This window comes from Bradyrhizobium sp. 132, assembly GCF_023074185.1.
GTDB lineage: Bacteria > Pseudomonadota > Alphaproteobacteria > Rhizobiales > Xanthobacteraceae > Bradyrhizobium.
Genome location: NZ_JADPKY010000012.1, coordinates 1 through 55,106 on the forward strand (window position 1 = coordinate 1; position 55,106 = coordinate 55,106).

Annotated in this window: 58 protein-coding genes and 1 tRNA gene (1 of these 59 running past the window's edge); 35 read left to right on the forward strand and 24 right to left on the reverse strand. The window is 63.9% G+C overall.

The genetic code is table 11. The features are described from left to right. Window positions 1–1,028, reverse strand: a 1,028-nt coding sequence (locus IVA74_RS00605) for an amidohydrolase family protein (protein WP_247338802.1), incomplete at its 3' end; no start/stop codon positions are given. A gap of 328 nt (window positions 1,029–1,356) precedes the next feature. Between IVA74_RS00605 and IVA74_RS00610 the strand changes: the two genes are divergently transcribed. Further along, window positions 1,357–1,566: a hypothetical protein gene (locus IVA74_RS00610; RefSeq protein ID WP_247338804.1), complete on the forward strand. Its 210-nt coding sequence runs from the start codon at window positions 1,357–1,359 to the stop codon at window positions 1,564–1,566. Between the two features lie 17 nt (window positions 1,567–1,583). On the opposite strand, the gene IVA74_RS00615 is transcribed toward IVA74_RS00610, so the two are convergent. Continuing rightward, complete coding sequence (locus IVA74_RS00615) at window positions 1,584–2,291, reverse strand: GntR family transcriptional regulator (RefSeq protein ID WP_247338806.1); 708 nt, start codon at window positions 2,289–2,291, stop codon at window positions 1,584–1,586. Between the two features lie 267 nt (window positions 2,292–2,558). Here IVA74_RS00615 and IVA74_RS00620 point away from each other — a divergent pair, with 267 nt between their 5' ends. The 6 genes from IVA74_RS00620 (at window position 2,559) to IVA74_RS00645 (ending at window position 8,125) form a co-directional block, all read left to right on the forward strand. After that, entirely contained in the window at window positions 2,559–3,545 is a 987-nt protein-coding gene (locus IVA74_RS00620; protein ID WP_247338807.1) for an ABC transporter ATP-binding protein, read from the forward strand. Window positions 3,546–3,587: 42 nt separating this feature from the next. Next, the gene (locus IVA74_RS00625) at window positions 3,588–4,877 is read left to right on the forward strand and encodes a PotD/PotF family extracellular solute-binding protein (RefSeq protein WP_247338808.1); all 1,290 of its coding nucleotides are present in this window, start codon (window positions 3,588–3,590) and stop codon (window positions 4,875–4,877) included. Window positions 4,878–4,881: 4 nt separating this feature from the next. Next, on the forward strand, window positions 4,882–5,841 hold the full coding sequence (locus IVA74_RS00630; RefSeq protein WP_247338810.1) for an ABC transporter permease: 960 nt from the start codon (window positions 4,882–4,884) through the stop codon (window positions 5,839–5,841). 3 nt (window positions 5,842–5,844) lie between these two features. Continuing rightward, the gene (locus IVA74_RS00635) at window positions 5,845–6,723 is read left to right on the forward strand and encodes an ABC transporter permease (RefSeq protein ID WP_247338811.1); all 879 of its coding nucleotides are present in this window, start codon (window positions 5,845–5,847) and stop codon (window positions 6,721–6,723) included. Beyond that, window positions 6,723–7,454, forward strand: a complete 732-nt coding sequence (locus IVA74_RS00640) for an aspartate/glutamate racemase family protein (RefSeq protein WP_247338813.1) — start codon at window positions 6,723–6,725, stop codon at window positions 7,452–7,454. The genes IVA74_RS00635 and IVA74_RS00640 overlap by 1 nt, the downstream gene beginning before the upstream one ends. Window positions 7,455–7,630: 176 nt before the next feature. Continuing rightward, entirely contained in the window at window positions 7,631–8,125 is a 495-nt protein-coding gene (locus IVA74_RS00645; RefSeq protein ID WP_247338815.1) for a hypothetical protein, read from the forward strand. A gap of 177 nt (window positions 8,126–8,302) precedes the next feature. Here IVA74_RS00645 and IVA74_RS00650 read toward each other — a convergent pair whose 3' ends face one another. Both IVA74_RS00650 and IVA74_RS00655 read right to left on the reverse strand, forming a co-directional pair. Beyond that, a complete protein-coding gene (locus tag IVA74_RS00650; RefSeq protein ID WP_247338817.1) occupies window positions 8,303–8,683 on the reverse strand; it encodes a hypothetical protein in 381 nt (126 codons plus the stop codon). Between the two features lie 103 nt (window positions 8,684–8,786). Further along, the gene (locus tag IVA74_RS00655) at window positions 8,787–9,104 is read right to left on the reverse strand and encodes a hypothetical protein (protein ID WP_247338819.1); all 318 of its coding nucleotides are present in this window, start codon (window positions 9,102–9,104) and stop codon (window positions 8,787–8,789) included. Window positions 9,105–9,200: 96 nt separating this feature from the next. Between IVA74_RS00655 and IVA74_RS00660 the strand changes: the two genes are divergently transcribed. After that, window positions 9,201–9,416, forward strand: coding sequence for a hypothetical protein (locus tag IVA74_RS00660; RefSeq protein ID WP_247339183.1), 216 nt, complete (start codon window positions 9,201–9,203; stop codon window positions 9,414–9,416). A gap of 59 nt (window positions 9,417–9,475) precedes the next feature. On the opposite strand, the gene IVA74_RS00665 is transcribed toward IVA74_RS00660, so the two are convergent. Beyond that, window positions 9,476–10,006: a gamma carbonic anhydrase family protein gene (locus tag IVA74_RS00665; protein WP_247338821.1), complete on the reverse strand. Its 531-nt coding sequence runs from the start codon at window positions 10,004–10,006 to the stop codon at window positions 9,476–9,478. A gap of 90 nt (window positions 10,007–10,096) precedes the next feature. Continuing rightward, window positions 10,097–10,426 (reverse strand): hypothetical protein, encoded by a 330-nt coding sequence (locus tag IVA74_RS00670; protein ID WP_247338823.1) that lies wholly within the window; start codon window positions 10,424–10,426, stop codon window positions 10,097–10,099. 221 nt (window positions 10,427–10,647) lie between these two features. Between IVA74_RS00670 and IVA74_RS00675 the strand changes: the two genes are divergently transcribed. After that, the gene (locus tag IVA74_RS00675) at window positions 10,648–11,355 is read left to right on the forward strand and encodes a hypothetical protein (RefSeq protein WP_247338825.1); all 708 of its coding nucleotides are present in this window, start codon (window positions 10,648–10,650) and stop codon (window positions 11,353–11,355) included. A gap of 15 nt (window positions 11,356–11,370) precedes the next feature. On the opposite strand, the gene IVA74_RS00680 is transcribed toward IVA74_RS00675, so the two are convergent. After that, on the reverse strand, window positions 11,371–11,589 hold the full coding sequence (locus IVA74_RS00680) for a DUF3126 family protein (RefSeq protein ID WP_027567779.1): 219 nt from the start codon (window positions 11,587–11,589) through the stop codon (window positions 11,371–11,373). 149 nt (window positions 11,590–11,738) lie between these two features. After that, complete coding sequence (cysE, locus tag IVA74_RS00685) at window positions 11,739–12,563, reverse strand: serine O-acetyltransferase (RefSeq protein WP_247338828.1); 825 nt, start codon at window positions 12,561–12,563, stop codon at window positions 11,739–11,741. 345 nt (window positions 12,564–12,908) lie between these two features. Between cysE and IVA74_RS00690 the strand changes: the two genes are divergently transcribed. Beyond that, entirely contained in the window at window positions 12,909–14,219 is a 1,311-nt protein-coding gene (locus tag IVA74_RS00690) for a hypothetical protein (protein ID WP_247339173.1), read from the forward strand. Here IVA74_RS00690 and IVA74_RS00695 read toward each other — a convergent pair. Both IVA74_RS00695 and IVA74_RS00700 read right to left on the reverse strand, forming a co-directional pair. Next, entirely contained in the window at window positions 14,205–14,960 is a 756-nt protein-coding gene (locus IVA74_RS00695; protein WP_247338830.1) for an alpha/beta hydrolase, read from the reverse strand. The two genes, IVA74_RS00690 and IVA74_RS00695, sit on opposite strands and share 15 nt — an antisense overlap. A gap of 36 nt (window positions 14,961–14,996) precedes the next feature. Next, a complete protein-coding gene (locus IVA74_RS00700; RefSeq protein ID WP_247338832.1) occupies window positions 14,997–16,133 on the reverse strand; it encodes a hypothetical protein in 1,137 nt (378 codons plus the stop codon). Between the two features lie 307 nt (window positions 16,134–16,440). Here IVA74_RS00700 and IVA74_RS00705 point away from each other — a divergent pair, with 307 nt between their 5' ends. Together IVA74_RS00705 and IVA74_RS00710 are read left to right on the forward strand one after the other, a co-directional pair. Next, entirely contained in the window at window positions 16,441–16,686 is a 246-nt protein-coding gene (locus IVA74_RS00705; protein ID WP_007602543.1) for a zinc-finger domain-containing protein, read from the forward strand. A 19-nt stretch (window positions 16,687–16,705) separates the two neighbouring features. Continuing rightward, a complete protein-coding gene (locus IVA74_RS00710) occupies window positions 16,706–17,908 on the forward strand; it encodes an FAD-dependent monooxygenase (protein ID WP_247338834.1) in 1,203 nt (400 codons plus the stop codon). 25 nt (window positions 17,909–17,933) lie between these two features. On the opposite strand, the gene IVA74_RS00715 is transcribed toward IVA74_RS00710, so the two are convergent. After that, complete coding sequence (locus IVA74_RS00715) at window positions 17,934–18,353, reverse strand: twin-arginine translocation pathway signal (RefSeq protein ID WP_247338836.1); 420 nt, start codon at window positions 18,351–18,353, stop codon at window positions 17,934–17,936. Window positions 18,354–18,525: 172 nt separating this feature from the next. Between IVA74_RS00715 and IVA74_RS00720 the strand changes: the two genes are divergently transcribed. Beyond that, a tRNA-Leu gene (locus tag IVA74_RS00720) sits at window positions 18,526–18,614 on the forward strand. Window positions 18,615–18,828: 214 nt separating this feature from the next. After that, window positions 18,829–20,079 (forward strand): multidrug effflux MFS transporter, encoded by a 1,251-nt coding sequence (locus IVA74_RS00725; RefSeq protein WP_247338839.1) that lies wholly within the window; start codon window positions 18,829–18,831, stop codon window positions 20,077–20,079. 203 nt (window positions 20,080–20,282) lie between these two features. Here the strand turns inward: IVA74_RS00725 and IVA74_RS00730 are convergent, their stop codons facing one another. Both IVA74_RS00730 and IVA74_RS00735 read right to left on the reverse strand, forming a co-directional pair. After that, window positions 20,283–20,534, reverse strand: a complete 252-nt coding sequence (locus IVA74_RS00730) for a hypothetical protein (protein WP_346730915.1) — start codon at window positions 20,532–20,534, stop codon at window positions 20,283–20,285. Window positions 20,535–20,661: 127 nt separating this feature from the next. Then, window positions 20,662–22,272: an ABC transporter substrate-binding protein gene (locus IVA74_RS00735; protein WP_247338841.1), complete on the reverse strand. Its 1,611-nt coding sequence runs from the start codon at window positions 22,270–22,272 to the stop codon at window positions 20,662–20,664. A 267-nt stretch (window positions 22,273–22,539) separates the two neighbouring features. On the opposite strand from IVA74_RS00735, the gene IVA74_RS00740 reads away from it, so the two are divergent. The 8 genes from IVA74_RS00740 to IVA74_RS00775 all read left to right on the forward strand — a co-directional run bounded on the left by IVA74_RS00740 (window position 22,540) and on the right by IVA74_RS00775 (window position 32,573). Next, window positions 22,540–23,670, forward strand: a complete 1,131-nt coding sequence (locus IVA74_RS00740) for a M20/M25/M40 family metallo-hydrolase (protein WP_247338842.1) — start codon at window positions 22,540–22,542, stop codon at window positions 23,668–23,670. A gap of 167 nt (window positions 23,671–23,837) precedes the next feature. Then, window positions 23,838–24,779: an ABC transporter permease gene (locus tag IVA74_RS00745; protein WP_007602533.1), complete on the forward strand. Its 942-nt coding sequence runs from the start codon at window positions 23,838–23,840 to the stop codon at window positions 24,777–24,779. A gap of 19 nt (window positions 24,780–24,798) precedes the next feature. Then, a complete protein-coding gene (locus IVA74_RS00750) occupies window positions 24,799–25,686 on the forward strand; it encodes an ABC transporter permease (RefSeq protein WP_247338844.1) in 888 nt (295 codons plus the stop codon). Further along, complete coding sequence (locus IVA74_RS00755; RefSeq protein ID WP_247338847.1) at window positions 25,686–27,335, forward strand: ABC transporter ATP-binding protein; 1,650 nt, start codon at window positions 25,686–25,688, stop codon at window positions 27,333–27,335. Before IVA74_RS00750 ends, IVA74_RS00755 begins: the two co-directional genes overlap by 1 nt. 142 nt (window positions 27,336–27,477) lie before the next feature. Then, window positions 27,478–28,983: a M81 family metallopeptidase gene (locus IVA74_RS00760; protein ID WP_247338854.1), complete on the forward strand. Its 1,506-nt coding sequence runs from the start codon at window positions 27,478–27,480 to the stop codon at window positions 28,981–28,983. 13 nt (window positions 28,984–28,996) lie between these two features. Further along, window positions 28,997–30,169, forward strand: coding sequence for a M20 aminoacylase family protein (locus IVA74_RS00765; RefSeq protein ID WP_247338856.1), 1,173 nt, complete (start codon window positions 28,997–28,999; stop codon window positions 30,167–30,169). Next, window positions 30,162–31,583: an amidase gene (locus IVA74_RS00770; RefSeq protein WP_247338858.1), complete on the forward strand. Its 1,422-nt coding sequence runs from the start codon at window positions 30,162–30,164 to the stop codon at window positions 31,581–31,583. The genes IVA74_RS00765 and IVA74_RS00770 overlap by 8 nt, the downstream gene beginning before the upstream one ends. 99 nt (window positions 31,584–31,682) lie before the next feature. Next, the gene (locus tag IVA74_RS00775; protein ID WP_247338860.1) at window positions 31,683–32,573 is read left to right on the forward strand and encodes a crotonase/enoyl-CoA hydratase family protein; all 891 of its coding nucleotides are present in this window, start codon (window positions 31,683–31,685) and stop codon (window positions 32,571–32,573) included. A 58-nt stretch (window positions 32,574–32,631) separates the two neighbouring features. On the opposite strand, the gene IVA74_RS00780 is transcribed toward IVA74_RS00775, so the two are convergent. After that, window positions 32,632–33,618, reverse strand: a complete 987-nt coding sequence (locus IVA74_RS00780; RefSeq protein WP_247338863.1) for an NADPH:quinone oxidoreductase family protein — start codon at window positions 33,616–33,618, stop codon at window positions 32,632–32,634. Further along, window positions 33,618–34,226, reverse strand: a complete 609-nt coding sequence (locus IVA74_RS00785; RefSeq protein ID WP_247338865.1) for a 2-hydroxychromene-2-carboxylate isomerase — start codon at window positions 34,224–34,226, stop codon at window positions 33,618–33,620. The genes IVA74_RS00780 and IVA74_RS00785 overlap by 1 nt, the downstream gene beginning before the upstream one ends. Before the next feature lie 109 nt (window positions 34,227–34,335). Here IVA74_RS00785 and IVA74_RS00790 point away from each other — a divergent pair, with 109 nt between their 5' ends. Further along, on the forward strand, window positions 34,336–35,358 hold the full coding sequence (locus tag IVA74_RS00790; protein ID WP_247338866.1) for a methionine synthase: 1,023 nt from the start codon (window positions 34,336–34,338) through the stop codon (window positions 35,356–35,358). After that, window positions 35,355–35,591: a hypothetical protein gene (locus IVA74_RS00795; RefSeq protein WP_247338867.1), complete on the forward strand. Its 237-nt coding sequence runs from the start codon at window positions 35,355–35,357 to the stop codon at window positions 35,589–35,591. The genes IVA74_RS00790 and IVA74_RS00795 overlap by 4 nt, the downstream gene beginning before the upstream one ends. Here IVA74_RS00795 and IVA74_RS00800 read toward each other — a convergent pair. The 3 genes from IVA74_RS00800 to IVA74_RS00810 are packed head-to-tail and all read right to left on the reverse strand — an operon-like array spanning window position 35,588 to window position 37,527. Continuing rightward, window positions 35,588–36,205, reverse strand: coding sequence for a hypothetical protein (locus IVA74_RS00800; protein ID WP_247338868.1), 618 nt, complete (start codon window positions 36,203–36,205; stop codon window positions 35,588–35,590). The genes IVA74_RS00795 and IVA74_RS00800 overlap by 4 nt on opposite strands. 28 nt (window positions 36,206–36,233) lie before the next feature. Continuing rightward, entirely contained in the window at window positions 36,234–36,761 is a 528-nt protein-coding gene (gene gpt / locus IVA74_RS00805) for a xanthine phosphoribosyltransferase (RefSeq protein WP_247338869.1), read from the reverse strand. A 28-nt stretch (window positions 36,762–36,789) separates the two neighbouring features. After that, window positions 36,790–37,527: a molybdopterin-binding protein gene (locus tag IVA74_RS00810; protein WP_247338870.1), complete on the reverse strand. Its 738-nt coding sequence runs from the start codon at window positions 37,525–37,527 to the stop codon at window positions 36,790–36,792. A gap of 275 nt (window positions 37,528–37,802) precedes the next feature. On the opposite strand from IVA74_RS00810, the gene IVA74_RS00815 reads away from it, so the two are divergent. The 5 genes from IVA74_RS00815 to IVA74_RS00835 all read left to right on the forward strand — a co-directional run bounded on the left by IVA74_RS00815 (window position 37,803) and on the right by IVA74_RS00835 (window position 42,834). Continuing rightward, complete coding sequence (locus IVA74_RS00815; RefSeq protein WP_247338871.1) at window positions 37,803–39,221, forward strand: circularly permuted type 2 ATP-grasp protein; 1,419 nt, start codon at window positions 37,803–37,805, stop codon at window positions 39,219–39,221. Window positions 39,222–39,225: 4 nt separating this feature from the next. Further along, entirely contained in the window at window positions 39,226–40,170 is a 945-nt protein-coding gene (locus tag IVA74_RS00820; protein WP_247338872.1) for an alpha-E domain-containing protein, read from the forward strand. 149 nt (window positions 40,171–40,319) lie between these two features. Next, window positions 40,320–41,168 (forward strand): transglutaminase family protein, encoded by an 849-nt coding sequence (locus IVA74_RS00825; protein ID WP_247338873.1) that lies wholly within the window; start codon window positions 40,320–40,322, stop codon window positions 41,166–41,168. Window positions 41,169–41,290: 122 nt separating this feature from the next. Further along, entirely contained in the window at window positions 41,291–42,049 is a 759-nt protein-coding gene (locus IVA74_RS00830; protein WP_247338874.1) for a proteasome-type protease, read from the forward strand. 26 nt (window positions 42,050–42,075) lie between these two features. After that, on the forward strand, window positions 42,076–42,834 hold the full coding sequence (locus IVA74_RS00835; RefSeq protein WP_247338875.1) for an SDR family oxidoreductase: 759 nt from the start codon (window positions 42,076–42,078) through the stop codon (window positions 42,832–42,834). Between the two features lie 294 nt (window positions 42,835–43,128). Here the strand turns inward: IVA74_RS00835 and IVA74_RS00840 are convergent, their stop codons facing one another. Next, window positions 43,129–44,367, reverse strand: coding sequence for an MFS transporter (locus tag IVA74_RS00840; protein WP_247338876.1), 1,239 nt, complete (start codon window positions 44,365–44,367; stop codon window positions 43,129–43,131). Window positions 44,368–44,525: 158 nt separating this feature from the next. On the opposite strand from IVA74_RS00840, the gene IVA74_RS00845 reads away from it, so the two are divergent. Continuing rightward, on the forward strand, window positions 44,526–45,776 hold the full coding sequence (locus tag IVA74_RS00845) for a nucleoside transporter C-terminal domain-containing protein (RefSeq protein ID WP_247338877.1): 1,251 nt from the start codon (window positions 44,526–44,528) through the stop codon (window positions 45,774–45,776). Between the two features lie 114 nt (window positions 45,777–45,890). Next, window positions 45,891–48,026, forward strand: a complete 2,136-nt coding sequence (locus tag IVA74_RS00850) for a tetratricopeptide repeat protein (RefSeq protein WP_247338880.1) — start codon at window positions 45,891–45,893, stop codon at window positions 48,024–48,026. 12 nt (window positions 48,027–48,038) lie between these two features. Here IVA74_RS00850 and IVA74_RS00855 read toward each other — a convergent pair whose 3' ends face one another. Next, complete coding sequence (locus IVA74_RS00855) at window positions 48,039–48,566, reverse strand: cupin domain-containing protein (RefSeq protein ID WP_247338882.1); 528 nt, start codon at window positions 48,564–48,566, stop codon at window positions 48,039–48,041. A gap of 157 nt (window positions 48,567–48,723) precedes the next feature. Then, window positions 48,724–49,011: an usg protein gene (locus IVA74_RS00860; protein WP_247338894.1), complete on the reverse strand. Its 288-nt coding sequence runs from the start codon at window positions 49,009–49,011 to the stop codon at window positions 48,724–48,726. 380 nt (window positions 49,012–49,391) lie between these two features. Between IVA74_RS00860 and IVA74_RS00865 the strand changes: the two genes are divergently transcribed. Next, window positions 49,392–49,706, forward strand: coding sequence for a co-chaperone GroES (locus IVA74_RS00865; protein ID WP_247338897.1), 315 nt, complete (start codon window positions 49,392–49,394; stop codon window positions 49,704–49,706). A gap of 45 nt (window positions 49,707–49,751) precedes the next feature. Further along, a complete protein-coding gene (gene groL, locus IVA74_RS00870) occupies window positions 49,752–51,392 on the forward strand; it encodes a chaperonin GroEL (protein WP_247338899.1) in 1,641 nt (546 codons plus the stop codon). A 103-nt stretch (window positions 51,393–51,495) separates the two neighbouring features. Here the strand turns inward: groL and lepB are convergent, their stop codons facing one another. Together lepB and IVA74_RS00880 are read right to left on the reverse strand one after the other, a co-directional pair. Beyond that, complete coding sequence (lepB, locus tag IVA74_RS00875; protein WP_247338901.1) at window positions 51,496–52,242, reverse strand: signal peptidase I; 747 nt, start codon at window positions 52,240–52,242, stop codon at window positions 51,496–51,498. A 116-nt stretch (window positions 52,243–52,358) separates the two neighbouring features. Beyond that, entirely contained in the window at window positions 52,359–53,198 is an 840-nt protein-coding gene (locus IVA74_RS00880; protein ID WP_247338912.1) for a LysR family transcriptional regulator, read from the reverse strand. 131 nt (window positions 53,199–53,329) lie between these two features. Between IVA74_RS00880 and IVA74_RS00885 the strand changes: the two genes are divergently transcribed. Together IVA74_RS00885 and IVA74_RS00890 are read left to right on the forward strand one after the other, a co-directional pair. Next, entirely contained in the window at window positions 53,330–53,923 is a 594-nt protein-coding gene (locus IVA74_RS00885; protein ID WP_247338915.1) for a cysteine hydrolase family protein, read from the forward strand. A 13-nt stretch (window positions 53,924–53,936) separates the two neighbouring features. Then, the gene (locus IVA74_RS00890; RefSeq protein ID WP_247338918.1) at window positions 53,937–54,575 is read left to right on the forward strand and encodes a glutathione binding-like protein; all 639 of its coding nucleotides are present in this window, start codon (window positions 53,937–53,939) and stop codon (window positions 54,573–54,575) included. Between the two features lie 110 nt (window positions 54,576–54,685). On the opposite strand, the gene IVA74_RS00895 is transcribed toward IVA74_RS00890, so the two are convergent. Further along, a protein-coding gene (locus IVA74_RS00895) for a tlde1 domain-containing protein (protein ID WP_247338921.1) crosses the window boundary here: on the reverse strand, window positions 54,686–55,106 show its 3' end. It continues 644 nt past the right edge of the window; 421 of the gene's 1,065 nt are visible here — the last part of the coding sequence; the start codon falls outside the window, past its right edge; it ends in the stop codon at window positions 54,686–54,688.

Sequence of the window (55,106 nt, forward strand, 5' to 3'; positions counted from 1 at the left end):
GGCAAGCCGGGACCAAAAACCATGCGCTTGGGGCTCGAAGCCCTCCAGCGCATCAAATTTGGCGCCTCACTGCGAATGGCCGATGTGTGAATCCGATAGGCCGCGGCGGAGAGGTCGAGGAATGGCTGCGTGCTGAGCCAAATCCCCTTCTCCGCGATCAGCTTCGCGCTCGCCTCGTCCATGAGGTGACCGTGCTCGATGCATCTCACGCCGGCTGCGATCGAGCGCTGGATCGCGACCGGCGTGTAGGCGTGGGTGGCGACATAGGTGCCCCAATTGTCGGCGGCCTCGACGGCGGCGCGCAGCTCGGGCTCGGTGAAGGTGGAGACATCGAGCGGGCTGAAGGGCGACGCGACGCCGCCGCCCGCCGTGAGCTTGACCTGCGAAGCACCCTGCATGAGCTGCTCGCGCGCGCGCACGCGCACCTCGTCGGGACTGTCGGCGACCATGCTGCCGCCGATCCGCTCCATGCGGCTGAGCATGCCGCCGATGGTGCGCGGCAGATCGGAGAGCTGGCGGAAATCGCCATGACCGCTGGTGATGGTGATGATGGCGCCCGAGGGATAGATGCGGGGACCGGCGACAAGATCCTCGTCGATGGCCTGCTTGAGGCCGAAGCTCGGCCCGCCCATGTCGCGCACGGTGGTGAAGCCGCGCATCAGCGTCGCGGTCGCCTCGCTGGCCGCAAGCAGGTTGTTGTAGCCGATATCGCCTGCGAGCGCGGCCATCGGCGTCGGGCGCACCAGCATCGTGTGCCAATGCGCATCGATCAGCCCCGGCATCAGCACGCGGCCGCCGCCGTCGATCACCTGACCGGTGGCTGCGATGTCGGCAGTCGATATCTTCTCGATCTTCCTGTCCCTGACCAGAACATTGGACGCAACCGAGAGCGTCGCGTTCTTTCCGTCGAAAATCCTGACGTTACGGAACAGGACGGCAGCGTCCTGCTGGGCCGCCGCAGGCGACGCATTGCAGAGAAGCACTGCAAGCAGCATCGCGAGCCCGCCCCGCACTTTCAATCCCGGCATGATCTCCCGCTCCAGAACCCAACCGCGCGATGGTAGTTGATGCCTCGTGCCCCGTGGAGTCAATTTGCAACCCTAGAGAGATTCTGCAGTTCAGCCATCCAGCTGCGGCAAAGGTGCACCGCGAACTTTACTCGGGAAGATCAGGAAACTGAGTAAGCGCGGCTGTCTCACATACATCGAACTCAAATCAAATGCAGACGCTGCAAAAGTCCACGATCAACGCCAGATTGCAATTTGCGCATTCGAGAGTACGATCGTGCCGGCCTGCTCGACTGGGGAGAGAAGTAACAGGGGCCGCGAGCGCAGGCGCGAAATGACGAGGCGCAACATGGTCGCACAAACAACTGACGGACACGTCATGCTGGTCAAGAAACTCGGCGGACTCCTCGCAATCATCATCGGATGTCTGCTGACGGGAATCGGCGTGACCTTCGAATACGGCGGCACGACGTTCGCCGGCGTTCTCTTCCTGATCCTTGGCGCGATCCTGCTCGTGCTGAAGATCATGAAGCGCAACGAAGGGTCTTCGCTGCCGTAGCCAAACGATGCGGTTCGTTAGGGGCCCAGCACGTCCGCGAGCCGCAACTCGTCGGCAGCGGGATCTTTCAGAAACAGCTCGGCTTCGATCTCGTTCAGATGCGACAACATCTGCGCGCGGGCGGCCGCTCGGTCGCGTTTGCGGATCGCGGCGACGATGCCGGCGTGATGATCAGTGCCGCAGGCCGGCGTGTCGTGGCGGCGATAGAGCAGGATGATGAGCGAGGAGCGCGCGATCAGCTCCTTGAGGAAACCGAGATAGATGCTGTGACCACTCATCTCGGCGACGAGGCGATGAAAGTCGCCGGAGAGCCGGACCGAGGCGCGCGCGTCGCCGCGCGATTCCGCCTCGCGTTCCTCGGCAAGATGCCGCTGGAGACGATTGATCCAGGCCGGTGACACCGCGTCAACGGCGTGATCGACGATCGTCGGCTCGATCAGGCGGCGCGCCTCGAACACTTCGCGGGCATCCGCAGGCGTCGGGCGTGCGATGAAGGCGCCGCGGTTCTTCTCGATGTGGACGATGCCCTCATGCGCGAGCTGCTGGAGCGCGGTGCGAACCAGCGTGCGGCTTGATCCGTAGATCTCGCCGATCTCGTCCTCGCCGAGTTTCGTGCCCGGCAGCAGACGATGCTCGAGGATCGCCGCGGTCACGCCTTCCCGGATGCGGCTGACGCGATCGCTCGCACCTGGCGCGTCGGATTTCGGTCGGGACTTGGCGGCCATGGGGTGTGAGGACTCGATCGGCAACGTTCGGCCTCGAATGGTAGTCGACGAGCTGTATCCAATCACAGGCAAAACTTTATACAATCCGCGCCTGTTTTGTGTGCACGCAACTGCGAAGGCAGCAAGCCGGCCGGACGCACGAGATTCGATCTAACGATCTGACTCCGCTGCACTGTTTTGCAATTCGGCCAGCCAAGGACGATTCACGCGCGATTGGCACGGACCTTGCGGAGAGAGGCGAAGCATCGCCCTCTCCCCGGACACGCCATGGCCACTCCCGCCGCTCTCGAACTGGTCGCCGTCACCAAGCGTTACGACACGACGCTGGCGGTCGACACCGTCAATCTGAAGATCCCGGCAGGCACCTATTGCTGCCTGCTCGGCCCCTCCGGCTGCGGCAAGACTTCGACCTTGCGCATGATCGCGGGCCACGAGGCGGTCAGCGAAGGCGACATCATCCTTGGCCCGCAAAACGTCACCGACCTCGCGCCCGCCAAGCGCGGTACGGCGATGATGTTCCAGTCCTACGCGCTGTTTCCGCACCTGACCGTGCTCGACAATGTTGCGTTTGCCCTGAAAATGCGCGGCGTCGACCGCGCGATCAGGCACAAGCGCGCCGGCGAACTGCTCGAGCTGGTCGCAATGAGCCCCTATGCCGGCCGACTGCCGGCCCAGCTCTCCGGCGGCCAGCAGCAGCGCGTGGCGCTCGCCCGCGCGCTGATCACCGAGCCGCAGATCCTCTTGCTCGACGAGCCGCTCTCCGCGCTCGATCCGTTCCTGCGGGTCAGGATGCGCGGCGAGCTGAAGCGGCTGCAGCGCGAGCTCGGCATCAGTTTCATCCAGGTCACCCACGGCCAGGAAGAGGCGATGGCGCTTGCCGACCACATCGTGGTGATGAACCAGGGCAAGATCGAGCAGCAGGGCTCGGCCCGCGACATCTTCCATCACCCCAGCACCGAATTCGTGGCGCGCTTCATCGGCGGCCACAACGTCCTCAGCGACGCCGGCAAACTCATTGCCGTGCGCGCCGATCAACTCGGCATCACGCCGTTTGTTGAGGGTGCGTTCGGCGCACCGGCGCTGCTGACCCAGACCGAGTACCAGGGCTCATATGTCGCCGTCTCGCTTACGCTCGACGACGGCACTGCCTTGTTCGCCCACGTTCCCGAGACCGTGTTCGACGCCCGCCCTTTCCGTCCGGGCGATCGCGTTCTGGTCACCTGGGATCCCGCCAAGGCGCAGCGCCTGCAATAGCGTCCATCGATCGAAAAAATGCGCAACAGAGGAGTGACTGGTATGACCGAGACGACCAAAAAGACCGGCGTCAGCCGCCGCACGCTATTGAAGAGCACCGCTGGTCTCGCCGGCCTTGCCGCGGGCTCCGGCGCCATCACCGGCTTCCCCTACGTGATGTCGGCCGAGCCGAAGGTGCTGCGCTATCTCGGCACCGCCGTGAACGAGGGCGACGACATCTCCAAGCAGTGCCTGAAGGACACCGGCATCAAGATCGAATACATCACCGCGACCACCGACGACGTCACCAAGCGCGTGATGACCCAGCCGAACTCCTTCGACGTGCTGGACACCGAATATTTCTCGCTGAAGAAGATCGTGCCGTCGGGCAACATCCTTGCCCTCGATTCCAGGAAGATCAAGGAATTCGACAACATCACGCCCGTCTTCACCAAGGGCCAGACGCCCGGCGGCAAGAAGATCGGCGGCCAGGGCACCGCGCCCTGGAAGGTGCTGTATCTCGAAGGCAAGGACTCCAAGAAGTTCGCGACGTCGGCGACCGAATTCGTCACGCTGATTCCGACCGTCTACAACGCCGACACGCTCGGCGTCCGTCCCGACTTGATCAAGCGGCCGATCAGCTCGTGGGCCGAGCTGCTCAATCCCGAGTTCAAGGGCAAGGCCTCGATCCTCAACATCCCCTCGATCGGCATCATGGATGCCGCGATGGTCGTGGAAGCCTCCGGCAAGTACAAATATGCCGACAAGGGCAACATGACCAAGGAAGAGATCGATCTCACCATGAAGGTGATGATCGAAGCCAAGAAGGCCGGCCAGTTCCGCGCGTTCTGGAAGGACTTCAACGAGAGCGTCAACCTGATGGCGTCGGGCGAAACCGTGATCCAGTCGATGTGGTCGCCGGCGGTGACGAAGGTGCGCTCGATGGGGATCGCCTGCACCTTCCAACCGCTTAAGGAAGGCTATCGTTCCTGGGCTTCCGGCTTCTGCGTCTCCAAGGGCGTGTCGGGCGCCAAGCTCGAATGGGCCTACGAGTTCGTCAACTGGTTCCTGGCCGGCTATGCCGGCGCCTATCTCAACCGCCAGGGCTATTACTCCGCCGTGCTCTCCACCGCGAAAGCGCACATGGAGCCCTACGAGTGGGCCTACTGGATGGAAGGCAAGGCAGCCGAGAAGGACATCAAGGCGCCCGACGGCTCGCTGCTCGAAAAGGCCGGCGCCGTGCGCGACGGCGGCTCCTACGAGGACCGCATGGGCGGCGTCGCCTGCTGGAACGCGGTGATGGACGAGAACGACTACATGGTCCGCAAGTGGAACGAGTTCATCGCGGCGTAATCTGATGGACACATCGGAGGACATCCTGCAACAGGCATCCCCGGACCTTGTCCGGGGGTCGGGCACAGCGCGCGCCGCGAAAGCGGCGCGCCTGTCGCCATCCTTCGTCTCCTGGCTCCAGGCCGGGCCGATGATGTTGGTGTTTCTCGCCTTCTTCTTGATCCCGCTGGTCTTCGTCGTCATCGTCTCCTTCTGGGACTACAACGAATACCAGTTGCTGCCGGCCTTCTCCGGCCGCGGCTACACCGACACGTTCGAGGGCTGCATCGCGCAGCTCCCCGATCTCTGCACCATCGCCAAGACCTATTTGAAAACGCTGAAGCTGTGCTTCCTGGTCTGGGCGATCACGCTGTTCATCGGCTTCTGGGTCGCCTACTTCCTGGCCTTCCACGTCAAGTCCAGGACCTGGCAGATGGGATTGTCGCTGCTCTGCACGATCCCGTTCTGGACCTCCAACGTAATCCGCATGATCGCCTGGATCCCGCTGCTCGGGCGCAACGGCCTGGTCAATTCCGGTCTGGTCAAGACCGGTGCGATCAATCAGCCGCTCGAATGGCTGCTGTTCTCCGAATTCTCCGTGGTGCTGGCGCTGGTCCACCTCTTCACCTTCTTCATGGTGGTGCCGATCTTCAATTCGATGGTGCGCATCGACAAGTCGCTGATCGAGGCCGCCTATGACGCCGGCGCCGCCGGCTTCCAGACGCTCGTCAACGTCATCATCCCGCTGGCCAAACCCGGCATCGTAATCGGCTCGATCTTCGTCATCACCATCGTGATGGGCGACTTCATCACCATCGGCGTGATGGGCGGCCAGCAGATCGCGGCCGCCGGCAAGATCATCGAGACGCGGGTGAACGCGCTGCAATTCCCGGCAGCGGCCGCAAACGCCGTGATCCTGCTCGTCATCACCTTCCTGATCATCACCATGATGTCGCGCATCGTCGACATCAAGAAGGAACTATAGGCGATGAAGGAGGGACGCCCGCGCAGCTTCTACGTGCTCGCGATCTTCTTCGCGGCCTACACGCTGTTCCTCTACGGCCCGATGATCGCGATCTACGTCCTGTCGTTCCAGGGGCCGCAGGGCGGCCTCACCTTCCCGATGAACGGCGTCTCGACCTTCTGGATCGCAAAACTGTTCCAGGGAACCGGCATCGTCGATCTCGGCGCGGCCTTTCGCCGTTCGCTGCTGCTTGGCATCATCGTGATGATCGTTACCGTCGTGCTGTCGGTTGCTGCCGGCATGGCGTTCCGCAGGAAGTTCAAGGCGCAAAGCATCTTGTTCTATTCGGCGATCGCGAGCCTCATCGTTCCCTCGATCATCACCTCACTCGGCATCTCGCTTGAATTCCGCATCATCGACGATCTGATCAAGGCGCATTGGAACGAGAACTTCGAGACCTCGATGGGCCTGCTGACCTCGGGCCTCGGCGCACATCTGACCTGGACGTTGCCATTCGGCCTGCTCATCATGTTCGCGATCTTCAACCGCTTTGATCCCCGGCTCGAAGAAGCCGCACGCGACCTGGGTGCGACGCCGTGGCAGGCCTTCCGTCATGTCGTGCTGCCGATCATCCTGCCGTCGGTGATCGGCATCGGCCTGTTCGGATTCACGCTGTCCTGGGACGAACTGGCGCGCTCGAGTCAGGCGATCGGCGCGGTGAATACATTGCCGCTCGATCTCCAGGGCCTTACCACGACGGTGACGAACCCGGATATCTATGCGCTCGGCACCATCATCTCCGCGGTGTCGTTTGCGGTGATCACGCTTGCGCTCGGCACCATCCACATGCTCAACAAGCGGCAGGCGGCGAAGGGCTCGGACGCCGGCAAGGGACTTGTCTGATGCGGCTTCACGTCGTCAATCCCAACACTACGGCTTCGATGACGACGAAGATCGCCGCTGCCGCGCGCGCGATCGCCCTGCCCGACACATCGATCGATGCGCGCCAGCCGGCGATGGGCCCGGTCTCGATCGAGGGATTTTACGACGAGGCCTTTGCGGTGCCCGGCATGCTCGGCTGCATCCGCGACGCCGATCGCGACGGTGCGGACGCCCACATCATCGCCTGCTTCGACGACACCGGCCTCGACGCCGCGCGCGCGATCGCGACGGCACCGGTGATCGGCATTGGCGAAGCGGGCTTCCACATGGCGAGCCTGATCGCCGCGCGCTTCGCCGTGGTGACGACGCTCGGTGTCTCCATCGTGCCGATCGAGCATAATCTTAAGAGGTACGGTCTCATCGAGCGCTGTGCCCGCGTCCGCGCTGCCGAGGTGCCGGTGCTCGCGCTTGAGGAGCGCAATACTGATGCGCTCGCAAAAATCTCCGCGGAGATCACAGCCGCGATCCGCGACGACCGCGCGGAGGTCATAGTGCTCGGTTGCGCCGGCATGGCCGATCTCGCTGCAGAACTCGCCGCCACGCACGGCCTGCCCGTGATCGACGGCGTCGCCGCCGCAGTGACCTTGGCGGAATCACTGGTGCGCCTGGCGCTGAAGACCTCCCGGCTCGGGCCCTATGCGGCGCCGCGATCGAAGACCTATGCCGGGCCGTTTTCTCCGTTTCAGCCCTGATCCCTATCCTGAAGAGACCTTCGGAGGTCTCAAGGCCTGTGTTTGCTGGCTTTTTTTGCTCTTAGCCTCTTTTTGGTCCCATTCCTTGCCGAAACGTAACGTTTTCGGGACACCCCGGTGATCTCAGGGTTGCCGGTTTTCGCCACTCACCAAGTTTCAATTTGGGTTTGTCAGCGATGATCGATCTCGCAGAGGACGCACCGTCCAACCCCCTCCTTCGTCTCGGCGCCCAGCCCATCGCGCTGACCGCTGCCGCCCTCCTCCTGCTGATCGCCGGCGTGACCTCGATCGCGATCTGGCGCGCCTATACCGGCTCAGCTCCTGAGACCGACCGGGTGGTGGCGTCGCGGCAGCTTCAAGCCCGCACCGCACAGGCCTCCGAGCAGCTGTTCGAGAAGACCAAGGGACTGGAGGCGACCCAGCAGGAATCGATCGACCAGCTCCAGGTCGTGCAGGACCAGCTCCAGACGGTGAAGCGGTTGCTCGCATTCCAGCAGGCCGACACCAAGCGCCTGTCCGAGCAGGTCGCAACGCTGAACGAGTCGATCGACGGCCTGCGGCAGTCCTTTGCCAGCGTCCGGACGACCGAGGTGGAGACCCCCTCGGTTACCCGCAGGAAACCGGTGCGGCAGCGCGTCCACGCCAGCGCGCGCAAGCGCTCGCGCGGCTGAGCTGCTCGCGACGCAGCTTTAAATTTTTTGACTTGTGAACTGGATCACATTCGCCAATATGAATCTGAGCGATGCTAGCCGTTACCGGATGGCGTGAGCCGATTTCAATGTCCGGGGCTGGCAAGGTCGTTGACGGTATACTGCGTCGACGACCTTGTTTTTTGATGGGTACAGCGCCTATTCGCAGACATCCACACGGCGGATACGCCAGCCTGACGGCGTCATGACGCGCTTCCGCACGACGTAGCAGCCGCCATAGCCACCATCGTCGTAGCCGGTACCATAGTAATACGGATTGCCGTAATAGGGTTGGCCGTAGCCGTAATAGCCGCCGTAGTAGCCGGCTCCGGCGATACCCGCCCCGATCGCGATTCCCGGCCAGAAGCCGCCGCCACGCCAGCCGCCGCCATGACCCCAGCCACCGCCATGGCCCCAACCGCCGCCGTGGCCCCAGCCGCCGCCACCGTGACCGAAACCGCCGCGCGCCTGGGCCGCCTCTGGAGCCGACAGCCCGACTATCGCGACGGCCAGCGCCGCCATCATCATCTTGCGTAACATCACTCGATCCTCCGCGTGGACACGCTCCACGCCTCAAAGCAGGACCAAGCTAGCGTCCCTTGGGCATTCCGGACAGCTATACTGCCTCACTTCCGCGCGAGTATCAGCAGCCGCGGCAGATGCTCTTGAGCTTCTTGTCGAGCAGCCGGTTCTCGGTGTTGACGGTGGCATCAGCCTCACCTGCGCCTGTGCCGGTGCCGGTGGTGACGCCGGGCGAACCACCAGATGATTGCGCCGTACCCAGGCTGTTGGTGCCGGGTGGCGAGGCGGGAGAGTTTGAGACACCACCACTACCCGTGCCGGTCGATCCAGCGGAGCCGGTTGCGCCGCCGGTCGCTTGCGCGAACGATACGGCCGGCATCGCCGCAAGGACAAAGATCACGAGGACGGTCTTGAGGAGGACTGTGGACAATCTGGCCATCGGAAATTCTCCTTCGCCGGTCAACGGCCGCAGCCAAGGCCGGTTCCGGAACAAAGGCCGTTGCATCAACTTGAAAGCGGCAAGGCAGGCACGATCATGCCCAAACCAAACGCGTTCGACGCAGCAAAACCGACAGGCGAAATCACGATGACGGATCGCGATCCTCTTGCAGAGGGCGAACGTTCCGCGCGCGAGAACATCCCGGCAGCAGCCAATCCATACCGGGACGGCAGCAACGAGCATGCGTTGTGGGCCGCCGGGCACGAGAAGGTCGCCGGCGCGATCGAAGCGAGCGAGTCCGAGGGAAGCTGACGCGCGGGTGTTTCTACGGTACGAAACCAAATGCCGGCCGCGCACGGCCTGCGTGCATCTCAGCCGATCCGTTTCAGGCCCTTGGCGAACCGAGGACCGTTGGCGGCATAGAATCTGGCTGCGCTCCCCATCTTCTGAACCTGGGCGTCGTCGAGCGTGCGGATCACGCGCGCCGGCGAGCCGATGATCAGGGACCGTTCGGGGAACTCCTTGCCCTCGGTGATGACGGACCCGGCGCCGACGATGCTGTTGCGGCCGATCCTGGCGCCGTTCATCACGATCGAGCCCATGCCGACGAGCGCGCCCTCCTCGATGGTGCAGCCGTGCAGGATGACATTGTGGCCGATCGTGCAGTTGCTGCCGATGACGAGGGGAAAGCCGAGGTCGGTGTGGCAGGTCGAGCCGTCCTGTACGTTGGCACCCTCGCCGATCTCGATCCACTCATTGTCGCCGCGCAGCACGGCACCGAACCAGACGCTCGCACCCGGCTTCAGCCGCACGCGGCCGATCACGGTGGCGGTCTCCGCGATGTAGTAATTGCCGTCGGCGGGAAGGTCGGGCGCCTGCCCGTCGAGCTCGTAGATCGCCATGAGGGTCTCCTGTCACGCTACGACTGGCATAGCGAAACGGAGGCCTCGACGCAAAGGGCCGCCGCGCCGGCAGCTCTTAAAGCGCGCGCATCAGACCAGAACGCCGGCTGCGCGCAGCGTCATCAGGAAGAAGGTGCCGCTCATCATGCTCCAGAAGCCGGCGATGACGGTCGCCATCATCACGAACTCGACGCGGCGGCTTTCCACCTGCATGCCGCGCAGGGTGTTGCGCATGATGATGAAGGGCGCCGCGAACACCAGGAACGGAACCGCCGCGAAGGTCTTCGGCGCCACGCCGTCCTGCAGCAGGCCGAAGCCGGCAGGCCTCTGTGCGACCGCCTGGTATCCGCTCACGAGCGCGCCCGCGAGCGCAAAACCGATGAAGATGGAGAAGAAAGTGTTGAGAGCTTCAGGTGTCATCGGAAACGGTCCGCCTTACGCAACGCCGGAGCCTTCCTGTGACAAATAGGGCTGGTTAACGCTACATTATCCTTAAGGGAAGGTTAACGCCGCCGGCCATCCCGCGCAGGCCCCTCTCCCTTTCCCGCAGCCGGCGAACGCTCCGCGAAATCGCCGCCGCGTGGCATATTCGCGGCTGATTCGTCGGCCATCGGCCGACTTCGGACTCATTCGCGCGGCTCATGACGGTGTTTTCGGCAACCTCTCCTCAGTCCCCCCGAACGCGAACCCGGGCGCATGTCGTCCCGATCGTGCTCGGCGGCGCGGCCGCGGTGTGCGCGGTCGCGCTCGTCGCCTATTTGTTGTGGCCGACCTGGGGCAGTAGCGGCGCGAACGCCCCGGACAAGCTGCCGGTGAGCGTCGGCGGTACGCTGTTCAACCTGCCGATGACAGCGATCCGCATGAAGATCCAGCGCCACTCCGGGCTGCAGGAGCGGATCGATCTCGACTTCCTGTACCCTTCGCTGGAACCGCCGGGCGCGCCGAAGCACGTCACCGCCGATAGCGTGGATGCGGCAATGCAGCCGATCGACCGCATCTTCCTGTCGATCGCCGCGCATCGCGATGCGCTCTCGCCCGAGCAGCGTACCGCCACGATATATCCGCGCTATCTCGACCAGGCTGCGGCGATGCCCGCGGACGGGCTGACGATGCGGATGTTCCGCGCCGATACGCCTTACGGCAGCGAGGATTTCTATTCTGCTGCAAGTCCCGCGCTGACCGCGCGCTGTACGCGCGATGCAGCGACGCCCGGCATGTGCCTGTCCGAACGCCGCGTCGGCGGCGCCGACCTCACCTTCCGCTTTCCGCGGAGTTGGCTCTCGCAATGGCGCGATGCGGCGGAAGCGATGGACCGGCTCACCGCGCAGTTGCGCGGGCCGCGGCTCTAACACTCGTGGTGACGATTATTCCTGATCGACGAGATCGTCCTCGAGGATCGCCATCTGGAATTGGAACGAGCGATCGTCGTCCTCGTCGTCGACGAAGAGCACGCCGATGAATTCCTCGCCGATATAAACCTCGGCGGAATCATCCTTCTTCGGCCGCGGCACGACGCGGATCTTGGAATTGCCGAATACGCGCTTCAAGTACGCGTCGAGCTTCCTAACTTCCTTGACGTCCACGGTAAGTCTCCAATCGAAATCTGGGTTGGCGGGGTTTTAGGACGAGACGCGACCAACCGCCAGCATGAATTGCCAAAGAATTTGGGGACCAAAGGGCCGGAAAATCCGACCCTTCTGACAAGCTCAAAGTCCCGTCTCAGAGTCCCATCTCAGAGTCCCATGGCGTTGATCATCTGATCCATGGTGCGCGACGGCTCGGCGCAGCCGGCTTCGCCGACGACCTTGGCGGGCACGCCCGCGACCGTGACGTTGTGCGGCACGGGCTTGACCACGACCGAGCCGGCCGCGATGCGCGCGCAATGGCCGATCTCGATGTTGCCGAGGATTTTTGCGCCGGCGCCGATCAGGACGCCGTGACGGATTTTCGGATGGCGGTCCTCGTTCTCCTTGCCGGTGCCGCCGAGCGTGACGCCGTGCAGGATCGAGACGTCGTCCTCGATCACGGCAGTCTCACCGCAGACGAAGCCGGTGGCGTGGTCGAGGAAGATGCCGCGGCCGATGCGCGCGGCAGGATTGATGTCGGTCTGGAACACCGCAGACGCGCGGCTCTGGAGATAATAGGCAAAATCCTTGCGGCCCTTCAGCCAGAGCCAGTGCGCGAGGCGATGGGTCTGGATGGCGTGAAAGCCCTTGAAGTAGAGCAAGGGATCGATGAAGCGCGAGGTCGCGGGGTCGCGGTCGTAGACGGCGACGAGGTCGGCGCGGAAGGCGTTGCCGAGATCGGGATCGTCGCGCAGCGCCTCGTCATAGGTCTGGCGCACGAGATCGCCCGACAGCGCGGAGTGATCGAGCCGGTCGGCGACACGATGGATCACCGCATCTTCCAGGCGGCTGTGATGCAGCACCGTCGAATAGATGAAGGTCGCAAGCTCCGGCTCGCGGTGGACGATGTCCTCAGCTTCGCCGCGGATCCGATCCCAGATCGGATCAAGCGTTGCGAGCTTCCCTCCCGGATTGACCTGATGCACTGCCATGGGATCTGTTCTTTCGAATTGGCTAGTTTTGCTGGCTCTATAACACAGTCTAGGCGACAAAGTCCCGACGGGCTTGCCTGAGAGTGAACAGTGCGTTGTCCCGCGACAAGTATGCCAACGCGTTGAATCACAACTACTTATTCTGACGCCCCAAGCGGCAAGGTCGGCTCAAAATGGTCAGGGTTTCGCCAAATTCAAGCCGGGCGGCGTCAAACTATTGGTGAATTCCGCCTCAACGGTGATTGCGGGCATGGTCCGCGCGAGGACGGAGCGGATTTGACCACCACCACCACCGATCATTTGCGCGCGGGGGCCGCGGGCTCATTCTGGCTGCGGTTGGCCGCGATGGCCCTGCCGCTCATGATGATCGCACCGGCGTTCTGGAACGGCTATCCGCTGTTGCAATGGGATACCGGCGGCTATCTGGCGCGCTGGTACGAGGGCTATCTCGTCCCGAGCCGCTCCACCGTGTTCGGCCTCTATCTGCATTATGGCGAGAGTTTTGGTTTCTGGATCAACCTCGCGGTCCAGTCGGTGGCAACGCTGTGGCTGCTGCAGCTCACCTTGCGCGTGCTCGGCCTGATGCAGACGTTCCGCTTCGTCGCGATCAGCCTGCTCTTGATCCTGTCGACCGCGCTGCCCTGGCTTGCCAGCATGCTGCTCACCGACATCTTTGCAGGGCTGTCCGTGCTATCGCTGTTCCTGCTGGTCGTCGCTGGACCGCGGACCTCCGTGCTCGAGAAAATCTCGCTGTTCGTCTTCACCGCCTTTGCTGCCGCGACCCACAGCGCCACGCTCGGCGTGCTGCTCGGGCTCTGCGTCGCCGGCTGGATGGTGCGGCCGTTGCTGGGGCGCCGGCTTCCGATCGCCGGATTGGCTCAAGCGAGTATGACGATCGTCGCCGGCGGCCTGATGCTGGTGTCGGCGAACCATGCCTTGTCGGGCAAATGGGCCTGGACCCCCGGCGGCTACGGCGTCGCGTTCGGCCGCATGATGCAGGACGGCATCGTCGCGCGCTACCTCAACGACCATTGCCCGCGCGAGCGCTACAAGCTCTGTCCCTATCGCAACGAATTGCCGGCGACCGCCGACGAATTCCTGTGGGGCAAGAGCATGTTCAACACGCTCGGCCGCTTCGAAGGCATGAACGACGAGATGGGCACCATCGTCGTGCATTCGCTCACCGACTATCCGGCGTGGCAGGCCGGCGCAGCCTTGAGAGCCATGGGCCAGCAATTGCTGCATGTGGCGACCGGCGAAGGCACCAATGGCTGGATCCCGCACACCTATGGCGTCATCGAGCGCTACATCCCCGCGCAGGTCGCGCAGATGCGCGCGGCGCGCCAGCAGCACTGGGCTGTCAATTTCGACGACGTCAACTGGCTGCACGTTCCCGTCGCGCTGGCCTCGATGCTGGCGCTGGTCGTGTTGCTCGCGCTTTCGCTCAGGAACCGCCGGCTCGACGATCTGACATTGCTGGCGGCAACCGTCGGGCTGGCACTGCTCGGCAACGCCTTCATCTGCGGCGTGATTTCCGGACCACACGACCGCTACGGCGCGCGGATGGTGTGGGTTGCTACCTTCGTGGTGTTGATGGCACTGGCGCGGCGCTTGAGCAACGACGAACCGGCGGACGAGACCTCAGCTGCGGCGTGACAGGAAATCGAGCACGCCGGTCTTGTAGACCTTGTCGCCGACCGCACGCATGTGATCGCGGTTCGGAATGTCGAGCACTTCCGAACCCGGGATGATGGCACCGAGTGCGCTCGCCGAGCCCGCGACGTCGTCGGTGCTGCCAACCGCGATCAGCACGGGCAAATCGATCCGCGCGGCCTCGTCCTTCGTCATGAGGTCGCGCGTGCCGCGCAGGCAGGCGGCGAGTGCCTTGCGGTCGGAACGGGTTTGGTCTGCAAAAGCACGAAAAGTGCGCCCGACGGGATCGGTGACGTCGTCGAGCGAGGGCGCTTCCAATGCCTTCGCCACGTTCTCGCCGGGCCCGGTGCCCTCGATCAGGCCGCCGATGCCGATGCCGCCGAGGATTGCCGAACGCAGGCGCTGCGGCTCGTTGAGGGAGAGCCAGGCCGTCATCCGTCCACCCATCGAATAGCCCATGAGATCGGCCTGCGGGATGGCGAGGTGATCCATGAGCGCGAGCACGTCGCCGCCCATGGTGGGGATCGAGTACTGCGAGGGCTCGTAGAGCTTTGCGCTTTCGCCATGGCCGCGATTGTCGAGCGCAATGACGCGGCGGCCGTTCTTGCGCAGCTCCGAAACCCAGGTCGGATAGACCCAGTTCACGTTCTTGCTGGAGGCAAAGCCGTGCACCAGGATGATCGGATCGCCCTCGCCTTCGTCGAGATAGGCGATTTCAACGGCGCCGTTGTGAAAGCTCGGCATCATCAGTTCCGCAATCTTGAGGGGAAGAAGTCGATCTTAGGCCGTGACGGCAGCGCTTGCCAGAGCGGCTTCGGCTGCGATTTGGGCCCGGCGAAGTCGCCGCGTCCGTCTGCGATCGCACCAGGCCTGGGTCAGGCGCTCCGTCGTCGCCTTGATCGACGACAACAGGCCGAACAGCGTCAGGGCCGCACCAAACAGCCAGAGTGCGAGATTGAACGCGCCGCCGATCAGCAGCAGCGCGCCGCGGCCGAACAGCTTCATGATCGCGCGCGTCTTGCCGCCCTGCGCTTCCGCGAGCCGGGCCGCGCGTGCGACATCCTTGGGGCCTTCGGCGATACGCAGGCTATCCATTGCGCCGCGCGTGCCGGTCTTCTCGACGACGCGCGTGACATCCTTGCCGAGCCGAACCAGTGCGCCGGCCTTCTCGGCGTGGAACGCGGCTTTGATCGCACTCGCGGTCTGACCCGGCCGCAGCACCGAGCCGGAGGCGACCGCGTTCTGGAGCATCGGGGTATCGACGACCTCGCGCGCGGACCGGCCGGCCCATGCCGCGAGTCCTTCGCCGAGTCGCCCCACCTTGCGCGCGTCCTTCAGCAGCGTCAGCCCGGCGCGCACCGGCGCGGCGCCGCCGACGGAGACGTAGGTCACGGCCGTGACCGCGAGACCAGCGGCCGCAAGGCCCAGCACCAGGCGATCGGTCTCCTCGCCCATGGCGAGATGCTTGCCCTCGCGGACGACGTCCCTGATGTCGCCGATCACGAAGAGATCGCCGGCCACGGTTCCCGACAGGCTCGCAACATCGTCCGCGTTGCCGGTGACGAGCCCGGCGGCAAACCGTTTTGCGAAATGCGAGGTGGAATTTTCGTCTTTGACCGCGTCGCTGACGCGGCTCAGGAGGTCGTCAGGCAGCGCGACGTTGCGGTCGTGCGCCAACGCGACAAAACTGTCCGCGAGATCGGCGTCGCCCGATGCGAGCGCGGCCTCGATGTTGCTCTGAATCAGACGATCGTTTTGCCGCAGCAGCGCATCGAGCTTGAGTTCGGAGAGCGCGGCGGGATCCTCCTGGGCGGCCAAAATCGCGCCGGCCTCGCGCGCATGCGGTGCTACCTGCGCGAGCATGAAGCCGCATGCCGCAATACCGGTCAACGCTGTGCTGATTCGCAGCCATTTCATGCGGAAAACCTGGACGGTCCTGAGATCGTTGATGCCTTGACGGTTCGTCTTTCGTCGCAATTGCGCTCGCCCACCGACATAGTATGCCAAAGTTGCGACACAACGTCCCCGACGAAAGAAGGGCTTCTCTCAAGCCGCAAGATTGTGTCGAATTTGCATGAGCAAAACGAGCATGGGGCAATTGCGGACTTTCGGTTCCGCTGGACTAGCAATCATCTTGACCCGCCAGTATGGTCCGCGGCGCCATAATGATGCCGCGTCTGTCGTGATTGTATCTGCTGCCATTGCCACTCCAGGATGAACTACGATGTCCGACCATGTCGTCCCGCACTTCCATAACGATGCCGGTGTCCCCGTCATCGAAATCGGCTCGCAAGAGTTCATGTGCGTGGGCGCCAACCCTCCGTTCGACCATCCGCACGTCTTCCTCGACCTCGGCAACGACAACGAGATCATCTGTCCCTACTGCTCGACGCTGTACCGCTTCGCCGCCGACCTGAAGGCGGGCGAAGCCCGTCCGCCGGAATGCGTCCTGAAGGACAAGGTGGCCTGACCGCTGCCATCGGTCAGGGGTGGCGCTCTCCCGAACCATTGTCATTGCCGGTGCCGGCATAGGTGGACTGACGGCTGCGCTTGCGCTCGCGGCCCGCGGCTTCCGCATCGTCGTGCTGGAAAAGGCCGAGCGGCTCGAGGAAGTCGGCGCCGGTCTGCAACTCTCCCCCAATGCCAGCCGCGTGCTGGTCGAGCTCGGCCTCACCGAGCGGCTCAAGCTGCGCGCGGTGACCCCGGAGGCGGTCTCGATCATGAGCGCGCGGGCCGGCGGCGAACTTTTGCGCATGCCGCTGGGAGAAGCTGCCGCCGCGCGCGCCGGCGCCCCCTATTGGGTGGTGCACCGCGCCGACCTGCAATCCGCCCTCGCCGGCGCAGTCGCCGACCATCCCGATATCGACCTGAAACTCGGCGCGACCTTCGAAGACGTCGCGCCTCACGCCAAGGGGCTGACGGTCGTCCATCGCAGCGGCACGATCCGCCGCAGCGATCTCGCCAGTGCGCTGATCGGCGCCGATGGCATCTGGTCGACGGTGCGCCAGCATCTGTTTCCCGAGGTGCAGCCGCGCTTCTCCGGGTTGATCGCCTGGCGCGGCACGCTCGATGCCACGCAACTGCCGAAGGACTACACCGCGCGCCGGGTCCAGCTCTGGATGGGCCCGAACGCCCATCTCGTCGCCTACCCGATCGCAGGCGGACGCCAGATCAACGTGGTCGCGGTGCTGCCGGGCACCTGGAACAGGCCGGGCTGGAGCACGCCCGGCGATCCCCTCGAGGTGATGGAGGCCTTCGGCGCGCGGCGCTGGCCGGCGGCGGCGCGGATGATGCTCGCCACGGTCGATCGCTGGCGGAAATGGGCGCTGTTCGGCGTGCCTGACGACTGCCCCTGGAGCAAAGGCCCGGTCGCACTGCTCGGCGACGCCGTGCATGCGATGCTGCCGTTTGCGGCCCAGGGCGCCGGCATGGCGATCGAGGATGCCGCCGTGCTCGCGCAGCATTTGACCCTTGAGACCGCCGAGAGCACCGCGGGCATCGCTGCTGCACTGAGACAATACGGCCGTGCGCGCCAGACGCGCGTGCGGCGGGTGCAGCGGACGGCGCGGCAGCAGGGCCGCATCTATCATTTCAGTGGGCCGCTCGCGTTCGCACGCGATCTTGCGATCCGCACGCTCGGCCCCGACCGCATGCTGGCGCGGCAGGACTGGATCTACGACTGGCGCCCCTGATGCGAGGCGCCGTCGGCGCGATGTCTCAGCGCACCGATCTTGCGGATTTCGGGGCAGGCTTGGCGCCAGGCGCGGGCGCCGCAGCCGGTGTCGCCTCGGGCGGCGTTTCCCGGCATTTGTTGCGACGCCAGGCGTCTTCGGCTAGCTGCGCCTGCCCGCGCACCGAGATGTATTCGTTGCGATAGGCGAGCTCTGACACGACGGCGCCGCCGGTGCCCGTCTGCGCCTTGTCCATCAGCCTCTGCAAGTCCGCGGTGCGGGTGGCGAGCGTCTTGCGCTCCGACTCGAGCTGCTTGCACTCGTATAATTCGTATTTGGCGGGATCGGCAAAGGCCGGAGCGACCGTCTCGCTCATGCCGGCACAACCAGACAGCGCCAAGCCGGCCGCGACCAGTGCGACGGCCATGCAGCACGCGCGCAGGCGATATTGGATCAAAGCTGACATGCCGGATGAATAGTCCCAGTGGATTGAGAATGCCTAAAGCAGCAACAGATGTCCGCATTGAGGCTTTGCCTTGTGCGGCCGGCTCGCTTAAGGAAGAACCGCCCAACCGGCCCACCAGGCGCCAATTCCAGACGGCCGGAAGGGACTTAAGTGTTTGATCTCTTTGGATCAAGCGGGCATGGCGGAATTGGTAGACGCAAGGGACTTAAAATCCCTCGGCGCGCAAGCGCTGTGCCGGTTCGACTCCGGCTGCCCGCACCACGAGAGCTGACGGTGCGAACGTGCAGCAGCATGATCCACAAGATGCACTGATGACGATCTCCCGCATTCAATCCTTCAGCGTGCAGGCGATGACGCAATCATCGGTGCACTCGCAGGTGCCGTTCCGGCTCCGTCTGCCAGCCATCCCGAAACATAGCTTGTGCAATGCAGCATGGGCGTTAGATAAAGCCTCTGAAATCAGAGGTGAGCTTCCTTGTCCGACGTCAATGCCGACGATTGGGTGTCCGCGGGACATCGTCCGATGGGTTTTCCCGAATTCGTCATCGTGATCGCGTCGATCATGGCGCTGAATCCGCTTGCGATGGACATGATGCTGCCGGCGCTGCCCAATATCGGGGCAGCCTTCGATATCCCCGTCGCCAACCATCTTCAGCTGGTGCTGTCGACCTTCCTGATCGGCTTCGGCGCCGGCCAGTTCGTCATGGGCCCATTGTCGGACCGCTTCGGGCGCCGCCCAGTGCTGCTCGGCGGCATGGCGGTCTATGCGGTGGCGAGCGTGCTGGCGGTCGCGGCGCCTTCGTTCGAGACGCTGCTGCTGGCGCGTGCGCTGCAAGGGCTCGGCACCTCGGCAACGCGCGTGATCGCAACCTCGATCGTGCGCGACTGCTATGTCGGCCGCCGGATGGCGAGCGTGATGTCGCTCGCCATGATGGTGTTCATCGCGGTGCCCGTGATCGCGCCCTCGTTCGGTCAGGCGGTTCTGCTGGTGACGGCGTGGCGCGGCATCTTCGTCGTGCTCATGCTCTACGGCCTGCTCGCGCTCGCATGGAGCGTGCTGCGACTGCCTGAAACCCTTCCCGAGTCCGAACGCAGATCGCTGGCGCCTGCCGACGTGCTCTCGGCGTTCCGGCAGACTGTGACCAACCGCCAGACCATCGGCTATGCGACGGCTGCCGGCAGCGTCATAGGCGCGCTATTTGCCTATGTCTTCTCGGCCCAGCAGGTCTTCACCGGCATCTATCACCTCGGCCATTACTTCCCGATTGCCTTCGCTGCGATCGCGGCCGGTACGGCCATTGCCGGCTTCCTCAATGCAAAGCTGGTCGGGACCCTCGGCATGCGTGTGATCTCGCACGGCGCGCTGACGCTTTACACCGCGGTCGCGGCTGTGATGCTGCTGACGGAAAGCCTCGGCATGCTGCCGCTTCCCGTGTTCATGGTGCTCTCGGCGCTGATGATGTTCTCGTTCGGAATGATGGTCGCCAACTTCACCGCACTCGCCATGGAGCCGCAGGGCCACATCGCCGGCACGGCGTCCTCGCTCTACGGCTCGATCACCACGTTGATCGGCATCGTCGTCGGCATGGCGATCGGACAAAGTTTCGACGGCACGCTGATGCCGTTCTCGGTCGGCTTCTTCGTGTCGTCACTCGCAGCTCTCGCGATCGTGCTGGTGGTGGAAAAGGGACGGCTGTTTAAGCCGCATCATCGCTCTATCGCGTGAGGAACTTCGCGGCGTTCTCGATGTTGTACTGCAGCAATTCGAAAGGCCGCTCCATGGAACCGGAACACCGTAAAGACCACGATGCCGCGGAGCGAGCCAAGACGGAACGCACGCCGTCGAACGCCGAGAAGCCCGCCTTTACCGTACCATTCGCGAGCGAAGGGCTCGAGCGGGTCCGCGACAGCCACTGTTGAGCGCGACGCCTATTCCGCCGCGCGTCTGCTGGCGCTGAAATCGTCTGCGGCGCTCTCGGGCGTTCCACGGGGCGGCACCATCATCACTATCACTTCCCGCGAGATACCGGGCCGGCCCCATAGCTGCGCCTGCGCGGTGAACTCCCGCCTGACGAAGTGCCCGGCGCGCCCGGACACCAACTCCATCCACCGGCTGCAATCATCCTGATCGCGGAAACAGAGCGCGGCCCAGCCGCGGTCCAGCGTCGTCTTGCGCGGCAAGCCCGAGGCATCTTGATACGCGAACGGCCGCAGGCTCGCGCAAGATCGACGAAAGAAAACGGCGCCGCTGATGACAGCGGCGCCGCATGGTGATGCGGACGAAATGTGCCGAGGAGGCGCCTTCGCCTTACTCCGACTTGTCGATGTTCCAGAACAGCGGGGTCGCAGGACCGTCGAGCACGCCGGTCAGCGATTTGCGCCAGCCGCTCGGCAGGAGATACTGCCCCAGCGGGATGTAGATCACCTGCTCATAGGCTTCCTTCTGGATGTCCGCCGCGATCTTCTTCTGCTCGTCGAGCGAGGGCGCGCGGACGAAAGCGTCCTTGAGCTGCTCGATCTTGGCGTCTTCCGCCCAGCCGAACCAGCCGCCCTTCTTGCCCTGGCCGCCGATCGAGAGATTGGCGATCGGGTTGGAGACGTCGGCCGCGACCCAGTTCGTGAAAAACATGTTCCAGCCGCCCTCCTTCGGCGGCTTCTGGCTGGCGCGGCGGCTCACCACCGTCTGCCAATCGGTCGCTTGCAGGTCGACCTTGAAGCCGGCCTCGCGCAGCAACTGAGCCGCAACGATCGGCTGCGCCTTCAGTGTCGTGACGTCACCGGGCGCCATGATCACGACCGGGGTGCCGTCATAGCCGGACTCGGCGAGCGCCTTCTTGGCTTCCGCCATGCCGTTGCCCTTGATCAAGGTCTCGGCACCGACCTCGGTCGCGAATGGCGTATCGCACACGAAGAAGGCGCCGCAGATCTTCTGATATTTGGCGTTGCCGACGAGCGCGTCGAGAACGTCCTTCTGGTTTATCGCCAGAAAGGCAGCACGGCGCACTTTGACATTATCAAACGGCGGATAAAGGAAGTTCATCCGGCCGAGCGTCTGGAAACCGAACTTGTTCGAGACCTCGAGCGTGATCTCCTTGTTCGCCTCCAGCAACGGCAGCAGGTCGTAGGGCAGATTCTCCATGAAATCGATATCGCCCGACTGCAGCGCGTTCACTGCGGTCTGCGAGTCCGGCATGGTGATCCATTCGACACGGTCGACCTTCACCACCTTGCCTCCGGAGGTCCAGCTCGACGGTTCCTTGCGCGGCACGTAGTCGGTGTTCTTGACGTAGACCGCCTTGACGCCCGGCTGGAATTCCGACTGCACGAACTTGAAAGGACCCGAGCCGATCTGCTCGGGGATCTGCTTGTCCGGCGGCGTCTCGGCGAGGCGCTTCGGCATCATGAAGGCAACGCGGGAGGACGGCTTGCCGATCGAGTCGAGCACGAGGCCGTAGGGCTCTTTCAGCTTCAGCGTGATGGTCTTGGCATCGGTCGCCTCGATGCTCGCGGTGAAGTCGAGCAGCTTCTGGCCCATGCCGTCGACAGCGGCCCAGCGCTTGAGCGAGGCAACGCAGTCTTCTGCCGTGACCGGCGCACCGTCATGCCACTTCAAGCCGTCGCGCAGCGTGAAGGTGTAGGTGAGCTTGTCGTCGGAGATCTTCCAGTCCGCCATCTGCGGCTGGATCTTGAAGTTCGAATCGGGCGCCACCAGCGTGTCATAGATCATGTAGCCATGGTCACGCGTGATGTAGGCCGTGGTGAAGATCGGATCGATGATGCGCAGATCCGAATGCATCACCGCCGTGATGGTCTTGCCGGCCGCAAGCGCCGGCGAAGCCAGCGCGGTCGAAAGCGCGACGACCGACAGCGCAAGTTTGGAGGCGAACGCGCGAGCCCCCCGGCGCATCAACTTAAACATAAAAATTTCTCCTGACGTGAAACTGTTCAAAGGCAGGTTATTGGTTGAGCATCCGGTTCGTTCTTTAGGCGAACCAACCTCATGCAATGCCTTTATCTTTCCGAGACTTGCAGACAGTGCCGAGCGCGTCAATCCGGTTTCGCTGCAAGCCCAAGCGGCGCGCGCACGGGCTCCACAAGGATCGGTTTGGCTCTACAACACTTTCCGCTTGTCTCGCCCCGCCGATGCAATGCGCGTTCCATCTTCCGAAGCTTGAGAGACATTGAGATGAATCCAGCCAATCTCCCCTTTGATCCCGAAGCGATGCTCCAGGGCCTGCGCGGCTGGGTGGAATGCGAAAGCCCGACCTGGGACGCGGGCGCCGTGAATCGCATGCTCGATATCGCAGCGCAGGAGATGGCGATCATGGGTGCGACGATCGAGCGCATCGCCGGCCGCCAAGGCTATGGAGGCGTGATCCGCGCACGCTTTCCGCATCCGAAGCAGGGCGAGCCGGGCATCCTGATTGCCGGACACATGGATACCGTCCACCCCGTTGGCACCATCGAGAAGCTGAAATGGCGCCGCGAGGGCAGCAAGTGCTACGGGCCCGGCATCTACGACATGAAGGGCGGCAACTATCTTTCGCTGGAAGCGATCCGCCAACTGGCCCGCGCCGCGTTCACGACGCCGCTGCCGATCACCGTGCTGTTCACGCCCGACGAGGAAGTCGGCACACCCTCCACGCGGGATATCATCGAGGCGGAGGCCGCGCGCAATAAATACGTGCTGGTGCCCGAGCCCGGCCGCGCCGACAACGGCGTCACCACCGGACGTTACGCCATCGCGCGCTTCAATCTCGAGGCGACGGGCCGGCCGAGCCACGCCGGCGCAACCTTGTCGGCGGGCCGCTCGGCTATTCGCGAGATGGCGCGGCAAATCCTCGCCATCGACGCGATGACGAGCGAGGACTGCACCTTTTCGGTCGGCGTCGTGCATGGCGGACAATGGGTCAATTGCGTTGCCACGACCGCCACCGGCGAGGCGCTGTCGATGGCCAAGCGCCAGGCCGACCTCGATCGCGGCGTCGAGAGGATGCTGGCGCTCTCCGGTACAGCCAATGATGTCGCATTCAAGGTGACGCGCGGCGTGACACGTCCGGTGTGGGAGCCTGATGCCGGCACCATGGCGCTTTACGAAAAGGCGCGCGGTATCGCCAAGTCGCTCGGCGCAGAACTGCCGCATGCGAGTTCCGGCGGCGGCTCCGACGGCAATTTCACGGGCTCTATGGGGATCCCGACTCTCGACGGCCTGGGCGTGCGTGGCGGCAACGGCCACACGCTCGAAGAGTATATCGAGGTCGAGAGCCTGGCCGAACGCGGCCGGCTGATGGCGGGGCTGCTCGCGACTCTGGAGTGACAACGCGCGCCAGCTCACCAAAACCGAGCCAAATCGCCAAAACAGGGTGACCGCACTGCAAAAACTGTGGTCCGGATGGCACGGGAATTGCTGAAATGTTAGGCTGATGGCAGAACCCTGGCTGCAGCCGCGGCCTCTGATTTGACTCTAATCTGACGGGATCCAACTTGCTCGGATATCTCCTTCGCCGAATTCTCGCCGCCGTGCCCGTGATGGGCGTGGTGGCGCTGTTCGTGTTCCTCCTGCTTCGCCTCACCCCGGGCGATCCCGCGGCAATTCTCGCCGGCGACAACGCCACGCCGGAACGGCTCGAGCGCATCCGCACCTCACTGGGCCTGAACGAGCCGCTGATCGTGCAGTTCATCACCTGGCTGAACAAGCTGCTGCACGGCGATCTCGGGACTTCACTGATCTCCAACCTGCCCGTCATGAAGATGATCGGCCAGCGCGTCGAACCGTCGATCTCGATCGCGCTGTCGACCATCATTCTCGCCGTCATTGTCGCTGTTCCCCTGGGCGTCATCGCAGCGTGGAAGCACGGCACCTGGATCGACCGCTTCGTGATGGGCCTGTCCGTGCTCGGCTTCTCGGTGCCGGTGTTCGTGGTCGGCTACATCCTGATCGAAGTCTTCGCCATCGACCTGCGCTGGGTGCCGGTGCAGGGCTTCCGCAGCATCTCGAACGGTTTTGGACCGTTCTTCGAGCGCATCATCCTGCCGACCTGCGCGCTGTCCTTCATCTACATCGCGCTGATCGCGCGCATGACGCGCGCGGCGATGCTCGACGTGCTCGGCGAGGACTACGTCCGCACCGCGCGCGCAAAAGGCATCAACGAGGTCGCCGTGATGATGCGCCACGCGCTGCGCAACGCGGCCGTGCCCGTGATCACGGTGATCGGTACCGGCTTTGCGCTTTTGATCTCCGGGGTCGTGGTCACCGAGAGCGTGTTCAACATCCCCGGCATCGGCCGCCTCACGGTGGATGCGGTGCTGGCGCGCGACTATCCGGTGATCCAGGCGATGATTTTGCTGACGTCGTTGATCTATGTCGTGGTCAATCTCCTGATCGACGTCGCCTACACGCTGCTCGATCCCCGGATCCGGTACTGAGGCAAGGATAGCAACAAGAATGTCGGTCGATACCCTTCCCCAGTCGTCCATTCCGATCACGTCGCCGCTGCGGCCGCGCTTCGGATTCCTCACCTCGACGCCGATCATCGCGGCAGCGACCGTCTGCCTTGCATTGATTGTGCTGATCTCGATCCTGGCGCCGTTGATCGCGCCGCATGATCCGATCCAGCTCGCGCCCTCGCAGCGGCTGAAGCCCTCTTCAGCGCAATTCCTGCTCGGCACCGACGCCTATGGCCGCGACCTGCTGTCGCGCGTCATGTATGGCGGGCGCATCTCGCTTCTGATCGGCATCGGCTCGGCGATCATGTCGATCGTCATTGGGCTGGCGATCGGCCTCGTCTCCGGCTTCTTCAAGCTGGTCGATTCCGTCATGATGCGGATCATGGACGGCCTGATGGCGATGCCGAGCATCCTGCTGGCAATCGCCGTGGTGTCGCTGTCCGGCGCCAGCCTCTGGACCGTGCTGATCGCGATCACGATCCCCGAAGTTCCGCGCGTGGCACGCCTGGTGCGCTCGGTCGTGCTGTCGGCGCGCGAAGAGCCCTATGTTGAAGCGGCGATCTCGGTCGGCTCGTCCCTGCCAAAGATCATGTGGCGGCATTTGATGCCGAACACGATCGCACCTCTGATCGTGCAGGGCAGTTACGTCTGTGCCTCCGCGATCCTCACCGAAGCGATCCTCTCCTTCCTCGGCGCCGGCATCTCGCCGGAGACGCCGACCTGGGGCAACATCATGGCCGAGGGCCGTCAGTATTTCCAGCTCAAGCCGACGCTGATCTTCTGGCCGGGCCTGCTGCTCTCGATCGCGATCCTCAGCATCAATTTGATCGGCGACGCCGCCCGCGACGCACTCGATCCGCGCATGAAGCAGCGGGAAGGCAAGTGATGACCAACCCGATCCTCGACATCAACAACCTCGTCGTCTCCGTCGGCAAGAAGCCTAATGGGCCGAAGATCATCGACGGCATCTCGATCCAGGTCCATGAGCGCGAGACGCTGTGCCTCGTCGGCGAAAGCGGCTCGGGCAAGTCGGTGACCTCGCTCACCACGATGGGCCTGCTGCCGAAGGGCACGCTCGTGCCCACCGGCGGCGGCGTCAAGCTGGTCGGCGAAGAGCTGCTCACCGCGACCGACCGCCGCCTGCGCCAGCTGCGCGCGACGCGGATGGCGATGATTTTTCAAGAGCCGATGACGGCGCTCAATCCGGTGGTGCCGGTCGGCCGCCAGATCGACGAAGTCCTGCGCGCGCACACCAATCTCGACGCGAAGGCGCGGAAGAAGCGCATCCTCGACATGATGGAGCAGGTGCGCCTGCCCCAGGTCGAGCGCATCTTTGCCTCCTACCCTCACCGACTCTCCGGCGGTCAGCGCCAGCGGATCATGATCGCGATGGCACTCGTGCTCGAACCGAAGCTGCTCATTGCCGACGAGCCGACCACCGCGCTCGACGTTACAACGCAGAAGCAGATTTTGACCCTGATCCGCGACCTCCAGCGCGATCACGGAACCGCCGTGCTGTTCATTACCCATGACATGGGCGTGGTCGCCGAGATCGCCGACCGCGTCGCGGTGATGCGGCAGGGCCGATTGGTCGAGACCGGCACACTCGATTCCATCCTGCGCAATCCGACCATGGAGTACACCCGCAACCTGCTCTCCGCGGTGCCGAGCCTGGTGCCGCGCGCGGCGCGGCCCGAGACCAAGGAGCCGGTCGTGCTGGAGGCCAACGAGCTCGGCAAGGTCTACAAGGAGCGCGCGTTCTTCGGTAAGGGCCGCGAGGTCGTCGCCGCCGACAAGGTCACGCTGACGCTGCGCAAGGGTCGCACGCTCGGCATCGTCGGCGAGAGCGGCTCGGGCAAGTCGACGGTGGCGCGCTGCATCGTGCGCCTGATCGATCCGACCTCCGGCGGCGTGCGCCTTTCCGGCCGCGAGATATCGGACATCTCGCGGCGGCTGTTGCAGCCGCATCGGAAGAAGATCCAGATCGTATTCCAGGATCCCTACCGCTCCCTCAACCCGCGCGTCACCGTCGGCGAAAGCATCGCGGAAGGCCCGATCAATTACGGCGTGTCGCATGCCGACGCAATGAAACGCGCGCGCGAGCTTCTCGAGCTGGTCGGCCTGCCGGTCGATGCGGTCTCGCGCTATCCGCACCAGTTCTCCGGCGGTCAGCGCCAGCGCATCGCCATCGCCCGCGCGCTCGCGCTCGATCCCGACGTGCTGGTCGCGGACGAGGCGGTCTCCGCCCTCGACGTCTCCGTGCAGGCGCAAGTGCTGGAACTGTTCGACGAGATACAGAAGCGGCTCGGCATCGCCATACTGTTCATCACCCACGATCTGCGCGTCGCAGCACAGATTTGCGACGAGGTCGTGGTGATGCAGCGCGGCCGTGTCGTCGAGCAGGGCCCGGCCGCCGAAGTGCTGACGCATCCGAAGGAGGCTTACACCAGAGCCTTGCTCGAGGCAGCGCCCGGCCGCGGCTGGGACTTTGCGAATTTCCGGCCGGTGTCGGAGGGTGTAACGGCGAGCGCTTAGTCTCTCCCTCGCAATGACGGCGATTGCGGCAAGCATTCCCAAAACAGCTTGACGCCATGCACGGCGCGATTGCTTCCCACCTTGCTCTCGCCTCAGCGGCAGGGCTAACGTCGCGCACTTTCAATTGCCTGGACTTGAGTTGATGACACGTATCGCCGTCGGCGGCTTCCTGCACGAGACCAACACCTTCGCTCCGACGAAGGCGACTTTCGCAGACTTCCAGCACGGCGGCGGATGGCCGGCGATGACTGAGGGCGCCGACGTGCTGAGGGTGATGCGCCGCATCAACGTCGGCCTCGCCGGTTTCGTCGACAGCGCCGAAGCCAAGGGCTGGGAACTCGTTCCGACGATCGCGTGCGGTGCCAGCCCCTCCGCGCATGTCACCAGGGACGCCTTCGAGCGCATCGTCAAGGTGATGGTCGACGGCATCGCGGCCGCCGGCCCGATCGACGCCGTCTATCTCGACCTGCATGGCGCCATGGTGACCGAGCATCTCGACGACGGCGAAGGCGAGATTCTGGCGCGCGTGCGCCGCGTCATCGGCAAGGACCTTCCGCTGATCACCAGCCTCGATCTCCATGCCAACGTCACCCCCGACATGATGGAACATGCGGATGCGCTGATCGCCTACCGCACCTATCCCCATGTCGACATGGCCGAGACGGGCCGCGCCTCCGCAAGGCATCTCGCGCTGCTGCTGGACACGAAACAGCGATTCGCAAAGGCCTTCAGGCAATTGCCGTTCCTGATCCCGATCAGCTGGCAGTGCACCAACGACCAGCCGACCAAGCGCATCTACGAAAAACTCGCTGCGCTGGAGAGTGATGCGGTTCCAACGCTGTCCTTCGCGCCCGGCTTCCCCGCCGCCGATTTCCGCGATTGCGGGCCGAGCGTGTTCGCCTATGGCGAGACGCAAGCCGATGCCGATCGCGCAGCGGATGCGATCGTAAAACTGATCGAAAGCCACGAGGACGATTTCGACGGCAAGATCTGGTCACCCGATGACGGCGTGCGCCACGCGATGGAACTCTCGAAGGGCGCGAGCAAGCCGATCATCATCGCCGACACCCAGGACAATCCCGGCGCCGGCGGCGATTCCGACACCATGGGCATGCTGCGCGCACTGGTACGCAACAAGGCGAGTGCTGCGACCGGCGCGATCTACGATCCGGAATCCGCCAAGGCCGCCCATGTGGCCGGCGTCGGCGCCACCGTGACGCTGTCACTCGGCGGCAAGTCCGGCATTCCCGGCGACGAGCCCTATCGCGAGACCTTCGTCGTCGAAAAACTCTCCGACGGACGCTTCATCGCGCCCGGCCCTTACTATGGCGGCCGCGAGATGGAGATGGGCCCCTCCGCCTGCCTGCGCATCGGCGACGTCCGCGTCGTCGTGAGCTCGCACAAGGCGCAGCTCGCCGACCAGGCGATGTACCGCTATGTCGGCATCGAGCCGACCGAAGAGAAGATTTTGGTCAACAAGAGCTCAGTACACTTCCGCGCCGACTTCGAGCCGATCGCGGAAATGCTGATGATCTGCGCCGCGCCCGGCGCGATGCCGGCGGACACAGCCACGCTCCCATGGACGCGCCTGCGGCCAGGTATTCGCATCAAGCCGAACGGCCCGGTTTTCACTCCCTCCTCACGCTAACTGGATACAACACATGCCCACGATCGACCGCATCGACGGTTATGCCGACGAACTCACAGCCATTCGCCGCGACCTCCACGCCCATCCGGAGATCGGCTTCGAGGAAGTGCGCACCTCCGGCATCGTCGCGGACAAGCTGAAGAGCTGGGGCATCGAGGTGCATCGCGGTCTCGGCGGCACCGGCGTGATCGGCGTCATCAAGGGCAAGGGATCTAGCGGCAAGCGCATCGGCCTGCGCGCCGACATGGACGCGCTGCCGATGGAGGAGAACACCAATCTGAAATGGAGCTCGAAAATCCCCGGTCGCTTCCACGGCTGCGGCCATGACGGCCACACGACAATGCTACTGGGCACCGCACGCTACCTCGCCGAGACCAAAAACTTCGACGGCACGGTGCATCTGATCTTCCAGCCGGCCGAGGAAGGGCTTGGCGGCGCCCGCGCGATGATCAAGGACGGCTTGTTCGAGAAGTTTCCGTGCGACGAGCTCTACGGTCTGCACAACGCGCCCGACCTCAACCAGGGCGAGATCGCGATCCTGCCCGGCCCGGCGATGGCCAGCGCCGACTTCTTCGACCTCCGCATCACCGGCTACGGCGCGCATGGCGCGATGCCCGAACGCTCAAAGGACGCGGTGATCATCGCGACCACGCTGGCGCAGGCGATCCAGACCATCGTCAGCCGCAACGTCGAGCCGCTGCAGGCCGCCGTCATCTCGATCACGCAGATTCACGCCGGTTCCGCCTACAACGTCATCCCCGGCGAGGCGCATCTCTGCGGCACCATCCGCACCTTCTCCGATGAAGTCCGCGCCCTGATCAGCCAACGCATCCGCACGATCTGCGCCGGCATCGCGAGCGCCTTCCAGTGCGAGATCGAAGCCGACATCCGCGACACCTTCGGCGTGCTGGTCAACCAGGTCGAGCAGTCCAAGGTGGTCGAGGAGGTCGCGCGCACCGTCGTCGATCCTGCCAAGGTGATTACCCGCGCCCAGCCAAAGATGGGCAGCGAGGATTTTGCCGACATGCTGCAAACCATTCCCGGCGCCTATTTCTGGGTCGGCCACGACGGCTCGGTGCCCGTGCACAATCCCGGCTTCGTGCTCGACGACAAGATCCTGCCGATCGGTGCCAGCATGTTCGCCCGGATCATCGAGACCCGTATGCCGGTAGGTAGCAATGCATAAAAAGAGCGTCGAAGAGGCGGTCACCTCGCTGCACGATCTCTCCGCGGTCGATCTGATCGCGGGCTATCGCGCCAAACAATTCTCGCCAAGCGAGGTGCTGGAAGACGTGCTCGCGCACGTCGCAGCGTGGGAGCCGCATCTTAGAGCGCTCTATGCATTCGATCCCGACGGCGCGCGCGAGACCGCGAAGGCCTCGACCGCGCGCTGGACCGGCGGCGAGCCGTCGGGCTCGCTCGACGGCGTGCCTGTGACGGTGAAGGACAACATCGCGACCAAGGGTGTGCCCGTGCCGCTGGGGGCCGCGAGCGTCAAGCTGGTGCCGGCCGAGAAGGACGCGCCGCCCGCCGCGCGCCTGCGCGAAGCCGGTGCGATCATCTTCGCAAAAACCACCATGCCCGATTACGGCATGTTGTCCTCGGGGCTCTCCAGCTTCCATGCGCTCGCGCGCAATCCCTGGGACCTCTCTAAGAATCCCGGCGGGTCCAGCGCCGGCGCGGGCGCCGCTGCGGCAGCCGGCTATGGTCCGCTGCATCTCGGGACCGATATCGGCGGCTCGGTTCGTTTGCCCGCGGGCTGGTGCGGCCTGGTCGGATTGAAGCCAAGCTTTGGCCGCGTGCCGATCGATCCCGCCTATGTCGGCCGCGTCGCGGGGCCGATGACCCGCACCGTCGATGATTGTGCGCTGATGATGAGCGTGATGGCAAAACCCGACCGGCGCGACGGCATGAGCCTCCCCGCCGAGCCGCTGAACTGGAAGGGGCTGGAGAAGTCGCCGCGCAAACTCCGTATTGGATTGATGCTCGATCCCGGCGTTGGCAAGGCGCTGGAGAAGCCGGTGCGCGAGGTCGCGGTGAAGGCGGCGAAAGCGTTCGAATCCGCAGGCGCCGTCGTCACCGAAGTCGACGGCATCCTCACGCGCGAAATGCTCGACGGCCTCGACAACTTTTGGCGCGCACGGATGTGGGATGATCTGTCGAAGCTGACGCCCGCCGAGCAGGCAAAGGTACTGCCCTACATTTTCAAGTGGGGCGAGTCTGGCGCGAAGCTCTCGGGTGTCGACGTCATCAGGGGCTTCAACCAGACCATGGCGATCCGCGCCGCGGCATCAAAGCTGTTCTGCGAGCTCGACTATGTGATCTCGCCGACCGCGCCGAACGTGAACTATCCGGCGGAATGGGCCTCGCCGACCAACGATCCCATGAAGCCGTTCGAGCACATCGCCTATACCGTGCCGTGGAATATGTCGGAGAATCCGGCGATCTCCATCAACGGCGGCTTTGACGCCAGGGGTTTCCCCATCGGCGTCCAGATCGTCGGACGCCGCTTCGACGATATCGGCGTGCTCGGCATGGCCAAGGCGTTCGAGAGCTTGCGCGGCCCGCAGAAGCCCTGGCCCAGCCCGCCCGCGACGTAGAGCTTGGCCACCACACGCCCAGTCCGCGCAAGACGGACGCTGGCGGCCGTGCGTGACGTCTCCTCGATATGGAAATTCAGGACAGGGAAGGAAACCACCATGGCGTATGAGACGATCAAATACGAAATCGCCGAGCAGATCCTCACCATCACGCTGAACCGGCCCGACAAGCTCAACGCCTTCAACGCGCAGATGCAAGGGGAGCTGATCGACGCGTTCGATGCCGCCGACAAGGACGACGACGTCCGCGCCATCATCGTCACCGGCGCCGGCCGCGGTTTCTGCGCGGGCGCAGACCTTTCGTCGGGCGCCGACACCTTTGATCGCGACGCACGGCGCGGGCCCGTAAAGCGCTTCGCCGACGGCAAGGTCGACTACAGCGATTCCCAGGTGCGCGACGGCGGTGGCCAGGTGACGCTGCGCATCTTCAAATGTCTGAAGCCGGTGATTGCCGCGGTGAACGGTCCCGCGGTCGGCATCGGCGTCACCATGCAGCTCGCGATGGACATCCGCATCGCCTCCGACGCCGCGCGGTTCGGCTTCGTGTTCTCCCAGCGCGGCATCGTGCCGGAGGCGGCCTCGAGTTGGTTCCTGCCGCGCATCGTCGGCATTTCCCAGGCGCTGGAATGGTGTTATTCGGGCCGCGTCTTCCCAGCCCAGGAAGCCCTCGCCGGCCGTCTCGTCAGCAAGGTCGTAGCCTCTGATGATCTGCTGCCGACCGCTCGCGCGCTCGCCAAGGAATTCGCCGCCAAGACCGCACCGGTGTCGGTGGCACTGATCCGCCAGATGATGTGGCGCATGATGGGCGCCGACGATCCGATGGAAGCCCACATGGTCGACAGCCGTGGCATCTACGCCCGCGGCCGCTCGGACGATGTGAAGGAAGGCGTGACGTCGTTCCTGGAGAAGCGCCCTGCGCAGTTCAAGAACAAGGTGTCGAGCGACATGCCGGACTATTTCCCGTGGTGGACCGAGCGGGAGTACAAGTGAGGCCTCTTAACTTTCTACGCTTCGAGAGAAGTGGTGGGTTACGCTTCGCTAGCCCACCCTACTTTTCTCCGTGCATCATCAGCGCCACACGCCCGATCGCCTTGCGGTCAAGCAACAGCCGCATCGCCTTCGCATAATCTTCAAGCGGCAGGCGGTGCGAGATGTTGGGCCGCAGCTTGCCCTCCTCGGCCCATGTCAGCAGCGCCTTTAGACGCACCTCGCCAAGCGCGGGATTTTTCCGCACGGCTTCGCCGGCACGCACACCGAGCACGCTGGCGCCTTTGATCAGCAACAAATTGGTCTTGGCCGAGCCGATGCCGCCGGTAAAGCCGATCACGAGGAGCCGCGCGCCCCAGGCGATACAGCGCATCGAATTCTCGAACACCTCGCCGCCGACGGGATCGAACACGACGTCGGCCCCGCGACCGTCAGTGATACGCTTGACCGCATCACGAAACGGCTCGCGGTCGTAGCGGATAAGATGATCGGCGCCGCGGGATTTCGCGATGGCAAGCTTCTCGTCGCTGGAAGCGGTCGCGATCACGGTCGCGCCCAGCATCTTGCCGATCTCGACGGCAGCAAGGCCAACGCCCCCGCCGGCGCCATGCACCAGCAGCACCTCGCCCGGCTCGACCCGACCGCGGTCGATCAGCGCGTGATAGGCAGTGCCATGCCCCGCGAGATAAGTCGCAGCTTCCGCATAGTCGAACGTCGATGGCATCGGCGTGAGCTGCGACGGCGTCACCACGGCTTCATCCGTGAAGGCGCCGTGCCGCATCTTGACGATGACCTTGTCACCGACGGCGACGCCGCTCGCCTCTGCGCCGACCTCGGTCACGTCGCCGGCCGCCTCCATACCCGGCGTGAACGGCAGCTCCGGCTTGAGCTGGTATTCGCCGGCCGCCATCAGCACGTCGGGAAAATTCAAGCCAGCGGCGCGGATCGCGACCCGCACTTGGCTCGGCTTCAGGTCGCGCGACGGAAACTCTTCGAGTTGCAACGTTTCGGGCGCGCCGAGCGCGCGGCAGACGACAGCCCGCACCATCAGGCCGCGCTCGCCTTGCGGCGCAGCAGCGCCTCGCGGATCAGCGGCAGGCGGTCGTTGCCGAAATACATGTCGGTCTTGCCGACGAAGATCGTCGGCGAGCCGAAGCCGCCACGGGCGACGACCTCTTCGGTGTTGGCCTTGAGCTGGTCCTTGGTCGGCTGCCCGGAAATGCCCGCGAAGAATTTCTGCTCGTCGACGCCGACCTTCCTGCAGATGTCGCCGAGCACTGCGTCCTGCGAGATATCCTTGTCCTCGCCCCAATAGGTCTCGAACACCGCCGTGGCGAACGGCACCGATTCCTGCCCGAGCCAGATGCAGCCGCGCATCGCTTTCACGCTGTTCACCGGAAACACCGTCGGCGGCATCTTGATCGACAGGCCGGCCGAGCGCGTCCAGTCGGCAAGGTCCTTTTTCATGTAGCGCGCCTTCAGCGGCACCGGCGTCTCGCGCTGCGCATAGACGCTCGGATTGACCGTGTTGAAGATGCCGCCGACCAGGATCGGCCGCCAGATGATCTCCGCGCCGAGCTCTTTGGCGAGCGGCTGGATATTGTGGAAGGCGAGATAGGTCCAGGGGCTGGAACAGTCGAAGAAGAATTCGATCATGGCGTTTCCGGTCCGGCGTCGCGGGTTTCAAGGCGACTTTTGTTGTTCTGTACCTCGACGTTAAGACATGGCAGGAAGGGGCGCAACACAACCCGCCGGGAGGGCCGCCATGCTGTTTCCAACCACGATCGCCGGCTCCTTGCCGAAGCCGGAATGGCTCGCCGAGCCCAACATGCTCTGGGCGCCATGGAAGTCGCAAGGCGACGAGCTCGTCCGCGCCAAGCGCGATGCGACCATACTTGCCGTCAAAGTCCAGGAGGACGCCGGCATCGACATCGTCACCGAGGGCGAGCAGGCCCGGCAGCATTTCGTCCACGGTTTTCTGGAGAAGATCGAGGGCATCGATTTCGCCCACAAGGTCGAGATGGGCATCCGCAAGGATCGCTACAAGGCGATGGTGCCGCAGGTGGTCGCCCCGCTCCGGCTGAAGAGCCGCGTCCACGCCGATGAGGCGCGCGTCGCGCGGATGCATACAAAGAAGAAGCTCAAGTTCACCCTGCCCGGCCCGATGACCATCATCGACACCATTGCCGATCGCTACTATGACGACCGCGTCAAGATGGCCTTTGCGTTCGCCGAACTCCTGAACGAGGAAGCCAAGGCGCTCCAGGCCGACGGCGTCGATCTCGTGCAGTTCGACGAGCCCGCCTTCAACGTCTACATGGACGAGGTCAACGACTGGGGCATCAAGGCGCTGGAGCGCGCGGCGCAAGGCCTGACCTGCGCCACCGCCGTGCACATCTGCTACGGCTACGGCATCAAGGCCAACACCGACTGGAAGGAGACGCTCGGCGCGCAATGGCGGCAGTATGAGCAGATCTTTCCTGCGATCGACGCCAGCCCTATCCAGCAGGTCGCGATCGAATGCCGCAATTCGAAGGTGCCGCTCGATCTCCTCGCGCTGCTCAAGAACAAGATCGTGCAGGCCGGTGTGATCGATGTCGCCAGCGACACGGTGGAGACCACCGAGGACGTCGTGCAGGTGATCGACGCTGTGTCGAAATTCGTACCCAAGAGCAACATCATCGCCACCACCAATTGCGGCATGGCGCCGATGCGGCGGGAGATCGCCGAAGCCAAGTTGATGGCGCTCGGTGCCGGTGCCGCCCTGGCACGCGAGAAGCTCGGATGATGACGGTGATCCGGACGGCGGTCGTCGTCGCAACATTTGCGGCGATCACCTCGTCTGCGTGCGCGGAGGATCGCTCCGTGCTCCTTACCTGCAAGGCGATGGTGGAGCGCGCATCGCGGGATGCGAATGCCGCGAGCGAAGTCGAACTGACCCGGTGCCGCCAGGTGATCCGCGAATGGGCATTGCGCGATGCGCGAACAAATGTGGATGAAGAAGGCAGGCCGCTCCGCTAATCCAGGGCGGTGGGATGGAGCAGCAACAGATATCCGGCACTGAGCGCGCGCAGTGTGGACGGGGGCGTCAGCAGCATCGGGCTCGCCAGCTCACCCGTAGCGCGGACATAGCCGGCAGGCGACCACGTTAGCGCTCGTCCCTGTATCACCAGAAAACTCTCTTCGCCCTGCTGCACCATCGCGCCGTCGGGCAATTCTGCGAGGGGCGCAGGCAGCGGGTGCAAGCGCTTGCGACCATGATCCAGACGTTCCAGGTGCAGTTGGACATCAATCTCCTTCGCACGCGCGTTGCTCACGCCGTTGCCCGTCTCCCACGCCGCGCGAAAGCGCTTGGCGTCGTCGCGGCGGCAGAAGAAGCAGGGACGGTGACCCGCGGCAAAAGCCGTGGCCTCGTCGAGAAAGAACAGCTCGGTCCAGCTCCGCCGCGCCATCACCGGCCGCCGCCAGCCGCGGAATTCACACAGGCAAACGATCCAGGCCGGCGACGACCAGCGCTTCCTCAGCAGCGTCTTCGTCGCGGGATCATGGATGATGCCGCGGTTGCCGGTGAACAGGCCGCGGTGCGGTGTGGCAATGATCTCGCCGGTCGGCGTGACGCGGTTTTGAAGGGGCATCGATGGCTCCGCCGCGCGGTCGCAATAGTCACGCCGCCCCGTCGCGGAGCGGCGGGTGGTAGGACAGCGCTGTGTCCCACGGGAAGAATATCCAGGTGTCCTGCGAGACTTCGGTGATGAAGGTGTCGACCAGCGGACGTCCCTTCGGCTTGGCGTAGACGGTTGCGAAATGCGCATCGGGAAGCATCGCGCGCACCAGCTTGCCGGTCTTGCCGGTATCGACGAGATCGTCGACGATCAGGAGCCCCTTGCCGGTGCCGCCGCCGAGTTTCATCGCCGCATCTGAAATGCCCTTGAGGACCTGCAAGTCACCCTGCTTGTCGTGATCGTAGCTGGCGATGCAGACCGTATCGATCACGCGCACGCCGAGCTCGCGCGCGACGATCGCGGCCGGCACCAGGCCGCCGCGCGTGATCGCGATCACCGCGTGGAACGGGCCGACCTCGTTGAGCCGCCAGGTCAACGCCCGGCAGTCCCGATGGAACTGGTCCCACGAGACAGGAAAAGCCTTGCCTGCACGTTCCTGCGCGCTCAGTTCCGGTGCATCACCAGCCATTGTCGTCTCCTAATTCATCTGCCGGCAGCTAGCGGGTGATATTCAATCCCGCCAGCATTTCCTTCACCGCCACCATCGCTGCCGCCAGCTTGTCCGCGTCGCGCGAGCGCACCACCAGGTTGGTGTTGGGCTTCTGCTCTTCATCCATAAAGGGATAGCTGCCGATGATGGTGTCGGGGTGCTCGGCGGCAATCACCCGCAGTGGGCTGCCGATGTCGCCCTCACGTGCATTGGCGCGGACCGATTCGGAAAGCATGCGCACGCCCGATTTCAGCTTGGGCGAGACGATGTCCATCATCGCCTGCATGATCGAGGGCACGCCGGCCATCACGATCACATTGCCGATCTTGAAGCCGGGGGCGAGGATGGTCGCGCTCTGGATCAACTCCGCACCGTCGGGAATGCGGGCCATGCGCAGGCGGGCCTCGTTGAGATCCTGCTCGCTCCATCGCTCGCGGAAACGGGCGACCACCTCCGGGTGATGGTCGATGCCGACGCCGAACGCCTTGGCGACGCTGTCGGCGGTGATGTCGTCGTGGGTCGGGCCAATGCCGCCGGTGGTGAAGACATAGGTGTAGCGATGCCGCAGTGCATCCAACGCGGCAATGATGTCGGGCTCGTCGTCGGAGACGACCCGGACCTCCTTCAGGTCGATGCCGATATTGGTCAGGTATTCGGCGATGAAGCCGATATTCTTGTCCTTGGTCCGGCCGGACAGGATCTCGTCCCCAATAACCAGAATGCCCGCCGTGACGATCTCGCTCATAAACTATCCCTCACTTTTAGGGCCGACTTTGCCGAGGTAACGCGTTGAAGTCACGCGCTTTTGCTGCCGAAATAAGCAGTCCTCAGCCATTTTTTCAGGCAAGCCGCCGGCCATCCCCGGCAAATGTCCTCTGCCCATGCTTATCGCGCTGGCCCGACCCTTGCTACCGCATGAAAGTCATGCACTCTTGCCGCATGGCCAGGACGTTGCGGTCTCCATCAAGGCCTGACGACCTGTCGAATGGCGCAACGCCTTGCGGAGACAAGTCGGGATCTATGGCACTCGCGTTTGATGAAATGAACATTCCCGGTGGGGACCTTCGCCCCGCCTATCAGGAGCTGGCACGCTGGCTCAAGGAGACGCCTCCCGAGGCGCTCGAATATCGCCGCCAGGAGGCCGAGCTCCTCTTCCGCCGCATCGGCATTACCTTCGCTGTCTATGGGGACTCCGAGTCCACGGAGCGCCTGATCCCCTTCGACGTGATCCCGCGGATCATGTCCGGGAAGGAATGGGCGTTGCTGGAGAAGGGCTTGAAGCAGCGGGTGCGCGCGCTCAACATGTTCCTGCGCGACATCTACCACGGCCGCGACATCCTCCGTGCCGAGATCGTGCCCGACGACCTCATCTTTCAGAACCCGGTCTTTCGTCCCGAGATGAACGGCCAGCAGGTGCCGCACGACGTCTACGTGCACATCGCCGGCATCGACATCGTCCGGGTCGATGCAGAGGACTTCATCGTGCTGGAGGACAATGCGCGCACGCCCTCGGGCGTGTCGTACATGCTGGAAAACCGCGAGATCATGATGCGGCTGTTTCCGGACCTGTTCGCCCGCCACAGAGTAGCGCCGGTCGAGCGCTATCCGGACGAGTTGCTGTCCGCCCTGCGCTCAGTGGCGCCGCAAAGCGCCTCCGGCGAGCCGACCGTCGCGCTGCTTACCCCTGGTGTTTACAACTCAGCCTATTACGAGCACTCCTTCCTCGCCGACAAGCTCGGCATCGAGCTGGTCGAGGGCCGCGACCTCATCGTCAAGAACAACGAAGTGTTCATGCGGACGACCGAAGGCGTGAAGCGCGTTGACGTGATCTACCGTCGCGTCGACGACGACTACCTCGATCCCCTCACCTTCCGCCCCGACTCCGCGCTCGGCGTGCCCGGACTGATGTCGGCCTATGCGGCCGGCAACATCACGCTTGCCAACGCGGTCGGCACCGGGATCGCCGATGACAAGGCGATCTACTCCTACATGCCGGACATCGTAAAATTCTATCTCGGCGAGGAGCCGATCCTGAAGAACGTGCCGACCTGGCGCTGCCGCGAGCCGAAGGATCTCGCCTATGTGCTGGACCATCTGAACGAACTCGTCGTGAAGGAGGTGCACGGCTCCGGCGGCTACGGCATGCTGATCGGTCCTGCCGCGACCAAGGCGACGATCGAAGCCTTCCGCGAAAAGCTCAAGCGCGAGCCCGAGGGCTTCATTGCGCAGCCGACGCTGGCGCTCTCGACCTGCCCGACCTGCACGGCATCCGGCCTTGCGCCGCGCCACGTGGACCTGCGGCCGTTCGTGCTCACCGGCAGCAAGAGCACCACGATCGTGCCGGGCGGGCTGACACGCGTTGCGCTGAAGGAAGGCTCCCTGGTGGTGAATTCGAGCCAGGGCGGCGGCACCAAAGACACCTGGATTCTGGACGAGTAGAGAGATGCTGTCGCGCACCGCCGAAAACCTCTATTGGCTCGCCCGCTACGTCGAACGGGCCGAGTATCTCGCGCGCACCATCGATGCGACGCTGCGCGTCACCGCGCTTCCCGCCGCCTATATCGGCAAGACCAACGAATGGGACTCCGCGCTGCTCACCGCCGGCGTGGCGGCAAGCTTTTATCAACAGTATGAAGAAGCCAACGAGCACAACGTCGTCGATTATCTCTCGTTCTCGGCGGACAATCCGTCCTCGATCAGGAACTGCATCGAGGCGGCACGACTGAATTCCCGCTCGGTGCGCACAGCGCTGACGAGCGAGATGTGGGACACCATCAACTCGGCCTGGATCGAATTGCAGGAGGTCTGGAGCAGAGGAACCTCCACGCGCGAGGATCTCGCAAAATTCCTGCGCTTCGTGCAGGAGACCTCGCTGCGCTTCGACGGCTCGGCCTACCGGACCATGCTGCGCAACGACGCCTACTGGTTCTCGCGGATGGGCCTGCATCTCGAACGCGCCGACAACACCGCGCGCATTCTCGACGTGAAATACCATGTGCTGTTGCCCGAGGAGGAGCATGTCGGCGGCCCGCTCGATTTCTACCAGTGGACCTCGATCCTGCGCTCGGTCTCGGCGCTGACGGCCTATCACTGGGTCTATCGCGAGACGCTGAAACCCTGGCTGATCGCGGATTTGCTCATCCTCAACGACTCGCTGCCGCGTTCGCTTGCAAGCTGCTACGGCAATCTCGTGCGCAATCTCGACCAGATCGGCGTCGCTTATGGCCGCCAGGGCCCCGCCCAGCGCCATGCCCGCGGCATCCGCAACCGGCTGGAACACAGCAATATGAACGACATTTTCCAGCATGGCGTGCATGAATTCATTCAGGAATTCATCGCGGACAATGCCAGGCTGGGCGAAATCATCACGAAGCAGTATTTGATCTGATGTCCCCCGGCTGACGAAAACGGGATATCGTCATGGCCGGGGCTTGTCCCGGCCATCCACGTTCCTGCTTTCGCGCGAAGACAAGCCCGGCCATGACGAGCTTCTTCGCAGTAGGCAGTCGGATCTAACCACTAACTTCACGGTCCACCATGCGCCTGCGAATCCTGCACACCACGACCTATCGCTACGAGCCGGAGGCCACGAGCGTCATCCAGATCCTGCGCATGACGCCCGGCAGCCATGACGGGCAATATGTGGCGGAGTGGCAGATCGACGTTTCGACCGACACCAAGCTCGACACCCACGAGGACGCATTCGGCAACGTCACCCATGTGCTGTCCTGCGGTCCCGTCAGCGACATCAGGATCACCGCCGAGGGCCTGATCGAAACCCATGACACCGGCGGCGTGCTGCGCGGCGCCGATGAGCGCTTTCCGGCAGGTATGTTCTTGCGCGCCACCGACCTCACCACCGTCAATCCGGGGATGAATGCGGTTGCGCGCCAGCTGCGCAGCGAGGCCGAGAGCGACACGCTCGGCTTCCTGCACACGCTGATGACGCAGATCGGCGATCACATGACTTTCGACGAGGACCCGACCAACAGCGGCACGTCAGCGGCGGAAGCGTTCACGCTCAAGCGCGGCGTGTGCCAGGACTACGCGCATATCTTCATCGCCTGCGCTCGCAGCGGCGGCGTGCCTGCGCGGTTCGTCTCCGGCCACTTCCTGCGCTCCGACGGCACGGTGCATCAGGACGCCGGCCATGCCTGGGCGGAGGCTTACGTCGACGGCCTTGGCTGGGTCGGTTTCGACCCCGCCAACAGCATCTGCGCCACCGACGCACATGTCCGCGTCGCGATCGGGCTCGATTATCTCGGCGCCGCCCCCGTGCGCGGCACCCGTTATGGCGGCGGCCCCGAGACGCTGGCGGTGGCCGTGAAGGTCGAGCAGGCCGGCCGCAGCGGCCAGTCGCAATCGCAGTCCCAGCGGCAAAGCTGAGCCGCGCCACCCAAGACCCTCACCGGCCGACTGCTTTCGGCCCGCCGCCCGCGGGAATCGGGGGTTGGAGCGGCCCTTGAAATTGGCTAGTAATTCCGCGCAAACGCGTTCGGGGACTGGAAATGACCTATTGTTGCGGAATCCTGGTTCGGGACGGTCTGGTGATGATCGCCGACACCCGCACCAATGCCGGCCTCGACAACGTCTCGACCTTCCGCAAGCTCCACATCTTCTCCAATCCCGGCGACCGCATCATGGCGATCGCCAGCGCCGGCAACCTCGCAATCAGCCAATCGGTGCTCTCCACGTTGACCGAAGGCCTCGAAGACCCCAACACGGGCGAGATCGAGACGCTGATGAACGCGCCGACCATGTTCCAAGCGGCCCAGCGCATCGGCCGGGCGATCCGGGCCGTGCACGCGACCGAAGGGCCGGCGCTGAAATCCGAGGACGTGTCCTTCGACGTCTCCTTCCTGTTCGGCGGCCAGATCAAGGGTGCGCGCATGCGCCTGTTCATGGTTTACACCGCGGGTAACTTCATCGAGTGCACCACCGACACGCCCTACTTGCAGATCGGCGAGCACAAATACGGCAAGCCGGTACTCGACCGCGCCATGCATTACGACGTCGAACTCTACGAGGCGCTGAAGACCGGCCTGATCTCGATGGATTCGACCATGCGCTCGAACCTCGGCGTCGGCCTGCCGATCGACGTGTTGGTGGTGCGTGCCGACGCCTGCGAGGCCGATCTCAACCACCGCATCGAGGCGGGCGAGCCCTATTTCCACGATTTGCGCTCGCGCTGGTCGGCGGCCTTGCGCGCCGCGCATCAGAACATTCCGCGGCCGCCCTACAAGAACGAAAAAGAACCCAAAACCTGACAGTTTAAGAGAAAAGGCAGGAAACGATGAGTGAAGCGAAAAAGATCGCAGTGGTGACGGGCGCCGGCACCGGAGTTGGGCGCGCGGCATCGCTGGCGCTGATGAACACCGGCTTCACCGTGGTGCTCGTCGGGCGCCGACTCGACATGCTCGAGGAGACCGCGAAGCTTGGCCCCGCGGGGAAAAGCCTCTGCGTCACCGCCGACATGACCAAGCCGGACTCGATTGCCGCGCTGTTCGCCAAGGTGAAGGACACCTATGGCCGACTCGACGTGCTCTTCAACAATGCCGGCATGGGCGCACCGCCGGTGAATTTCGAGGATCTGACCCTCGAACAGTGGCAAGCGGTGGTGAACACCAACCTCACCGGCCCGTTCCTGTGCACCCAGCACGCCTTCCGCATCATGAAGGACCAGAGCCCCCGCGGCGGCCGCGTCATCAACAACGGCTCGATCTCGGCGCATGCGCCGCGACCGTTCTCGGCGGCCTACACCTCGACCAAGCACGCCATCACCGGCCTCACCAAGGCCTCTAACCTTGACGGCCGCATGTATGACATCGCGGTCGGCCAGGTCGACATCGGTAACGCCGCCACCCCCATGACCGACCGCATGGTCAACGGCCCCGGCGTGCTGCAGCCCGACGGCACGTCGAAGCAGGAGCCGCGCATGGACGCGAAGGCGGTCGGCGATGCCGTTGCCTACATGGCCGGCCTGCCGCTCGACGCCAACGTGCTGACCATGACTGTCATGGCAACCAAGATGCCGTTCGTCGGACGGGGCTGAACAAAAAAACGCGAAAACAACCCCATGCACAGTAGGCGGCATGGGGTTTCCGGCGGCTCCCGGCAAAAGGGGGTGACGCGAGATAAGTCCACGCGTCGCCTCCACGATCGTCATTGCAAGCGCAGCGAAACAATCCGGACTGCTGATCTCGTGCCCCGGACGCTGCGCGGCATGAAATGACGCGCTGCTGAGCCGGGGCCCATCACTCTCCAACGTTGCTTGCGGCAACATTGGTCCCGGCTCAGCGGCGTACCGCTTGCGCGCTGCACCGCGTCCGGGACACGAGAGCTTCCGCTATTCCAAACTCTCCACCTGCCGCAGGCTTGGAAACAGCTTCATCCATAGCAGCGCCACTGCGACCGTGCAGGCGCCACCGAGAACGGCCGCCGGCATGGCGCCGAACAGTGCGGCGGCGACCCCGCTCTCGAACTGGCCGAGCTGGTTGGACGCGTTGATGAAGAGGAAGTTCACCGCGCCGACCCGGCCGCGCATCTCGTCGGGGGTCGCGAGCTGCACCAGCGAGAAGCGGATCACGACACTGATCGTATCGGCCGCGCCGAGAATAGCGAGCGCGAGCACCGACAGCCACATCCAGGACGACAGTGCGAACACGATCGTCGCGACGCCGAACACGATCACGGCCTGGAACATGCGCAGGCCCACATGCCGCGAAATGGCGTGCCGCGCCAGCACCATGGTCATCGCCAGCGCGCCGACCGCCGGCGCGGCGCGTAGGATCCCGAGCCCCATCGGACCGGTCTGGAGGATGTCGCGTGCATAGATCGGCAGCAGCGCGGTGACGCCGCCGAACAGCACCGCGAACAGATCGAGCGAGATGGTGCCGAGGATCGCCGGATTGCTGCGGATGAAGCGGACGCCGGCAAAGACATTGTCCGAGTTCGTCCCCTCCTTGGCGATCGCCTGCGGGCGCGGCCGGATGAAGCCGGTCAGGATCATCCCAAAAATCCAGAACAGTACCATCATTGCGTAGGCAAGATGCGGCGCGACCGCGTAGGCAAAACCGCCGAGCGCCGGCCCGGTGATGGTCGCGACCTGCGCCGCACCGCTGGTGACGGCGGTGGCGCGCTGCAGCGAGCCCTGCGGCGCGATCGCCGGCAGCAGCGCCGCGGTGGTCGGACTTTCGAAGGCTCCGGCAATGCCGAGCACGAAGGTCGCCACAAAAATCTGAACTTCGCTGATCAAGCCGAGATAGGTGATGACGCCGAGATAGAGCGCGGTCGCGGCTTCCACCAATTGGCAGAGCTGGACGACGCGCTTGCGCTCGTAGCGATCGGCGGCATGGCCAGCGACGAACACCAGCAGCGCTGTGGGCAGGAATTGCACGAGGCCGACCATGCCGAGGTCGAAGGCCGAACTTGTGAGATCGTAGATCTGCCAGCCGATCGCGACCGCCGCGATCTGGCTGGAAAAGCGCGACAGGCTGCGCGAGAGCAGGAAGAACAAGAAGGCACGGTGAGAGAGGAGCGCGCGGGCGCTGACCGGCGGAATTCCGGATATTGGCTGGTCTGGCATCGCCTCTTCGGTCACGCTCGGACTATCCGGCTCCTGATGTCGACGTGCTCCGCGTGGCTGACGCGGGCCTGCTTGTCAACAGAGGGATGCTCCGACAATCTCCCGGCATTGCGTTTGCAACGCATGGGCGGCCATAATCATCGGGGTTTGGGGACATCATGCTGCGGCTGCAATCGGCACTCGGCGTTTTCGCATTGCTGTTGATCGCCTTGGTACTGAGCGAAAATCGCCGCGCAGTCTCGCTGCGCCAGGCGGCGATCGGGCTCGTCGCCACTTTCGTCACCGCGATCGTGCTCCTGAAGGTGCCCGTCGTCGCGCGCACCTTCGGTGCCATCAACGATGCCGTGGGCGCGATCTCGGCGGCCTCGCGCGCCGGCTCGTCCTTCGTGTTCGGCTATATCGGCGGCGGGCCCCTGCCCTTCGACCTGAAAGTGCCGGGCGCCGATTTCATCCTGGCCTTCCAGGCGCTTCCGATCGTGCTGGTCATGAGCGTGCTGACGACGCTCTTGTTCTATTGGCGCGTGCTGCCGCCAGTCGTGCGCGGGATGGCCTGGCTGCTGGAGCGGACGCTGGGGGTCGGCGGCGCGGTCGGACTCTCGACTGCCGCCAACATCTTTCTCGGCATGGTCGAAGCGCCGCTGTTCGTACGGCCGTATCTCGCGCAGATGACCCGCAGCGAATTGTTCCTGGTGATGACCGGCGGCATGGCCGGCATCGCCGGCACGGTGCTGGTGCTCTATGCGACGCTCCTTGCTCCCCTCATTCCTGACGCCGCCGCGCATTTCGTCATTGCCTCGGTGCTGGGCGCGCCGGCCGCGATCCTCGTCAGCCTGATCATGGTTCCGGAAACATCCGACAAGCGCACCGGCGGCGCGCTGGAGGATCCCGAGATGGAAGTCTCCGGCACGATGGATGCAATCGTGAAAGGCACCGGCGCGGGGATCGAACTGCTGATCAACATCGTCGCGATGCTGCTGGTGCTTGTCGCGCTGGTCTATCTCGTCAACGCCATCCTCGGCCTGCTGCCGAACGTCGGCGGCGCCGCGATCTCTTTGCAGCGCCTGCTTGGCCTTGTGATGGCGCCGGTGTGCTGGCTGATGGGATTGCCCTGGGATCAGGCCGTCACCGCCGGGAGCCTGATGGGCACCAAGACCGTGCTCAACGAATTGATCGCCTATGTCGACTTCTCAAAGCTGTCGCACGATGCGCTCGATCCGCGCTCGCGGCTGATCATGCTGTACGCGATGTGCGGCTTCGCCAATTTCGCCAGCCTCGGCATCATGATCGGCGGCCTCGGCGTGATGGCGCCGGAACGGCGCAAGGAAATCAACGCGCTCGGGCTCAAGTCGATCGTATCAGGCACGCTGACGACGTGTTTGATGGGCGCGATCGTGGGGGTGCTGACGTGAGGCTGACGTGAGGCTTGCGTGAGGCTTGCGTCCTCATTGCCAGGATGGAGTGCAGCGCAATCCGGACAATACTTCCATGTTAATCTCGCCTGGAGATTCGGGTGGAATTGATTCATGGGCAACGGCGTTGGTCAGCGTGCATTTCAAAATGCCCGGATTCAGAAACGGCAAAAAGCCGAAGTGACGCCGCTGCTCGAGCGCGCCCTCTATCTGCATAAGGCGGGGCTTCTCACCGAGGCTCAGGCCGCCTATCGCCAACTCCTGGAGCTTGCGCCCGATCAGTTCGTAGCGCTGCATTTGCTCGGCGTGCTGGAGTCTCAAGCCAAAAACTATCAGCAAGCCGAAATTCTACTAAGCCGAGCGGTTGCCGTGGATCCGCGGTCTCCTGAAGCCCAGATGAGCCGTGGCGTCGCGCTGAACGGGCTGCAACGTCATGATGAGGCCCGCGAGAGCTATAAAAAAGCCATCGCTTTGCGGCCCAATTACGCCGTTGCACTGTCCAATCTCGGTAACGTATGCCTCGCCCTGGATCTTCACCATGAAGCGCTCGAAAGTTTCGACGAGGCGCTCGCAATCGATGAAAACCTTGCCGATGCCCATAACGGCCGAGGCTGGGCGCTCTGCAGTCTGCGCGACTATGGTGAGGCCATTGCGAGCTTGAACCGCGCGCTATCGATCCAGCCTAATCATGTCTCGGCACTGACGAACCGCGCTGCTGCATGGCTGGAACTTCTGCGATTTGACGAAGCCTCAGCGGATTACAACCGGGTGATCGCTCTCGCACCCGACAACGCGAACGGGTGGTACGGGCGGGCCACTGTCCTGGTCCGAAACAAAGGAATTGCCGACGCATTGCCTGATTGCGAGAAGGCTCTCGCGATCAATCCCGCTTTCTTTCAGGCCCACATCCTCCTTGGCCAATGTCTCGCGGGACTTGGCCGGGTCGACGAAGCCCACGCCAGTTTCGACAGGGCTCTTGCCATCAAGCCTGACTTCGAGGACGCGATCACCAACAAGATCTTCGCGCTCGATTTTGTGGCGGACGCCAGCGTTGCGCAGCATCAACAAGCGCGGCGGCTTTGGTGGGAACGGGTCGGCGCGAAGATCGCTTCAGCAGCGGTAGGACCGCATGACAACAGCTGCGATCCGGATCGCCGTCTGGTGCTGGGTTATGTCTCTTCGGATTTTCACGCGCATTCGGCGGCGTTCATTTTCGCGCCGGTCCTGCAACACCATGATCGGACACAGTTCGAGATCGTGTGCTACTCTTGTTCGCCGAAAGCGGATGCGACGACCGGCGAATTTCAAGGGATCGCCGACCGCTGGCGCGACGCCTCGCAATGGACCGACGATCACCTCGCCGCTCAAATCCGCGCCGATGGCATCGACATCCTGATCGATCTGTCCGGCCATACCAAGGGACACCGGCTCGGCGTGTTTGCGCGGAAGCCGGCACCGGTCCAGGTGCATGGCTGGGGCCACGGCACCGGCACCGGGCTGCGAACGATCGATTATCTGTTCTCGGACCCGGTCGCGATTCCTTTTGCGGTTCGGCAGCTGTTTGCGGAGACCGTTGTCGACCTGCCATGCTTTGTGACGCTGGTGCCGCTGCCGGACGGGATTGCGCGGGCGCCAACGCCGGCGATCTCGAACGGTTTCATCACATTCGGCGTCTTCAACCGTATCAGCAAGATTTCGGACGAGGCGGTGGAAGTCTGGTCCAGGATTCTCGAGCAGGTGCCGGGTTCGCGACTGCTGATCAAGGATTTTGCGCTGGACGATCGGCTGGTCCGCGACAATCTGCTGGCGCGGTTTGCAGCTTGCCGGTTGCCGGCCGAACGCGTCGACCTGCTCGGAGCCACCTCGCGAACCGAGCATCTGGCATCCTTCAATCGCGTCGATATTGGCCTCGATCCGTTCCCGCAGAATGGCGGCGTCAGCACTTGGGAAGCCTTGCAGATGGGCGTGCCGGTGGTGGCGAAGCTCGGTAACAGCCTGCCTAGCCGTGCTGCGGGCTCTATCCTCACCGCGCTTGGCCTGCCGGACTGGGTCGCGAATAGCGATGAGGCGTATGTCGAAATCGCGGCTGCCCGTGGATCGCAGATCGGCGACCTCCAGAAGTTGCGCTGCGAACTGCCCGGACAGATCAGGGCTGCAGCCGCCGGCAACCCCGTCTCATACACGCAAGCAGTGGACGATGCCTATCGCGCGATGTGGAAACGCTATTGCAATGGCCGCTCCCCGCAATGACGACGAGAGAGCTTACGCTTTCAACTCCACCGTCCTGAACTCCGCCGGCAGGATTACCTCCAGCAGCTCGACGTCGTCCGAATAGTCCAAAATCATGTGCTTGATCTTCGGCGGCTGAGTCCAGGCGCTGCCTTCTTTCATCAGCGTCTCGCCCTCTCCGTCCATATAGGTCTTCACCCACCCCTTGAGCACGTAGACCATTTGGAATTCGACGGCGTGGAAGTGGAGCTTCGACACTTCGTCCGGATTGCAGGGACCTTGCAGCCGGATCACGTGCGCTTGCGCGAGCCCGTGGCTTGCAGCAGCGATGCCGAGATCGCGATACTTCGCGTAGGTGCGCAGGCCGTCGGCCTTGAAGTCTTCCTCGCGGTGATGGCTGATGGCGATGCGCTGCTTGGGACGCACGGGCTTTTTCGGGGTGACAATGCGCGCCTTCGCTTTCACCGCCTTGCGCGCAGATAATCGGGGCGCGGCCTTGGCGCCACTCCGCTTCTTCACCGCGACTTGCAATGCGCTACGCGATTTTGCTTTCTTGGCCATGGGCCGGCCTCCCGTCTTGTTGTGGGGGAGACGCTAGCACAGAAAATAGATTCGTAGGGTGGGTAAGCCGTAGGCGTAACCCACCTCTTTCGCTTCCGAGGACACAAACAGTGGTGGATTACGCTGCGCTAATCCAATCCACCTACGCATCCCGCGATCAATGCAACCGAAACACACCGTCGACCGCACGCAGTTCGGCCGGCTTGATCAGCTTGGAATGCACGACTGTCACCGAGAACAGTGGGCCGTCGAGCTTCTGCTGCCAGAACGCCAGGAAATCCGTCAGCGCCGGGAATTTCGGAAACATGTCGTAGTTCTGCCAGACATAGGTCTGGAGCAGCGAGCGATGATCCGGCATCCGGTAGAGAATTTCCGCCGTCGTCAGCCCGTAACCCAGCACCTGTTTCCGGAAATCGTCGGAAACAACCCCAACCCGCGAGACCATGCCAACCTCCTTTGCAGGAGCGCATATTCAAGGGGTGGCTTTCCGGTACGCGCCCTACGAGCCACCCGGTGGAGATGCGCTCACATGAGAGAAATGTGACGCAAACTGACAATCCATCTCAAGCCCAAAAGTTTAACAAGCTGTTGAAATTCAATGCGTTAGCAGCAGATGCGGCACCGTGCTAATAAGGTCCGAGTTGGCCGGTTAACGATGGTAAAGAATTCTGGCAGGCAGCGCTTCTGAGTGCTGATTTTTCTGGTACAAGCCCTTGCCCCCGCAAAAATCCTGGCCTATTTGAGGTTCACCCGCCTTAGCACTCGCGGGCCTCGGTTGCTAACATCCTGAAAACATCAATCCGCGCAAACGTTTAGGAGAACTGCATGAAATTCCGTCCGCTTCACGACCGCGTCGTGGTCAAGCGCATTGACGCAGAAGAGAAGACCGCTGGCGGCATCATCATTCCCGACACCGTCAAGGAAAAGCCCTCGCAGGGCGAAATCGTCGCTGTCGGCCCCGGTGGTCGCGACGAAGCCGGCAAGCTGATCCCGATCGACCTGAAGGTCGGCGACCGCGTGCTGTTCGGCAAGTGGTCCGGCACTGAAGTCAAGATCGACAACGTCGATCTGCTGATCATGAAGGAAAGCGATGTCATGGGCGTCCTCGACGTCCCCGCTTCCAAGAAGAAGGCGGCCTAACAGCCCCCTCTCCCCACCCAGCTAGACACCTAAGGAAAAATCCAGATGGCAGCTAAAGAAGTCAAATTCGGCGTCGATGCACGCGACAAGATGCTGCGTGGCGTCGACATCCTCGCCAACGCCGTCAAGGTGACGCTCGGCCCCAAGGGCCGCAACGTCGTCCTCGACAAGTCGTTCGGCGCTCCCCGCATCACCAAGGACGGCGTCACCGTCGCCAAGGAGATCGAGCTCGACGACAAGTTCGAGAACATGGGCGCGCAGATGGTGCGCGAAGTCGCCTCCAAGTCGGCTGACGCGGCCGGCGACGGCACCACCACCGCAACCGTGCTCGCGGCTGCGATCGTTCGTGAAGGCGCCAAGTCGGTTGCCGCCGGCATGAACCCGATGGACCTGAAGCGTGGTATCGACCTGGCCGTGGAAGCCGTGGTCGCCGACCTCGTCAAGAACTCCAAGAAGGTCACCTCGAACGAGGAAATCGCCCAGGTCGGAACCATCTCCGCCAACGGCGATGCCGAAATCGGCAAGTTCCTCTCCGACGCCATGAAGAAGGTCGGCAACGAGGGCGTCATCACGGTTGAAGAAGCCAAGTCGCTCGAGACCGAACTCGAGGTTGTCGAAGGCATGCAGTTCGACCGCGGCTACATCTCGCCCTACTTCGTCACCAACGCCGACAAGATGCGCGTTGAAATGGAAGATGCTTACGTCCTCATCAACGAAAAGAAGCTATCTCAGTTGAATGAATTGCTTCCCTTGTTGGAAGCCGTGGTGCAGAGCGGCAAACCGCTAGTGATTATCGCCGAAGACGTCGAAGGCGAAGCTCTTGCCACCCTGGTCGTCAACCGTCTCCGCGGCGGCCTGAAGGTCGCGGCCGTCAAGGCTCCGGGCTTCGGCGATCGCCGCAAGGCCATGCTGCAGGACATCGCGGTTCTGACCGGTGGTCAGGCGATCTCGGAAGATCTCGGCATCAAGATGGAGAATGTCACGCTCGCCATGCTCGGTCGCGCCAAGAAGGTGATGATCGACAAGGAAAACACCACCATCGTCAGCGGGGCCGGCAAGAAGGCCGACATCGAGGCGCGCGTGGCCCAGATCAAGGCGCAGATCGAGGAAACCACCTCGGACTACGACCGTGAGAAGCTCCAGGAGCGTCTCGCCAAGCTCGCGGGCGGCGTCGCGGTGATCCGCGTCGGCGGCGCGACCGAGGTCGAGGTGAAGGAGCGCAAGGATCGCGTTGATGACGCGATGCATGCGACCCGCGCGGCTGTGGAAGAAGGCATTGTCCCGGGCGGCGGCGTCGCCCTGCTCCGTGCTTCCGAGCAGCTCAAGGGCCTGCGCACCAAGAACGACGACCAGAAGACCGGCGTCGAGATCGTGCGCAAGGCGCTCTCCGCGCCCGCTCGCCAGATCGCGATCAACGCCGGTGAAGACGGCTCGGTGATCGTCGGCAAGATCCTGGAGAACAAGACGTATGCTTACGGCTTCGACTCCCAGACCGGCGAGTACGTCAACCTGGTCACCAAGGGCATCATCGACCCGACCAAGGTCGTGCGTACCGCGATCCAGAACGCAGCCTCGGTTGCGGCCCTGCTGATCACCACGGAAGCCATGGTCGCCGAGCTGCCCAAGAAGGGCGGCTCCGGCCCCGCAATGCCCCCGGGCGGCGGCATGGGCGGCATGGACTTCTGATCCAGCCACTCCGGCAAACCACAAAATGCGAAACCCCGGCAGCAATGCCGGGGTTTTTGTTTTGGGGAATGATCGTTTCGCTGCGCCAGAATGACGGGCGGCCTCACCACACCTTCCCCAGCCGCTCCATGTGCGGCTCGCCGTGTTCGTCGAGCGACCAGAAGATCCGCGTCACCCTGCCGACGAGATTGTCCATCGGAATGAACCCCATCACGGACATCATGCGGCTGTCGGTGGAGTTGTCGCGGTTGTCGCCAAGCGCGAAGAAATGACCTGATGGCACCGTGAAGACGCTGGTGTTGTCGAGATAACCGTTGTCGACGCAGTCATATGTCACATAGCTCGCGCCGTTCGGCAGGGTCTCGCGCCAGCGCTTGATCCCGGTGCCGGCATCCACACCGCAGGCGGAGCCCCCGGGCACGCTCGCGAGAGCAACGCGCGTCACCGGGCGGTCGTTGAGGATGAGCTGGCCCTGCCGCATCTGGATGCGATCACCGGGCAGCCCGACCACGCGCTTGACGTAGTCGACCGAATTGTCCTTCGGCGTCCGGAACACCACCACGTCGCCAAACTCGGGCTCGGCGGCAAAGACGCGACCCGAGATCCATGACGGCGCGAAAGGAACGGAATAGCGGCCATAGCCATAGGCATATTTGGCGGCGAACACGTAGTCGCCGACGACCAGCGTCGGCCTCATCGAGCCGGACGGGATGTTGAACGGCTGAAACAGGAAGATGCGAAACAGGAACGGCGGCGACCACAGCACCGGGATCAAGAGGATCAGGATAACGATCGCCTTCCATTCCCGCGATTTGCCCTGCGGTTGGGTGGTGTCCTGGAGAGTGGTCATGCACCTGCCCCGATCAAGCCTGTGGTCGTCGCCAGACTACGCAACCTTCGCGTGCGCGCAATCTCATAACTTGGTCGCGCGGCGTGTGGATCGCGTTCACGCTCAGCGGCGGTCGATCAGTCGCGCGAAAGATTCCTGAAGCAGTGGCGCACCCATTCAATGGTGAGCCGCGTCGCGGGATCGCGCTTGAGGTGGTTCTGCACCAAAAGCCAAACGTCGCGGCGCCGGGGCAGCAGCGTGGCGCGCAGACTGTGGTCGGAGAGCAATCCTCCGCAGCTATGTTCGGGCAACACGCCGACGGCTTGGTGCGACTGGATCATGGTCCGGACAATGCGGACATTGTCGGTTACAGAGCGCGCGTTTGTGAGCCGCCTGGCGCGCAAATACTGCGCCTCGGGAATGGCGTCAAGCTCATCGGGAAAGCCGCAAACGACAGGCTCGCCACCCCCGAAATCGATGGGCTCGAAGAAATACAGTCTGACCTCGCCGAGCTTGGAGATGGTGAAGTCGCCCTTCTCCGGCTTCCGCAAGCGGATGGCGAGGTCGGCCTGCCAGCGCGAGAATTTGACGTTGCCGCTGGAGGTGAGGAACTGAAGGGTGAGGCCGGGGTGATCGCGCAGGAACGCGCAGGCATGCGGCGCCAGCAGCTCCTCGGCGACCGCATTGGTCGAGGCGATGCGCAGGCGGCCGACCGGACCGGGCTGACTCTCACCGATGCGATCAATCGCGGCGACGTGCGCCGCCATCGCACCGACATGCTCGAGCACCGCCTCGCAATGCCGCGTCGGCCGTCGCAGGCCGTCGACGGCATCGAACAGCGGTACGCCGAGATCGCGCTGGATGCGTGCGAGCCTTCGGCCGACTGTGGTCTCGTCGATGCGCAGCCGCGCGCTGGCGCCGGCATAGGTGCCCTCGTCCCTCACCGCGGCGATGATGCGCAGATCGTCCCAGTTCATGGGCACGAGCCTAGCAGGTGCGGCCAATCCCTGCAAATACGCAGCCATCTGCTGCAATAGTCCTGCACAATAGCAGGCCGCCGCCGCGCTAATGTTGCGTCACCAATACTCCCTTAGAAGGCCTGACCAGCATGACCGCTCCAAAAACCCTGCTCGAATTGTCCGGCGCTGATCTCAATCCGCCCAAACTCAGCGAGTCCTGTCTCGTGCTGATCGACATCCAGAACGAATACCGCGCCGGCCCCCTCGCTTTGCCAGACGCCGAGCCCGCAATCGCCGTCGCTGCGAAGCTTCTCGCCCGCGCCCGGAAGTCGGGCGCCGCGATCTTCCACATCGCGCACAAGGGCCGCGCCGGCAGCCTGTTCGATCGCGCCGCCGATCGCGGCGCCATCGTCGCCGAGCTCGCGCCACTTGCGGGCGAGTTCGTGATCGAGAAGGAGCTGCCGAACGCCTTCGCCAGCACCGATCTGCAGGCGCAGCTCGCCGCGAGCGGACGCAAGAACATCGTGCTGGCCGGCTTCATGACGCATATGTGCGTCAGCTCGACCGCCCGGGCTGCGCTCGACCTCGGCTTTCGCACGACGATCGATGCCGATTCCTGCGCCACGCGCGATCTGCCCGACGGCCGCGGCGGAACGCTCGCCGCAAGGACCATTCACGAGGTCGCGTTGGCCGAATTGTCGGATCGCTTCGCGATCATTGCGCGCGGCGATGCGCTAAGCTGACGGAGCGTTCGTGATGCTGCAACTCTATTTCTTTCCGATGGCCTGCTCGCTCGCCAGCCGCATCGCGCTGACCGAGGCCGACGTCGAGGCGCAGTATCACCTCGCCCATATCTGGACCAAGACAGTCGTGGACGATGGCAGCGATTTCCTCGGCGTGTCGCCGAAGGGCGCGGTGCCGGTCCTGGTGCTGGAGAACGGCGAGCGGCTAACCGAGAGCGCGGCGGTACTGCAATACATCGCTGATCTGAAACCCGAGGCCGGCCTCGCGCCGCGCTTCGGCGATCCCGACCGCTACCGCTTGCAGGAATGGCTGAGCTTCATCGGCGCCGAGATCCACAAGGCGTTCCTGTTCCCGACCTTCTGGTACAAGGACGACGGCTCGCTCGCCAAGCCGCGGGCAAGGATTACACAGACATTGTCGGTGCCAGCCACGCATCTGGCGGATCGCGAATTCCTGGTCGGTAACAGATTCACCGTCGCGGATGCCCACCTCATTTGGGCCTTGCTGCTGCTCCGTCCGGCAGGCGTCGACATTGCGCAATGGCCGTCCTTGTCGGCCTATCTCGTGCGCATGCAGGCGCGCCCCGCAGTGCGGGAGGCAATCGCAACCGAGATGGCGCTGCGCAAGACCGTGGCGACGAGCCCGGCGTGACGGGATGCCACGACCGCCAGATGTTCCATAACGACCGCAGCCGGGCTGAAACGAAGCGCAAAAAAGGGCCGCAACAAGCGGCCCTTTATATCATCTGGAATGAGCCAAGATCACTCCACTCGCGCCAGCACCGCGAGCCTGCGGATGCCCTTGTTGCGATAGGCGTCGAGGAACGCGTAGTAGTCCTTGAACGACACGCAGCCGTTGGAGTCGCCATTCGGGCCGAGCATGAAGGTGTGCGCGAGCAGGCCGTCGCGGCCGTAAATCGCGCTCTCGCCGCCGATCGGGGTCAGGCGCAGCGCAGGCACGCCGTGAAACAGCGCCTCGCGCGGCTTCAGGTCGTAGATATGTGGCGGCGTCACGCCGCGCATGCGGATGCGCGAGGAACGGGGATCGTCGAGATTGGAGCCGAGGCCGGAATGTGCCTCGAGCTTGGTGCCGTCGGGCAGATACACCGTCTTCGCGCTGATGTCGTAGACCGCGGTGGAGCGGTCATAGGGCGCCGAACCGCCGAGCATGGGGTTCTGCTCC

What these genes read in the sequence shown, in the direction of transcription:
- IVA74_RS00610 (WP_247338804.1), top strand. Translation starts at nt 1,357, where the DNA reads ATGGTCGCACAAACAACTGACGGACACGTCATGCTGGTCAAGAAACTC.
- IVA74_RS00615 (WP_247338806.1), bottom strand. Translation starts at nt 2,291, where the DNA reads ATGGCCGCCAAGTCCCGACCGAAATCCGACGCGCCAGGTGCGAGCGAT.
- IVA74_RS00620 (WP_247338807.1), top strand. Translation starts at nt 2,559, where the DNA reads ATGGCCACTCCCGCCGCTCTCGAACTGGTCGCCGTCACCAAGCGTTAC.
- IVA74_RS00625 (WP_247338808.1), top strand. Translation starts at nt 3,588, where the DNA reads ATGACCGAGACGACCAAAAAGACCGGCGTCAGCCGCCGCACGCTATTG.
- IVA74_RS00630 (WP_247338810.1), top strand. Translation starts at nt 4,882, where the DNA reads ATGGACACATCGGAGGACATCCTGCAACAGGCATCCCCGGACCTTGTC.
- IVA74_RS00635 (WP_247338811.1), top strand. Translation starts at nt 5,845, where the DNA reads ATGAAGGAGGGACGCCCGCGCAGCTTCTACGTGCTCGCGATCTTCTTC.
- IVA74_RS00640 (WP_247338813.1), top strand. Translation starts at nt 6,723, where the DNA reads ATGCGGCTTCACGTCGTCAATCCCAACACTACGGCTTCGATGACGACG.
- IVA74_RS00645 (WP_247338815.1), top strand. Translation starts at nt 7,631, where the DNA reads ATGATCGATCTCGCAGAGGACGCACCGTCCAACCCCCTCCTTCGTCTC.
- IVA74_RS00650 (WP_247338817.1), bottom strand. Translation starts at nt 8,683, where the DNA reads ATGTTACGCAAGATGATGATGGCGGCGCTGGCCGTCGCGATAGTCGGG.
- IVA74_RS00655 (WP_247338819.1), bottom strand. Translation starts at nt 9,104, where the DNA reads ATGGCCAGATTGTCCACAGTCCTCCTCAAGACCGTCCTCGTGATCTTT.
- IVA74_RS00660 (WP_247339183.1), top strand. Translation starts at nt 9,201, where the DNA reads ATGCCCAAACCAAACGCGTTCGACGCAGCAAAACCGACAGGCGAAATC.
- IVA74_RS00665 (WP_247338821.1), bottom strand. Translation starts at nt 10,006, where the DNA reads ATGGCGATCTACGAGCTCGACGGGCAGGCGCCCGACCTTCCCGCCGAC.
- IVA74_RS00670 (WP_247338823.1), bottom strand. Translation starts at nt 10,426, where the DNA reads ATGACACCTGAAGCTCTCAACACTTTCTTCTCCATCTTCATCGGTTTT.
- IVA74_RS00675 (WP_247338825.1), top strand. Translation starts at nt 10,648, where the DNA reads ATGACGGTGTTTTCGGCAACCTCTCCTCAGTCCCCCCGAACGCGAACC.
- cysE (WP_247338828.1), bottom strand. Translation starts at nt 12,563, where the DNA reads ATGGCAGTGCATCAGGTCAATCCGGGAGGGAAGCTCGCAACGCTTGAT.
- IVA74_RS00690 (WP_247339173.1), top strand. Translation starts at nt 12,909, where the DNA reads ATGGCCCTGCCGCTCATGATGATCGCACCGGCGTTCTGGAACGGCTAT.
- IVA74_RS00695 (WP_247338830.1), bottom strand. Translation starts at nt 14,960, where the DNA reads ATGCCGAGCTTTCACAACGGCGCCGTTGAAATCGCCTATCTCGACGAA.
- IVA74_RS00700 (WP_247338832.1), bottom strand. Translation starts at nt 16,133, where the DNA reads ATGAAATGGCTGCGAATCAGCACAGCGTTGACCGGTATTGCGGCATGC.
- IVA74_RS00705 (WP_007602543.1), top strand. Translation starts at nt 16,441, where the DNA reads ATGTCCGACCATGTCGTCCCGCACTTCCATAACGATGCCGGTGTCCCC.
- IVA74_RS00715 (WP_247338836.1), bottom strand. Translation starts at nt 18,353, where the DNA reads ATGTCAGCTTTGATCCAATATCGCCTGCGCGCGTGCTGCATGGCCGTC.
- IVA74_RS00735 (WP_247338841.1), bottom strand. Translation starts at nt 22,272, where the DNA reads ATGTTTAAGTTGATGCGCCGGGGGGCTCGCGCGTTCGCCTCCAAACTT.
- IVA74_RS00740 (WP_247338842.1), top strand. Translation starts at nt 22,540, where the DNA reads ATGAATCCAGCCAATCTCCCCTTTGATCCCGAAGCGATGCTCCAGGGC.
- IVA74_RS00750 (WP_247338844.1), top strand. Translation starts at nt 24,799, where the DNA reads ATGTCGGTCGATACCCTTCCCCAGTCGTCCATTCCGATCACGTCGCCG.
- IVA74_RS00755 (WP_247338847.1), top strand. Translation starts at nt 25,686, where the DNA reads ATGACCAACCCGATCCTCGACATCAACAACCTCGTCGTCTCCGTCGGC.
- IVA74_RS00760 (WP_247338854.1), top strand. Translation starts at nt 27,478, where the DNA reads ATGACACGTATCGCCGTCGGCGGCTTCCTGCACGAGACCAACACCTTC.
- IVA74_RS00765 (WP_247338856.1), top strand. Translation starts at nt 28,997, where the DNA reads ATGCCCACGATCGACCGCATCGACGGTTATGCCGACGAACTCACAGCC.
- IVA74_RS00770 (WP_247338858.1), top strand. Translation starts at nt 30,162, where the DNA reads ATGCATAAAAAGAGCGTCGAAGAGGCGGTCACCTCGCTGCACGATCTC.
- IVA74_RS00775 (WP_247338860.1), top strand. Translation starts at nt 31,683, where the DNA reads ATGGCGTATGAGACGATCAAATACGAAATCGCCGAGCAGATCCTCACC.
- IVA74_RS00780 (WP_247338863.1), bottom strand. Translation starts at nt 33,618, where the DNA reads ATGGTGCGGGCTGTCGTCTGCCGCGCGCTCGGCGCGCCCGAAACGTTG.
- IVA74_RS00785 (WP_247338865.1), bottom strand. Translation starts at nt 34,226, where the DNA reads ATGATCGAATTCTTCTTCGACTGTTCCAGCCCCTGGACCTATCTCGCC.
- IVA74_RS00790 (WP_247338866.1), top strand. Translation starts at nt 34,336, where the DNA reads ATGCTGTTTCCAACCACGATCGCCGGCTCCTTGCCGAAGCCGGAATGG.
- IVA74_RS00795 (WP_247338867.1), top strand. Translation starts at nt 35,355, where the DNA reads ATGATGACGGTGATCCGGACGGCGGTCGTCGTCGCAACATTTGCGGCG.
- IVA74_RS00800 (WP_247338868.1), bottom strand. Translation starts at nt 36,205, where the DNA reads ATGCCCCTTCAAAACCGCGTCACGCCGACCGGCGAGATCATTGCCACA.
- gpt (WP_247338869.1), bottom strand. Translation starts at nt 36,761, where the DNA reads ATGGCTGGTGATGCACCGGAACTGAGCGCGCAGGAACGTGCAGGCAAG.
- IVA74_RS00810 (WP_247338870.1), bottom strand. Translation starts at nt 37,527, where the DNA reads ATGAGCGAGATCGTCACGGCGGGCATTCTGGTTATTGGGGACGAGATC.
- IVA74_RS00815 (WP_247338871.1), top strand. Translation starts at nt 37,803, where the DNA reads ATGGCACTCGCGTTTGATGAAATGAACATTCCCGGTGGGGACCTTCGC.
- IVA74_RS00820 (WP_247338872.1), top strand. Translation starts at nt 39,226, where the DNA reads ATGCTGTCGCGCACCGCCGAAAACCTCTATTGGCTCGCCCGCTACGTC.
- IVA74_RS00825 (WP_247338873.1), top strand. Translation starts at nt 40,320, where the DNA reads ATGCGCCTGCGAATCCTGCACACCACGACCTATCGCTACGAGCCGGAG.
- IVA74_RS00830 (WP_247338874.1), top strand. Translation starts at nt 41,291, where the DNA reads ATGACCTATTGTTGCGGAATCCTGGTTCGGGACGGTCTGGTGATGATC.
- IVA74_RS00835 (WP_247338875.1), top strand. Translation starts at nt 42,076, where the DNA reads ATGAGTGAAGCGAAAAAGATCGCAGTGGTGACGGGCGCCGGCACCGGA.
- IVA74_RS00840 (WP_247338876.1), bottom strand. Translation starts at nt 44,367, where the DNA reads ATGCCAGACCAGCCAATATCCGGAATTCCGCCGGTCAGCGCCCGCGCG.
- IVA74_RS00845 (WP_247338877.1), top strand. Translation starts at nt 44,526, where the DNA reads ATGCTGCGGCTGCAATCGGCACTCGGCGTTTTCGCATTGCTGTTGATC.
- IVA74_RS00850 (WP_247338880.1), top strand. Translation starts at nt 45,891, where the DNA reads ATGGGCAACGGCGTTGGTCAGCGTGCATTTCAAAATGCCCGGATTCAG.
- IVA74_RS00855 (WP_247338882.1), bottom strand. Translation starts at nt 48,566, where the DNA reads ATGGCCAAGAAAGCAAAATCGCGTAGCGCATTGCAAGTCGCGGTGAAG.
- IVA74_RS00860 (WP_247338894.1), bottom strand. Translation starts at nt 49,011, where the DNA reads ATGGTCTCGCGGGTTGGGGTTGTTTCCGACGATTTCCGGAAACAGGTG.
- IVA74_RS00865 (WP_247338897.1), top strand. Translation starts at nt 49,392, where the DNA reads ATGAAATTCCGTCCGCTTCACGACCGCGTCGTGGTCAAGCGCATTGAC.
- groL (WP_247338899.1), top strand. Translation starts at nt 49,752, where the DNA reads ATGGCAGCTAAAGAAGTCAAATTCGGCGTCGATGCACGCGACAAGATG.
- lepB (WP_247338901.1), bottom strand. Translation starts at nt 52,242, where the DNA reads ATGACCACTCTCCAGGACACCACCCAACCGCAGGGCAAATCGCGGGAA.
- IVA74_RS00880 (WP_247338912.1), bottom strand. Translation starts at nt 53,198, where the DNA reads ATGAACTGGGACGATCTGCGCATCATCGCCGCGGTGAGGGACGAGGGC.
- IVA74_RS00885 (WP_247338915.1), top strand. Translation starts at nt 53,330, where the DNA reads ATGACCGCTCCAAAAACCCTGCTCGAATTGTCCGGCGCTGATCTCAAT.
- IVA74_RS00890 (WP_247338918.1), top strand. Translation starts at nt 53,937, where the DNA reads ATGCTGCAACTCTATTTCTTTCCGATGGCCTGCTCGCTCGCCAGCCGC.